43 protein-coding genes and 7 pseudogenes (1 of these 50 cut by a window edge) are annotated in these 46416 nt (G+C 41.7%); 22 read left to right on the forward strand and 28 right to left on the reverse strand.

What is annotated here, in order from left to right; genetic code table 11:
• From pyrE to ACYRY3_RS14815, 6 genes are all read left to right on the forward strand, one after another.
• Positions 1–147: the 3' portion of an orotate phosphoribosyltransferase gene (gene pyrE / locus ACYRY3_RS14790; RefSeq protein WP_460202404.1), read on the forward strand. Its footprint begins 408 nt before the window's first position; the window shows 147 of its 555 coding nt (coding positions 409–555); its start codon lies off the left edge, out of view; the stop codon is at positions 145–147.
• 192 nt (positions 148–339) lie between these two features.
• Complete coding sequence (locus tag ACYRY3_RS14795) at positions 340–567, forward strand: hypothetical protein (RefSeq protein ID WP_460202405.1); 228 nt, start codon at positions 340–342, stop codon at positions 565–567.
• Positions 568–758: 191 nt separating this feature from the next.
• On the forward strand, positions 759–1790 hold the full coding sequence (locus ACYRY3_RS14800; RefSeq protein WP_460202406.1) for a LacI family DNA-binding transcriptional regulator: 1032 nt from the start codon (positions 759–761) through the stop codon (positions 1788–1790).
• A 139-nt stretch (positions 1791–1929) separates the two neighbouring features.
• Positions 1930–2139: an inositol oxygenase family protein gene (locus ACYRY3_RS14805; RefSeq protein ID WP_460202407.1), complete on the forward strand. Its 210-nt coding sequence runs from the start codon at positions 1930–1932 to the stop codon at positions 2137–2139.
• Positions 2140–2946: 807 nt separating this feature from the next.
• Positions 2947–3972: an ABC transporter substrate-binding protein gene (locus tag ACYRY3_RS14810; RefSeq protein ID WP_460202408.1), complete on the forward strand. Its 1026-nt coding sequence runs from the start codon at positions 2947–2949 to the stop codon at positions 3970–3972.
• A gap of 38 nt (positions 3973–4010) precedes the next feature.
• The gene (locus tag ACYRY3_RS14815) at positions 4011–4685 is read left to right on the forward strand and encodes an ATP-binding cassette domain-containing protein (RefSeq protein WP_460202409.1); all 675 of its coding nucleotides are present in this window, start codon (positions 4011–4013) and stop codon (positions 4683–4685) included.
• Positions 4686–5085: 400 nt separating this feature from the next.
• Here ACYRY3_RS14815 and ACYRY3_RS14820 read toward each other — a convergent pair whose 3' ends face one another.
• A complete protein-coding gene (locus ACYRY3_RS14820) occupies positions 5086–5229 on the reverse strand; it encodes a hypothetical protein (protein WP_460202410.1) in 144 nt (47 codons plus the stop codon).
• Between the two features lie 3 nt (positions 5230–5232).
• Positions 5233–5526: a hypothetical protein gene (locus ACYRY3_RS14825; protein ID WP_460202411.1), complete on the reverse strand. Its 294-nt coding sequence runs from the start codon at positions 5524–5526 to the stop codon at positions 5233–5235.
• A 136-nt stretch (positions 5527–5662) separates the two neighbouring features.
• Here ACYRY3_RS14825 and ACYRY3_RS14830 point away from each other — a divergent pair, with 136 nt between their 5' ends.
• On the forward strand, positions 5663–5872 hold the full coding sequence (locus ACYRY3_RS14830) for a hypothetical protein (RefSeq protein ID WP_460202412.1): 210 nt from the start codon (positions 5663–5665) through the stop codon (positions 5870–5872).
• Here ACYRY3_RS14830 and hypD read toward each other — a convergent pair.
• From hypD to ACYRY3_RS14865, 7 genes and pseudogenes are all read right to left on the reverse strand, one after another.
• The gene (gene hypD / locus ACYRY3_RS14835; RefSeq protein WP_460202413.1) at positions 5835–6968 is read right to left on the reverse strand and encodes a hydrogenase formation protein HypD; all 1134 of its coding nucleotides are present in this window, start codon (positions 6966–6968) and stop codon (positions 5835–5837) included. The two genes, ACYRY3_RS14830 and hypD, sit on opposite strands and share 38 nt — an antisense overlap.
• A 54-nt stretch (positions 6969–7022) precedes the next feature.
• Positions 7023–7268 carry a HypC/HybG/HupF family hydrogenase formation chaperone gene (locus ACYRY3_RS14840; RefSeq protein WP_460202414.1) on the reverse strand — a complete coding sequence of 82 codons (246 nt, stop codon included), beginning with the start codon at positions 7266–7268 and terminating at the stop codon, positions 7023–7025.
• A gap of 298 nt (positions 7269–7566) precedes the next feature.
• Positions 7567–9998, reverse strand: a pseudogene (locus tag ACYRY3_RS14845) (carbamoyltransferase HypF).
• The gene (locus tag ACYRY3_RS14850; RefSeq protein WP_460202415.1) at positions 9988–11184 is read right to left on the reverse strand and encodes an NHL repeat-containing protein; all 1197 of its coding nucleotides are present in this window, start codon (positions 11182–11184) and stop codon (positions 9988–9990) included. The pseudogene ACYRY3_RS14845 and the gene ACYRY3_RS14850 overlap by 11 nt, the downstream one beginning before the upstream one ends.
• Entirely contained in the window at positions 11185–11409 is a 225-nt protein-coding gene (locus ACYRY3_RS14855; protein ID WP_460202416.1) for a hypothetical protein, read from the reverse strand.
• Positions 11410–11417: 8 nt separating this feature from the next.
• Positions 11418–11684 (reverse strand): hypothetical protein, encoded by a 267-nt coding sequence (locus ACYRY3_RS14860; RefSeq protein ID WP_460202417.1) that lies wholly within the window; start codon positions 11682–11684, stop codon positions 11418–11420.
• 93 nt (positions 11685–11777) lie between these two features.
• Positions 11778–12737: a hypothetical protein gene (locus ACYRY3_RS14865; protein ID WP_460202418.1), complete on the reverse strand. Its 960-nt coding sequence runs from the start codon at positions 12735–12737 to the stop codon at positions 11778–11780.
• Positions 12738–13822: 1085 nt separating this feature from the next.
• Between ACYRY3_RS14865 and ACYRY3_RS14870 the strand changes: the two genes are divergently transcribed.
• Both ACYRY3_RS14870 and ACYRY3_RS14875 read left to right on the forward strand, forming a co-directional pair.
• Positions 13823–14785, forward strand: coding sequence for an NADH-quinone oxidoreductase subunit B family protein (locus ACYRY3_RS14870; RefSeq protein WP_460202419.1), 963 nt, complete (start codon positions 13823–13825; stop codon positions 14783–14785).
• 73 nt (positions 14786–14858) lie between these two features.
• Positions 14859–15047, forward strand: a pseudogene (locus tag ACYRY3_RS14875) (nickel-dependent hydrogenase large subunit); the annotation flags it as partial.
• Here ACYRY3_RS14875 and ACYRY3_RS14880 read toward each other — a convergent pair.
• Both ACYRY3_RS14880 and ACYRY3_RS14885 read right to left on the reverse strand, forming a co-directional pair.
• Positions 15011–15301, reverse strand: a complete 291-nt coding sequence (locus ACYRY3_RS14880) for a type II toxin-antitoxin system VapC family toxin (RefSeq protein ID WP_460202420.1) — start codon at positions 15299–15301, stop codon at positions 15011–15013. The pseudogene ACYRY3_RS14875 and the gene ACYRY3_RS14880 overlap by 37 nt on opposite strands.
• Complete coding sequence (locus ACYRY3_RS14885; protein ID WP_460202421.1) at positions 15301–15591, reverse strand: DUF2281 domain-containing protein; 291 nt, start codon at positions 15589–15591, stop codon at positions 15301–15303. The genes ACYRY3_RS14880 and ACYRY3_RS14885 overlap by 1 nt, the downstream gene beginning before the upstream one ends.
• 294 nt (positions 15592–15885) lie before the next feature.
• Between ACYRY3_RS14885 and ACYRY3_RS14890 the strand changes: the two genes are divergently transcribed.
• Positions 15886–17559 carry a family 43 glycosylhydrolase gene (locus ACYRY3_RS14890; protein WP_460202422.1) on the forward strand — a complete coding sequence of 558 codons (1674 nt, stop codon included), beginning with the start codon at positions 15886–15888 and terminating at the stop codon, positions 17557–17559.
• A gap of 400 nt (positions 17560–17959) precedes the next feature.
• Here ACYRY3_RS14890 and ACYRY3_RS14895 read toward each other — a convergent pair whose 3' ends face one another.
• Positions 17960–18109 carry a hypothetical protein gene (locus tag ACYRY3_RS14895; protein WP_460202423.1) on the reverse strand — a complete coding sequence of 50 codons (150 nt, stop codon included), beginning with the start codon at positions 18107–18109 and terminating at the stop codon, positions 17960–17962.
• 120 nt (positions 18110–18229) lie between these two features.
• Between ACYRY3_RS14895 and ACYRY3_RS14900 the strand changes: the two genes are divergently transcribed.
• The 3 genes from ACYRY3_RS14900 (at position 18230) to ACYRY3_RS14910 (ending at position 20937) form a co-directional block, all read left to right on the forward strand.
• Positions 18230–19837, forward strand: coding sequence for a patatin-like phospholipase family protein (locus ACYRY3_RS14900; RefSeq protein WP_460202424.1), 1608 nt, complete (start codon positions 18230–18232; stop codon positions 19835–19837).
• Between the two features lie 12 nt (positions 19838–19849).
• A complete protein-coding gene (locus ACYRY3_RS14905) occupies positions 19850–20125 on the forward strand; it encodes a hypothetical protein (protein WP_460202425.1) in 276 nt (91 codons plus the stop codon).
• Positions 20126–20202: 77 nt separating this feature from the next.
• Positions 20203–20937 carry a hypothetical protein gene (locus tag ACYRY3_RS14910; RefSeq protein ID WP_460202426.1) on the forward strand — a complete coding sequence of 245 codons (735 nt, stop codon included), beginning with the start codon at positions 20203–20205 and terminating at the stop codon, positions 20935–20937.
• Positions 20938–21093: 156 nt separating this feature from the next.
• Here ACYRY3_RS14910 and ACYRY3_RS14915 read toward each other — a convergent pair whose 3' ends face one another.
• The 10 genes and pseudogenes from ACYRY3_RS14915 to ACYRY3_RS14960 all read right to left on the reverse strand — a co-directional run bounded on the left by ACYRY3_RS14915 (position 21094) and on the right by ACYRY3_RS14960 (position 30276).
• Complete coding sequence (locus tag ACYRY3_RS14915; RefSeq protein ID WP_460202427.1) at positions 21094–21852, reverse strand: transposase; 759 nt, start codon at positions 21850–21852, stop codon at positions 21094–21096.
• Between the two features lie 50 nt (positions 21853–21902).
• On the reverse strand, positions 21903–22304 hold the full coding sequence (locus ACYRY3_RS14920; protein WP_460202448.1) for a tyrosine-type recombinase/integrase: 402 nt from the start codon (positions 22302–22304) through the stop codon (positions 21903–21905).
• A gap of 141 nt (positions 22305–22445) precedes the next feature.
• Positions 22446–23282, reverse strand: a pseudogene (locus ACYRY3_RS14925) (transposase); the annotation flags it as partial.
• A gap of 208 nt (positions 23283–23490) precedes the next feature.
• Positions 23491–23844, reverse strand: a complete 354-nt coding sequence (locus ACYRY3_RS14930; protein ID WP_460202428.1) for a hypothetical protein — start codon at positions 23842–23844, stop codon at positions 23491–23493.
• A gap of 192 nt (positions 23845–24036) precedes the next feature.
• Entirely contained in the window at positions 24037–24336 is a 300-nt protein-coding gene (locus tag ACYRY3_RS14935; RefSeq protein ID WP_460202429.1) for a class I SAM-dependent methyltransferase, read from the reverse strand.
• 302 nt (positions 24337–24638) lie between these two features.
• Positions 24639–25256, reverse strand: coding sequence for a Uma2 family endonuclease (locus ACYRY3_RS14940; protein ID WP_460202430.1), 618 nt, complete (start codon positions 25254–25256; stop codon positions 24639–24641).
• Positions 25257–25449: 193 nt separating this feature from the next.
• Positions 25450–27126, reverse strand: a pseudogene (locus ACYRY3_RS14945) (Clp protease N-terminal domain-containing protein); the annotation flags it as partial.
• Between the two features lie 295 nt (positions 27127–27421).
• Complete coding sequence (locus tag ACYRY3_RS14950) at positions 27422–29083, reverse strand: iron uptake porin (protein ID WP_460202431.1); 1662 nt, start codon at positions 29081–29083, stop codon at positions 27422–27424.
• Positions 29084–29106: 23 nt separating this feature from the next.
• The gene (gene gloA / locus ACYRY3_RS14955) at positions 29107–29541 is read right to left on the reverse strand and encodes a lactoylglutathione lyase (RefSeq protein WP_460202432.1); all 435 of its coding nucleotides are present in this window, start codon (positions 29539–29541) and stop codon (positions 29107–29109) included.
• A gap of 105 nt (positions 29542–29646) precedes the next feature.
• Positions 29647–30276: a 4Fe-4S single cluster domain-containing protein gene (locus ACYRY3_RS14960; protein ID WP_460202433.1), complete on the reverse strand. Its 630-nt coding sequence runs from the start codon at positions 30274–30276 to the stop codon at positions 29647–29649.
• Between the two features lie 245 nt (positions 30277–30521).
• On the opposite strand from ACYRY3_RS14960, the gene eno reads away from it, so the two are divergent.
• Entirely contained in the window at positions 30522–31802 is a 1281-nt protein-coding gene (gene eno, locus ACYRY3_RS14965) for a phosphopyruvate hydratase (RefSeq protein ID WP_460202449.1), read from the forward strand.
• A 54-nt stretch (positions 31803–31856) separates the two neighbouring features.
• On the opposite strand, the gene argC is transcribed toward eno, so the two are convergent.
• Positions 31857–32915, reverse strand: a complete 1059-nt coding sequence (gene argC, locus ACYRY3_RS14970; protein ID WP_460202434.1) for an N-acetyl-gamma-glutamyl-phosphate reductase — start codon at positions 32913–32915, stop codon at positions 31857–31859.
• 301 nt (positions 32916–33216) lie between these two features.
• On the opposite strand from argC, the gene ribBA reads away from it, so the two are divergent.
• Positions 33217–34905 (forward strand): bifunctional 3,4-dihydroxy-2-butanone-4-phosphate synthase/GTP cyclohydrolase II, encoded by a 1689-nt coding sequence (ribBA, locus tag ACYRY3_RS14975; RefSeq protein WP_460202435.1) that lies wholly within the window; start codon positions 33217–33219, stop codon positions 34903–34905.
• 5 nt (positions 34906–34910) lie between these two features.
• Here ribBA and ACYRY3_RS14980 read toward each other — a convergent pair whose 3' ends face one another.
• A complete protein-coding gene (locus ACYRY3_RS14980) occupies positions 34911–35105 on the reverse strand; it encodes a hypothetical protein (RefSeq protein WP_460202436.1) in 195 nt (64 codons plus the stop codon).
• Between the two features lie 237 nt (positions 35106–35342).
• Between ACYRY3_RS14980 and ACYRY3_RS14985 the strand changes: the two are divergent.
• Positions 35343–35825, forward strand: a pseudogene (locus ACYRY3_RS14985) (REP-associated tyrosine transposase); the annotation flags it as partial.
• 54 nt (positions 35826–35879) lie between these two features.
• On the opposite strand, the pseudogene ACYRY3_RS14990 reads toward ACYRY3_RS14985, so the two are convergent.
• Positions 35880–36719: pseudogene (locus tag ACYRY3_RS14990) on the reverse strand (cytochrome c oxidase subunit I); the annotation flags it as partial.
• Positions 36720–36807: 88 nt separating this feature from the next.
• Entirely contained in the window at positions 36808–37890 is a 1083-nt protein-coding gene (locus ACYRY3_RS14995) for a cytochrome c oxidase subunit II (RefSeq protein ID WP_460202437.1), read from the reverse strand.
• Positions 37891–38160: 270 nt separating this feature from the next.
• On the opposite strand from ACYRY3_RS14995, the gene ACYRY3_RS15000 reads away from it, so the two are divergent.
• The 3 genes from ACYRY3_RS15000 to ACYRY3_RS15010 all read left to right on the forward strand — a co-directional run bounded on the left by ACYRY3_RS15000 (position 38161) and on the right by ACYRY3_RS15010 (position 40594).
• A complete protein-coding gene (locus ACYRY3_RS15000; protein ID WP_460202438.1) occupies positions 38161–38325 on the forward strand; it encodes a hypothetical protein in 165 nt (54 codons plus the stop codon).
• A 59-nt stretch (positions 38326–38384) separates the two neighbouring features.
• Positions 38385–39326: a COX15/CtaA family protein gene (locus tag ACYRY3_RS15005; RefSeq protein ID WP_460202439.1), complete on the forward strand. Its 942-nt coding sequence runs from the start codon at positions 38385–38387 to the stop codon at positions 39324–39326.
• A gap of 311 nt (positions 39327–39637) precedes the next feature.
• On the forward strand, positions 39638–40594 hold the full coding sequence (locus ACYRY3_RS15010) for a heme o synthase (RefSeq protein WP_460202440.1): 957 nt from the start codon (positions 39638–39640) through the stop codon (positions 40592–40594).
• 126 nt (positions 40595–40720) lie between these two features.
• On the opposite strand, the gene ACYRY3_RS15015 is transcribed toward ACYRY3_RS15010, so the two are convergent.
• On the reverse strand, positions 40721–41029 hold the full coding sequence (locus ACYRY3_RS15015; RefSeq protein ID WP_460202441.1) for a DUF3067 family protein: 309 nt from the start codon (positions 41027–41029) through the stop codon (positions 40721–40723).
• A 224-nt stretch (positions 41030–41253) separates the two neighbouring features.
• Between ACYRY3_RS15015 and petC the strand changes: the two genes are divergently transcribed.
• Both petC and petA read left to right on the forward strand, forming a co-directional pair.
• Positions 41254–41793, forward strand: coding sequence for a cytochrome b6-f complex iron-sulfur subunit (gene petC / locus ACYRY3_RS15020; protein ID WP_460202442.1), 540 nt, complete (start codon positions 41254–41256; stop codon positions 41791–41793).
• A 126-nt stretch (positions 41794–41919) separates the two neighbouring features.
• Positions 41920–42921 (forward strand): cytochrome f, encoded by a 1002-nt coding sequence (gene petA, locus ACYRY3_RS15025; protein ID WP_460202443.1) that lies wholly within the window; start codon positions 41920–41922, stop codon positions 42919–42921.
• Positions 42922–43150: 229 nt separating this feature from the next.
• On the opposite strand, the gene ACYRY3_RS15030 is transcribed toward petA, so the two are convergent.
• Positions 43151–45688 carry a dynamin family protein gene (locus ACYRY3_RS15030; RefSeq protein WP_460202444.1) on the reverse strand — a complete coding sequence of 846 codons (2538 nt, stop codon included), beginning with the start codon at positions 45686–45688 and terminating at the stop codon, positions 43151–43153.
• Between the two features lie 145 nt (positions 45689–45833).
• Between ACYRY3_RS15030 and ACYRY3_RS15035 the strand changes: the two are divergent.
• A pseudogene (locus tag ACYRY3_RS15035) lies at positions 45834–46416 on the forward strand (hypothetical protein); the annotation flags it as partial.

The following is a 46416-nucleotide window of genomic DNA, read 5'->3' on the forward strand; positions in this document are numbered from 1 at the left end:
GCTAGCCAACTGCGTCAACTTGGCGCTCAAATTAATTGTGCCCTTTGTGTTATAGATCGACAGGAAGGTGCTGTTGAGACACTCCTAGATGCAGGTATTGCACTCGTTTCTTTGCTAAAGCGCGATGATTTCCGGGGGAAAGTTTAGAGAGCCTAGAAATGGCGATTAATTATTACCAAGCTGCTTTACAAGTCTACAACCATGAAGTATTGCCTGAAGAATGGGCAAAAACGCTGTTTATGCTGGGGATTGCTTATATAGAAAGAATCTGAGGAGATAAAGCACAAGATTTGGAAGTAGCGATCGCACCAAAAGGGAGCAGCTTTACTCGAAAAGGCAATGACAGCCATTCAGGCAAGGGTGGAAATTGAACAAGCGGAGAGCGCTACTCAAAACTTTCTCCGCCAGAAACAAGAAAGTGATAAAGTGCGCGATCGCCCAACTCCTAATTACAGCAGATTGCAACAAGTTGTAAGGGCGAACAGCCGTATGCCTCCTTCGTCGGCACGCTCCGCGAACGCCCCTACCCATACGTACTTCATTTACTTGGAAAATGCTGTATTTTAAAAAATGTAAAATACATATTGCGCTTTTGCTGTGTTTGTGAATTAAACGTCTGCTAGCAGTTTTTCGTAGTTTTGCTAATTGCAGAAACATCCATACGAGAATCATTATTGAATTGTGGATCGTATTGGCTAAAGTTTTCTATAATACATTTTATGCACACGTGTGCATAAAATGTAAGTCAAATATAGCGAATGAGTAAACGAAGAATTTCCATAGAAGATATTGCCCGAAGAGCAGGGGTTTCTCATACCACGGTTTCACGCGCTTTGCGAGATAGCCCTCTCATTAGCCCCCAGGTACGAGAGGAAATTAAGAAAATAGCGCGGGAAATGAACTATGTGCCCAATGCTGTTGCTCAAAGCCTGCAAACTCAACGCACTCATACCATTGGGGTAGTCGTCACTTCAATAGCAGATCCCTTTTTTGCTGAGGTAGTAGAGGGAATCGAACAGGTAGCCAAATTGGTAGGCTTGAGTGTGTTGTTAAGTGCTTCACACCGGGATTTAGAGCAGGAAATAGCAGCCATTGATAGTTTTCATCGCCGCAGAGTAGACGGTATCTTGGTAGCCGACTCGCGAATTAACAAACACCATACGACGCAAGTTGCACAAATTGCTGTGCCAACAGTTTTTCTGAATAGCCAGACTGACGACCAACCTGAAATGTTTCACTTTATTGCAATAGACGACTGCTTGGGTGCTCGATTGGCTGTGGAGCATTTAGTCAGTCTCGGGCATACCTCTATTGGTTACTTGGGTGTTGGCGATCGCAGTTGGTCAAACCAGCAGCGCCTAAAAGGATATCGAATGGCTTTGACTGAAGCTGGTTTACCACAAATGACAGATTGGGTGGCAATGAATGATGAAGACCGTGCAAGAACAAACGATGTTGCGACCGGTCACCGGCTGCTATCTAAACTATTTACTGCTGGGGTAACTGGTATCTTTTGTTATAACGATATGGTAGCAGTGGGCGCTCTGTTAGCCTGCCATGAGCTAGGTATTTCGGTACCACAAGATTTAAGCCTGGTTGGATTTGATGGTATTGCTTTGTCCGGTTACGTTACGCCGCCCCTCACGACAGTTTGTCAGCCCATGTTGGAACTTGGTCGCTCTGCCATGCAAATGTTACTCGATCTATTACAGAAAAAAACTGTGGAAAACCAGGTTGTATCTCCTTTCCTACTAAAGCGGGGAAGTAGTGCCCCACCAAGGAGCCATTAGGGTTGTGGTTGAAAGACGTGACGCCATTGGGGTGCATCGGTCTTCTTGCGATCGCAAACCCCATGCAAAAAAACTTAATACACGCTTTTGCACACGTGTGCAAAAATAAATCTATGCATTTTATGCACACCTGTGCATTATGGACTATATCAATAGAACAATGGACGAACACGATCGCCAAATCTTGAAATGGGTAAAGTTACTCAATCCTTACGACTTGTATTCAAAAAAACCCCAATCCTCCAAATTGGCAAGCACTGAGACCATACTACAAAGATTTATTGGCTCAATATTTATCTCCAACCTTAAGATTCTAGCTATCTTGGGTAACTTACAGATAACTGAATAGTCGTCAAATGAGAAGTTGAGTTTGCTTAAAGTTGTGTAATGTAATGATATAAGGCTTCTTTTGCTAAGCAAATATAACAACTTAGAAGAATTGACAACTTTCTTTGGGTAAATTTTTAAAACAAGGTAGAAAGATTTTCCCAAAAGGGACTGCAATCCGGATTCATACCTACTAGAATCCTATCAAAAATTTACCATGCTGTTAAATTTTGTAAATGCATTTTAATTCTTGCCTGTTGAAGTAGTTAAATTGAAGCTAAGATAAGGATTGCTTAGTTTTCGCCAGTACTCTAATAGAAAAAGATTGAATTAAATAGAGATGGGATAACTTTCTTTGTTTAGTAAAAATCCTTCTATAGAGTTAGTTTATTGTTGTTATGAGGCAAGATAAACTAATAGTAAAATAAAAAAAGGCATTTTTTTAGAAAAAAAGGTTTGAGCAGTTTTAGTTAAATGGTTTTTTCAAGCCATGCACTCTTAAATCCGGGATTGCAGATAAATAATGTGATTCTACGATGTACTGCAGTGCTCATAATTTTGCTTCAATACACGCAAAATCTAATTTAGTGGAAAATAAAAGAACTAACTCAAATTACGTTACCTTATAAGACGCTTGAGAGGGGTTGAAATTGCAAAGGCTAGCAGTGCCACTAGGTTAGGGCTGGAACTCTCAGACCTAGTTTAGATTGTGATGGAAAAAAACCTGAATTATCTAAAATTCTGTGTCGAGTCAAGCGGATCGGCTGAGATGACCTCACTAGCTACGACAGCTGGTAGGTAACAAAATTGAATGACTACTAGGAGAAAGATGAATGTGAAAAGGATTGCGATTGCAGGTAGTATATTAAGTATTATCAGTAGTGCTCTTGTAGGCTGCACAAATGCCTCTCCAAATGAAGATACTGCCACTAACACTGATACCAATACAGCTACTAACGTAAGTACACAAACCCAGGATAGCGATCGCCCAGCAAAATTACGTTCTGTCGGTGTCACCGTTGGCGATTTAAGCAACCCCTTTTTCGTGCTAATGGGACAGGGCGCGGAGAAAGAAGCGAAGCAAATTGGGGGTAATGATGTCAAAGTTACCGTCGTTTCCAGTGGCTATGACCTGAACCAACAAACCAACCAAATCGAAAATTTCGTTGCTGCTGATACTGACATAATTATCCTAAATGCTGCTGACAGTAAAGGAATTGCACCAGCAGTTGAGAAAGCAAGACAAGCAGGAAAAGTTGTTATTGCCGTAGATACAGGCGTTGATACAGAGGTGGATGCTACGGTTACCACGAATAATCTGCAAGCCGGAGAGGTTGCTTGCCAATATATTGCCTCTCGCCTCAAAGGAAAAGGCAACTTAGTCATCGTCAACGGTCCTCCGGTAACCTCAGTCATTCAGCGAGTTAATGGCTGCGAAAAAGTATTGTCCAAATATCCCAATATAAAAATACTCTCTAAAGACCAGAACGCAGAGGGAAGCCGGGATGGTGGGCTTAGAGTGATGAGCGATCTGCTAACAACCTTTCCCAAGATAGATGCAGTCTTTGCCATTAACGATCCGAGTGGTGTAGGCGTAGACCTCGCAGCTAGCCAAGCAAAACGCAAAGACTTTTTCATTGTTGGGGTCGATGGTGCGCCAGAAGCAATCGATGCGATCGCATCCAAAAACAGTCTATATGCTGCAACTGCAACTCAAAATCCAAGAGGGATGACTCAAAAAGCAGTTCAGGTCGGCAACAACATCCTGCATGGCAAAAAACCCAGCAATCCCAACATTCTGATTCCAGTCGAGTTAATCACCCGAGACAACGTCAGCACCTTCAAAGGCTGGTAAGTCATAAAAATTGTGTAATTTTTTTGCAGTCTCTACTTATGACAACAAATACTGAACCCTTCTTTCCTCATGCATCAACTGCCAGCCCCGTGTTGGAAATGCAAGGGATTACAAAACGATTTCATGGTGTACCTGCTCTCCAAAATGTCAATCTCACAATTTATCCGGGAGAAGTTCATGCCCTCATGGGTGAGAACGGGGCAGGCAAAAGTACATTGATGAAAATCCTAGCTGGGGCTCACATTGCCGATGAAGGAGAGATTCGTATCAATGGTCAACCTGTGAAAATTAGCGATCCGGGTACAGCACGCAAAGCGGGTATTAATCTCATTTATCAAGAACTGAATGTCGCACCCAATTTAACCGTTGCCGAAAATATTTTTATGGGCAGCGAGTTGCGTCGGGGTCAATTTTTAGACCGCAAAGGTATGCAACTTGACGCACAGCGAGTGTTGGAAAGCCTCGGAGCCAGTTTTGCAGCCAATGATGTAGTGAGTAACCTATCCATCGCCGAACAGCAGGTGGTGGAAATTGCGCGGGCGCTGAAGGACAAAAGCCGCGTTTTGGTTATGGATGAGCCAACAGCCGCACTATCCGATCGCGAAACTGAGCGTTTGTTTGAGGTCATTCGCAAACTGCGGAAAGACGGCATTGCCATTATCTACATCTCTAATACTAGGAGCAAAGAACAGTGTAGGATAAAAGCTTATTAGCGAGAGGTATGTAGAAGTCTCTTGAAAAAATTTACCCTTCGTATCAGCCTTCTAGACTACTAAAAAAATTAATTACTACAAATCAACACCTGAACCTTAAAGCTTTCAACTAAACCTAACCTCTAACTAAAGAATGACATTGGTGTTAAGTTAGTTGGTTCTCGCGTAACAGTTTACTTCCAGTCAGTCCGAAAAGTAAACCTCACATGGGTTACTACGTATTAAGTAGGTAGGCAAAATTAAACAGAACTATATAAACTTATGTAAAGTGCCGTAAATGCTTTAAAAAAATAAGCTTTTGAGCCAATTTACATTTCTTAATCCAGTTATGTTTTTTAGCACCCACCTACCTAGAACTAGAGAAAGCAGATAGTTATATTCAAGTAATCTGTACGCTTCATCATTGATAATGACTCAAAAGAAGGTCGTCTATACCGTGTTTGCCGACTTGCAACAGCATCACAACATCCGAAATTAAAGGCTTTAGCTTGGGAAATCCTTTCATGACTGGGATGCAGTTATACCGAATGAATACTTGCAACATCTATCACCGATGTGCTGAGAGCATATCAACCTGATTGGTGACTGTTCCTAATTCCCCCATGCATTGCTGGTAACGGTAGTGTGTGAAGCGGGGAATAAAGCCTAAGGAAGCACCAAGCCACAGGGTGCAACCGGGCAAAGGAAAGATTGGATGGGTGAATGCAAATGAACCCTCAATGAGGCGTCGCAAGAAAAGGTCACTGAAATGACTGATACGGTGAGATCGAGTAAATGCACTGAATGCCCCGAAACCATTCAGTAAAAGGTTCAACTCCCCAATTTGCTTGAACCAGGACACCAAATACTCCGGCGTAGAGAGGGCACCCTATCCGATTAAATCTCATCTGTGCGTAACGTGGTAACCCCTATGGAGTCTGGGGTCTGTATATTCCCAGTCAGCAACCTGCAAGGGAAGCTTAATTCTCCAGAGGGTATTGGATCTTATAGAAACTGAATTTCCAGTAGAAAAAATCAGTTGGTTTAAAGTTATTCAAGAAATTTTAGAAATTTTAGCTTCAGAAACAACAAATAACTTGAAGCCAGGAAATGATTTTCAAGAAAAAAAAGCACAAGACTACGGTGCAAAAATTAAAATTATAGTAAAAGCTATTTTATGGGAATCATTTCTTTTCCAGCAACTTTAGAGAAGCGACCATACTTGTAATAAGCTGCACAAGCACCTTCAGAAGACACCATGCAAGTCCCAATGGGTGTTTCTGGAGTGCAAGCTGTACCAAATACTTTGCATTGCCAGGGCTTCAAAACTCCTTTGAGAATTTCTCCACACTGACAGGCTTTATGGTCAGCAACTTTGAGATTGGGAATAGCAAATTTTAATTCTGTGTCAAATTCAACATATTCAGTACGAATTTTTAAGCCAGAATAGGGAATATCACCTAACCCCCGCCACTCAAAACTGTCTCGCACTTCAAAAACTTCGTTCATCGCTGCTTTTGCAAGTTGGTTCCCCGTTTTCTCTACCAAGCGATTATATTGATTTTCTACTTCACAACGATTTTCTACTATTTGTTGCAACAGCATCCAAATTGATTGGAAAATGTCTAAAGGTTCAAATCCTGAAATAACAATAGGTTTATTATACTCTTGACAAATAAACTGATAAGGGTCAGTACCAATAACCATACTGACATGACCGGGACCGATAAAACCATCAAGTTGTAAATCTGGATTATCTAATAGTGCTTTCAGGGCAGGAACCACAAGGACGTGATTGCAAAACATACTAAAGTTATTCACTTTTTCGGCTGCTGCTTGCAGGATAGTCAAAGCTGTACTGGGGGCGGTTGTCTCAAAGCCTAAAGCGAAGAAGATAATTTCTTTACCGGGGTTTTCTTTAGCAATTTGCAAGCTATCTAGAGGAGAGTAAACCATGCGAATATCTGCACCTTTTGCTTTGGCTTGCAGCAGGTTCATTTTGGAACCGGGAACTCGCATTGTGTCCCCAAAGGTTGTGAAAATCACATTGGGATGTAGGGAGAGAGAAATGGCATCATCTAATCTTCCTCTTGGCATTACGCAAACGGGACAACCAGGACCGTGAATTAATTCAATGGTCTCGGGTAAGATGTCTTCTATACCATATTTAAAAATGGAATGTGTATGCCCGCCACACACTTCCATAATTTTGAGGGGCTTTTTTAACTGTTGGGATAATTTCTCAATTTCCTTGAGTAAAGCATTAGCTTTTTTCGGTTCTCGAAATTCATCAACGTATTTCATAGGGGTTAGTAGTTAGTAGTTAGTAGTTAGTAGTTAGTAGTTAGTGGTTGGTGGTTAACCAATGTTTGCAATTTCTTCCAAGAGTTGCATTGTTTCGGCTGCTTGTTGTTCGTTAATTCTATTCATGGCAAAGCCAACATGAACAAGTACCCAATCTCCCACACAAGATTCTATTGGGTGCTGTTCGTCAACAATACAAGCAATATTGACTTGGCGCTTTACACCACCAACGCTGACAATCGCTAACTTTTTCTCAATGTCAGTTATTTCTGTAATTTGACCGGGGATTCCCAAACACATTTGTATTTTCCTTATTTTTGTAGGGTGGGCATTGCCCACCGTTGTTGTTGATTGGTGGGCGGTGCCCACTTTACTTTTGTGAAGAAGCAGTCATTGTTGATTGGTGGGCGGTGCCCACCCTACTTCTGTAAAGTTGTTGATTGGTGGGCGGTGCCCACCCTACTTCTACTGTAAGGAGAGAGGTTTGGAGTTCTCCCCCCCTTCCCTTATAGGGAAGGGGGTTGGGGGGTTAGGTCAGAGGTTAATTTTTCCACATGGCGTGAAAATTCAGATTGTTGATTGCTGGGCATTGCCCACCCTACTTTTGTAAAGAAGCAGCTGCAATGACAGCTTGACCTAGTGATAAACCACCATCATTTGGTGGCACTAAACTATGACTGAGTACTTTAATATCTAATGCTTGTAATTGTTTGGTAACTAGTTCTAACAAAATACGATTTTGAAATACTCCTCCACTCAGAGCAACACAATCTATAATATTTTCTTGGCAAAGTATTTTAACCATTTCTACAATAATATTAGCTAGGGCTTTGTGAAATTTAGCTGCTATGACTGATGGAAAAGTTGGCTGTTGTAAATCCTTTAGTAGGGCTTGCCACATGGAATGTGAATTGATAAAGTAAAGATTATCTAAAATTTCAATTTGGAAAGAATAATTGAGTCCTTCAGGATTGTTTAAAGTAGCGCGATCGCATAATGCTTCCATTTCAATAGCTGCTTGTCCTTCATAACTACATCTGTCTCGGCAAATACCAATTGCAGCAGCTACTGCATCAAATAAACGTCCGACTGAAGAAGCAAGAGGAGAGTTAATTTCTTTCTCCATAACTTGATTGAGAAGATTCAGTGGCTTTTGTTCAAGAAATTTTACGATTTCTAAACTGCCGTATTCTTGTTTTATCTCTTCCCAAGAAAAGGCAGATGTCAGGTGAGCATAGGTGTTACGCCAAGGTTCTTTAACTGCTTGGAGTCCACCAATCATTACCACAGGCTTAAATGTTGCAAGTCTTTTAAAATGGCGGTAATTTGTTAAAAGAAATTCTCCCCCCCAGAGTGTTCTGTCATCGCCATAACCCAATCCGTCAAGGGCGATACCTAAAACAGGGGGAGAATTCAACGGTACACCATTTTCTGCCATGCAAGCGGCGATGTGAGCGTGATGGTGTTGAATGTGAAGTAAGGGCACAGTAGTACTGTGCCCACCTTGATGACTATATGCAAGTTCTTTACCAAGTTTTGTCGATAAATATTCAGGATGAAGATCGACGGCGATCGCTTCTGGTTTATACTCGAACAGATTCAGGTATAAATTGAGCGTATCCTGATAAGCCTGGAAAGCCACTGCATTTTCTAAATCTCCCAAATGTTGGGATAGGATAGCTTTTCTGTCTTGCAATAGACAAAAGGTATTTTTCAACTCACTGCCCATTGCTAAAATTTTTGGAACACTATGAAATCCTGGTGGTAAATGGATAGGTGCCGGTGCATAGCCTCGAGCACGACGAACAATTTGCACTTTATTGCCTACAACCCTCACTACTGAATCATCGATCCGGTTAACAATTTCCCGATTGTGGAACAGAAAATAATCAGCAATTTTCCCCAACTGTTTGTATGCTTCATTGTTGTCGATACACTGTGGTTCATCAGAAAAATTGCCACTTGTTAAGACAATCGGACGGTTCATCCGCGCAAGAATGAGGTGGTGCAGCGGGGTATAAGGAAGCATAAAGCCAAGGGTTCTTTGCCCTAGTGCTACAGAAGACGCTATGCTGCGATGGTAGTGGGTTTTTTTTTCGCTCCCCAATTTTCCATCTTGGTGACTCTTCCACTTCCTCTTTCACCCTCATCAGCTGCTTTGACTTCAAGCAACACAATAGGTGCGGCAGGGCTTTCAAGTAATTCTCTTTCTTTTGTAGTGGGGGTGCAGTATTCTTCAATGACAGCCATATCTCGTGCCATCAAAGCCAAAGGCTTATGATACCGTCCCTTGCGCTGACGCAGTTTTTGCACGGCAGTTTCTTGGGTTGCATCACAAGCAAGGTGAAATCCTCCTAAACCCTTAATAGCCACAATTTCACCTTTTTGCAGTAAAGTACAGACAGAATCAATATCGTCTAGCATAGAAAACATAGAACTTGTTATTGGGTTACCATCAGAACGTTCTAACCAAGCATGAGGACCACAGACGTGGCATGCCACAGGTTGTGCGTGAAAGCGGCGGTTGTTAACATCCTTATACTCCCTTTCACAATTCGGACACATATCAAAAGCATCCATGCTCGTATTGCTACGGTCATAAGGAATAGCGCGAATAATACTCAAGCGCGGTCCACAATGAGTGCAATTGGTGAAGGGATAGCGATACCAACGGCTGAAGGGATCGAGAGTTTCTGCTTTGCATTGCGGACAAGTAGCAGCATCAGGGGCAATTTCTGTCTTTACCCCGTCACTCACACTGCCAGAAATCACAAAGTCGTCAAAGTGAAGTTCGCCTTGATAACGCTTGCGCGTTAATACATTAATTTTTGCTAATGGTGGGCATTCTTTCTGTAATTTGTGGACAAATTTATCTATTGATTCTTGGCTTCCACAAACCCGAATCAAGACTCCTTGACCGTCATTCAGAACTTCTCCACGCAAAGCGAAGGCTTTTGCAAGGCGATACACCGTAGGTCGAAATCCAACTCCTTGAACTGTGCCGCAAATTCTAATTTCTTCAAAATTCATAGTTGAAGCGCCATAACATAATTCGGTTGTTTCCTGAGTCCGCGATAACCGCAGTATTGCCACATATGTTGACTCCATAACACCAATTCAGACTGTCTCGTGTTGGCAATCCATAATTGCGATTTTCACCTTTACTTTGAAAATCCAATTGTCCGGCGATCGCATGACTTGCAGCCCCTTGTAAAGTCATTATTGACTCGAGCTGTTTCCATCCCAACAACCGGGAATTAGCAGTATCTGCCACTAACAACCACTTCCCCACAGAAGCTACACCATAAGGCATACTCAGACTCTGAGCGCTGGGAAAATAAGCCCCTTGATTCATTTCAACTGAATCAAAAGTTTTTTGTCCTAACACCACTGCACAAGGAGCATTGTTTTCTGTTGGCATTCCCTGCCAAATCATGACCCGATTGTTACCCGCATCTGTGACAACGAGATTGTCTCCCCAAAAAGTGATATCGTGGCACCAACGCATACTGGATGCTGAAGCAGTACCACCACCATTTTCATTCCGAGAAACCATGTCTGGTTGTCCTAATACTAGATCGGCAGACTGACCGTTTTCTTCGGGGATTTGATACCAAATTAAAACTCGTCGGTTTCCTGTATCAGCAACAAAAAGCCGTCCCTGATGATAAAAGACTCCATAACACCAATTCAGAGTGTGGGCTGCGGCTTCTTGGTATCCCCGATTTGGTTCGTTATCAGTAAAGTTAGCTTGACCTAATACTATATCTGCTGGAACATTGTTATCTTCTGGTAACGTCCTCCAAATTAAAACGCGATGGTTCCAAGCATCTGCGACTGCCAATCCTTCCCCACAAGCACAAATACCAGTTGGAACACTGAGGGTTGCCCTTCCAGGCGTACCTTTAGCATTTTGTCCTTCATGGTTAAAGTCTGGCTGTCCGATAACCCAATCAGCGGGTTGACCATCTTGAGTAGGTCTGTTGCGCCATCCCAACAAACGATGATGCCCTGTATCAGATACCCACAACGGGCCTGTTTCCGATATCAAACAGGCACCACGAGGTCCAAACATTTCTCTACGACTGGGGGCTACAGGCATTGCTAATTGCCCTGGTTCCAGGTTCTTTCCCAGAAGAACTTCTGCACCTTCCAGGGAAAGAGATAATCTGTTGGCAAGTTCTGTTGTTTTTTGTTTGTTTGTTGGTGCTATCACTTACTTCAACTTCAAATCTTTTAGCAAAAACGGCATAATTAAGCCAGTCACAAAACTAGATATCGTGACTGTTATCCAGAGACTCACTTTAGCTTGTGCAAGTAAGAACAGCATGAGTGAACTTATGACAATGCCAATTGAAGTTTGCCTTACAAAATACATAGGATCGCGCAATAGCTTTCCTTTAAAAAATAATCTAGCGGTAAACCATCCTATTTCTAACATGAATCCTCCTAAAAACTTCTTAATAAATCCAGTACTATCAGCGCTAAAACAACTCCAGGAATTGCACCAGCCGGACCAAATAATCCACCAAGTAGCGCAGAAAACTGATATCCGATATCGCGTCCGGCTAAAATCATCCCTCCAATAGCACCGCCAACCATAGATATGGCTGCTGTTACCAAAAACCAAACAAATCCTGTTGTTAGATTTAAGTCACCAGCCATTAAACTTGTGAATACTTCTTTTACCCAAGGATTAGTCAAAATGTCTGTCATTATGCCATGTTCTCCTTTATGTGGTTGATGGTTAATGGTTAATGCTTAGTTGTTAGTGGTTTTACCAATAGCTACTAACTACTAACTCTTTTCCTAACTCTCCCCAATTTCCCGCAACATATCAGCTACCATCTGGGCTTGTTCTATCTGTCCGTGTTGAGTAAAAATTTCCAACGCTTCTTGATAGTAAGCACGCGATTGTGCAAGATTTTGAGGGTTCCCAGATTCTGGTTTGTCTGGAAAGTCGGGTAAATTTAATAGGGCGTTAGCTTTATTAGAAATTGTGTTAGCATACTCAAGAGGTGTGTCTTTGCGATCGCGCACTTTTAACGCTTCGTCATAGGCCCTAACAGCCCGTAAAATATTCTCTAAGGGATGAGCACTCGGTAAATATTGCAGAGCATTACCGAGATTGTTATGCAACATCGCGTATTCTCTAGGATGGTCAATGAGTCGGATATGTTTCAGCGCTTCCTCAAAGGTTTGCACTGCTAACCCTTGGCGCAAGTATTCCCGTTCCGATGTTACGGACATGGAGAGGTAAGCGATCGCAATATTGTTGTATAAAATTGCATATTCTTGGGGATACTTCTGACAAGTGAACACTTGCAATGCCTTTTGGTAAGCTTGGATGCTATCAGTTGTCCGTGCTAAGTTAAACGGCACAAGTGACTGTAACACCAACCCTAAATTCATATGGGCTTCTGCTACTTCCTCTGGTAAAGCAAGTTGCTGCAAAATTAGAATCGCCTCTTCTAATTGTTCTTTTGCTTCTAACAGCAATTGCGCCCCAATATCAGGAATCGCTTTTAAAGTACTTGCCATTCCTGCCTTCGCCCTAGCTTTCCACAGCAGATACTCCTCACCACACAAATCACATGCTTGGTTGTATAAAGACACGGCATTCCATAAATCTTGAGCCGTTTTTGGCTTCTTTTGAAAGCCCTGCGCCATCTCAATCAGCATCTGGATTTTTTCCTGTGCCGTGGCTGGTGAAGAGGCAATAACAGCCATCGCTGCCTTTACTGCTGAATCTGTTATGCTAGAGATCATAAATAATTCAAGATTCCAAAAATTGACAAAATAAGGATAAAGTATGAAGGATGAAGGATGAAAAATGGGTTGATAGATGGATACAAGCCGCTTAATTTATTGATGGCGTTTTCCTTGTATTTTATGCTTCATCTTGCAGTTGACAGAAAGGAAATGTGTAACAGCCTATACCGTTTCTTAGTGAAGTAGGAAACAAGTAGAAAATTGAAATTTTCAGCACTTTCGTTACACATAAAAGAAACACTATTTCCCCTACAACTTGATATTTGTAGATAACAGGACGTGTTTCTTGAGAGTTTACGCAAATAAATCCCCGAGCATAGAGCTTTCTCTTCTTGAATAAGTCCCCTGAGTCGCCTCTAAACTTGGGCGATGAAGAGAGCTTAGTGATTCTATCGCCAAGGCTGTTCAAGAAAAGTCTAATGAATGCTTCTTGGATTCCCTGAGGCGATTTGCTTCAAATATAAAACACTTTATCTGTAAAAAGATAGAAGTTGTGCCTCAATATTCATTATATTATATTATTTTTTTAAAATCTTATAATATTTTGATATTTAAGAGAAAAATTAGAACCTGAATTTTTCACAACTCATAAAAGTTCTTCAACCAATTATATATATTTTTCGTATTTAAATTACTAATTATTTTGAAACATAATTAAATAAAGTTATAAAGATGCAGTTTTGATAGTTATATTATTGAAAAATCAGTATGGGCAGGCTATTGCCGTACCCATACATTAAGGTGAAATTATGTAAGAATATCATTTTTCACATATTAGCTTTCGCTTCAAAAAAAATGTGTTACTCGGAAAACTTTTTTGTTCTATTTTGAAGATATTTTTAGCTAAAAATTAAAAATTTGTGTAAGAAATAAACAATTGAATCAAAAAATACATGATATTAAATAAAGAGTAAAGTATGAAGGATGCAAAACATTAGAAAAATGATATCAGCTAACAATTTTGAGGAACTTGTACTTAATGCAGAATGAAGTATAAATTCTTCAGGTTTTATCCTTCATACTTTATATACTTTTTTGATTGCCTGAATTGTGCTGGATAAACAATAGAGAAAAGATAGCAGATGACTAATTTACTATGGCTGCAGGGTGGTGCTTGTTCGGGCAACACCATGTCATTTCTCAATGCTGAAGAACCCACAGTCTGCGACTTAATTACTGACTTTGGTATTAATATACTTTGGCACCCATCTTTAGGATTGGAGCTAGGTGCAAATTTGCAGACAATGCTGTGGGAATGTCTCTTGGGTAAAATTCCTTTAGACATTTTAGTCTTTGAAGGTACAGTAGTAAATGCTCCCAACGGGACAGGAGAATGGAACCGTTTTGCCGAGCGCCCTATGAAAGACTGGTTGAGCGACCTATCACAAGTTGCCAATTATGTTGTAGCAGTAGGTGACTGCGCCAGTTGGGGAGGAATACCCGCAATACCACCCAATCCAAGCGAATCTACAGGATTGCAATATCTCAAACGTCAAGAAGGAGGCTTCTTAGGCAAAGAATTTCGGTCAAAATCGGGATTACCCGTCATCAATATTCCTGGATGTCCAGCTCATCCCGATTGGATTACTCAAATATTAGTTGCGATCGCCACAAATCGACTGGGCGATATAGTTCTTGACGAACTACATCGTCCGCAAACCTTTTTCAACACTTACACTCAAACAGGCTGCACCCGCAATATCCACTTTGCCTACAAAGCATCAACCAGTGAATTTGGTCAGCGTAAAGGATGCTTGTTTTATGACTTAGGATGTCGCGGACCAATGACCCACTCTTCTTGCAACCGTATCTTGTGGAACAGAGTTTCGTCCAAAACTCGTGCTGGGATGCCTTGTTTGGGCTGTACCGAACCTGAATTTCCCTTCTACGACCTCAAACCGGGAACCGTCTTTAAAACACAAACTGTCATGGGAGTTCCTAAAGACTTGCCAACAGGGGTCAACAAAAAAGATTACGCCCTACTCACCATTGTCTCGAAAGACACGATGCCAGAGTGGGCAGAAGAGGACTTTTTTACAGTGTAGTCATTGGTTTGTCATTTGTAAAACCACAAAGGACAAAGGACAAAAGACAAAGGACAAAAGACAAAGGACAAACATGGGAATTCAAACATTAGACATATCGCCAGTCGGGAGAGTTGAAGGCGATTTAGATGTTCGTGTAGAAATAGAAGATGGACAAGTTGTCAATGCTTGGACCCATGCCGAACTCTTCCGAGGATTTGAAGTTATTCTCAGAGGCAAAGATCCTCAGGCTGGATTAATTGTCACACCTCGTGTCTGCGGTAAAGCGGCTTTGAGTTGTCCGTAGATAGTAGCAGTAAATCCATCAATATTGTGGATATATATACCCGTTAGAAAACGGTGAATGAGAGCTAAGTTACTTTCCTTGCGTTGAGAACGTTCTGCCATGTCTATCAGTTCGCCTTGAACGATGGCACAGCTTGTAATCACAGAATTTTCTACTTCCAAAAGGCGATAAAGCACATTAGCATTACCAAGTATTGCTTGGCTACAGTGATTTGTATCTAACAGGTACATTATTCAAAAGGGTTTTCGTCATCAAATTTGGCTTTGCCGCGAGTAACATAAACTAGCTCAAGACATTCTTGTAAATCATCACCTTCCCATTTACCAATTGTTTTTAAATGTTCGAGCAGTGAGCGACCTGTGGAATTTACTGTAGTGTTAACGGGAGAATCTGCCACTTCAGAAACTAGCTGTGCTTGGGTTTCCTTGGTTTTCAAAAAGCGTAAAAAGTCTAGCGTTTCAGTCAGAATGGTATCTGAGGAGGATTCAATTTCTTGGAGAAGCAATTCTTTGATAGTCATAGTGGGTATCTCCTCTACTGCATGGGAAATGCACGAATAGCTGCATCAGTCTTTCTTTTTCATTATCGCAATAGTTTCTTTGAGCGTTACTATAATGCCTTTAAGGCTTCTGCCCATTACCATCGAATATCCGCCGTAGTGAGGCACTGCCCACCATTATCGAATATCCGCGCCATAGTAAGTACGATTTAGCGTTAAGCGAAGCTCTGCCGTAGATAATCGCCATTATTGATGGTATGGAAAATAGAGCTATACAAGGTCAGTACCAAGTCGAGCGTTTTACATTTAATTAGGTTGAGCTACTTATCAGGGAACTTACTTGGGAATCACACAGACTGGTTGTACTGTTACGATCGCAAAAGAGTGAGATACCCAAAGCCAGAAGAAAGGTTGACAGCAGCCGAACAACGCACTCAAAGATTTGCACAAGAGTTGCGAAGGCTAGGGGGTAGCTCTGGATACTTTGAATTAAATTTTGTTTCAACATTCATAATGATTAGTTATTTCCGCAAATGGTGGGCATTGTTCATTGCTAGTACTCTTTTGGTTATCATTTCTGGGGCGATCGCTCATGGTCATCTACCATTTGTAGTAAATTCTAGCCTTGCGGTTCAAAACACTTTTACAAGGTCTCAAACCTTTAATTTCTATAATGTTCTCACTTCAACAGGAGCCGACCCCTGGGTGTATAAACACACAGATGGCTACTATTACATGACCTACTTAACAAATCAAAATATTACAATTTGGCGGTCTTTGACACTTTCAGGTATTGCCGGGGGAGAAAGAAAAACAGTTTGGACACCACCAAAGTCAGGACCAAATAGTCGGAATATATGGGCACCCGAATTACATTTCATAAATGGAAAGTGGTACATATATTACAGTGCTGATGATGGGAACAATCCCAACCATAGAATGTTTGTCCTTGAAAATGCAAGCTCCGATCCATTTCGAGGAAATTTTGTGGATCGAGGCAAGATATATGACCAAAAAAATGATAAATGGGCAATTGATGGCACGGTATTAACTGTAAGTGGGAAAAGATACTTTATTTGGTCTGGATGGGAAGGTGACAATAACGTACAACAGAACTTGTATATTGCACCCATGAGCAATCCAACTACACTCAGTGGTTCGCGAGTTAAGATTTCAAGCCCAACTTATGGATGGGAATCTTTTGGCAGCCCTCCAACTGTGAATGAAGGACCACAGGTTATTATTAAAGACAAAACTATTAATCTCGTGTACTCTGCCAGTGCAGGTTGGACTAATAATTATTCTTTGGGTTTATTAACAGCAAAAGTTGGCAGTAACCTCCTATCTCCCGCTTCTTGGCGTAAATATAAAGAGCCAGTGTTTCAAACCAATAATGGCGTGGTGAGTCCCGGACATAGCAGCTTTGTGAAATCTCCCAATAACAAAGAAGACTGGATTGTTTATCATGCAGCCAACTATCTAGCAGCTGGGTGGAATCGACATATAAGAGCTCAACGATTTGGATGGAACCGCGATGGGACTCCTAACTTTGGTTCTCCAGTACCTGTGAACTCTGCCATTGCTCTACCAGGTGGAGAACCTCCACGCGATCGCTATCAGGCTGAAGATGCTCGCGTGACTGGTGTTGCTAAAAAATTACCCACCGCAAACGCATCAAACAACGCAAAAGTTGGTTACATTAATACCCCACAGAGCAACGTAGAGTTTCGCGTTCGGGTACAAAAGCGGGGACTCTACAATATGTCAGTAAGATTTGGAAATGGAAGCGAAGGTGGGAAGCAAGCTAGCCACAAATTATTTATTAATGGAAAACAAATGCCAGCAATGAGATACGTGTGGACGGGATGGGACAACTGGCTAAACACCATTACCCGAGTACAGTTAAATGCTGGAATCAACGCGATTCGCTTTAGCAAGGGCGAAAATACTGCCGAGATTGATTGTATTGATATTTTTCCCCTTCAGTAAACCTGGTTTGTAGTTGCGCTTTAGCGCTCTTAGGAATTTCCAAAATTCTCCCGGAATGTGGTATGGGCGTCCCCGCCCGTTTTATATAAGTTGCGGGCGAGACGCCCGCACCACAAGAAATATTTGGAGACTTTGTTATTTGAAAGCTTTAAAGCATTATTCTCTCGATGCTTTCTGGATTAGTTGTCAAGTTCCAGTGATGTGTATCGTTTTATTAAGATAATTGATTTTTTCACCAAAACAATTGGCTATAACAGACACAGAGACTTTAGACGAAGTTCTTGAGTGTTTAGCAGAAAACTTCGCAACCGAAACGCAGGGGGCACTAAGGGAATTTTTTATGGAAGGGCAAGATATCTAAGCGATCGCCAAAGTTTTCAGCATTGCATTAATACTTAAACTAACATTGCAGTGGCGAAGCCGCATCTAAACCAATTGTGCCAGTTGCGTCAGTCCTGTTTAATTTCACTAGTAGTAAAATATTCACGATATCTGTAAGCCGCATTCTGTCTGCATCTTGGGACTTGGAGATTTTTTTATGTGTTGGCATTTTGCGGCTAATTCTGTGACACTACAGGATGCGTAATAATGAGTATTGTTTTTTTAGCTGAGAAATACCATTATTTTGTATTAAAAATACTTTTAGTACAATACGTGCGGGGACTTCTCTATGCCTATGGAAGCTTACGCTATATTAGACGGTGGCGGGGTTAAGGGTGCTGCGCTGGTAGGATGTCTTCAGGCAGCAGAAGTTGGTGGCATTAAGTTTATAGGCTACGGCGGTACATCAGCAGGAAGTATTGTAGCTTTACTTGCTAGCGTTGGATATTCCCCAGAACAAATCAGAGAGATAATGATTGAGGAAATTAATTTTAATGATTTTTTGGATGGTGCTGACAATAACTTAGAGCGGTTCAAAAAAATTCCTCAAGGATTTATCACTTCTTTTTTTAAGACTGTCTTTTTATGGCAAAATAAAGATTTAATTGACAATCTTAATCAAAATTTAGGACTATGCGTTGCCAAAACACTTACTAAATTTCTCCTAGAAAAAATCCAAAAAAGCCCAAAAGTAGAAAACAGTCATTCGGATTTAAAACAAAAAATCCAAAACGCAACAGATATTACTTTTCAAAATCTCAAAGATTTAGGATGTTTCCCTCTCAAAGTTGTTGCTTCCGATATTAAAAGGCATAAAGCTGTAATATATCCACAAAATGAAGAAAAAGAAGCTTTAAATTATTCTGTTATTAAAGCAGTACGGGCATCAATGTGTTTCCCGTTTGTTTTTACTCCAGTTTTATCTGAAAATGGTAATTATTTAGTAGATGGTGGTTTGAGTAGCAACTTGCCAATATTCCTGTTTGAGAAGGAGAGGTCTATTAACCGCAAACCAGTAATAGCATTTGATTTGTGTAATTCAGAAGATATCAGCCCTGCTCAGCCTAACAAATATCAGCTAGGTGAGTTTTTGGGTGATATGCTGGCAACTGTGCTAGAGTCAAGCGATGACTTACTAAGACAGGTGATAGATAATATTTATCATGTACCCATTCCTTTACCACAAGATATAGGTACACTTGATTTTTCAATTGATAAAGAGAAAAGAGAACGACTTTTTGATAGAGGATATCGTAAGGCTTCGGAGTTCATAGCAACTAATTTATTACCATGGAAACAAGTTGAAGAAAATACCGTTAAACGTTTGCAAGCCCTATATACTCCTCCGCGTCTGGTTCAACCTATACTAAAAACAGCTGTGAGAGAACTGGAAGAAAGGAAAACTCTCAGTAATTGTCGTTCTTATATTATGTTGTCAACTGACGAAGGTAAATTCGCTATCGTGTATCAATATGGTATGGATCACGATCCAGATATTGATTGGGAAATAGAAATGAAGAATGAAGGAGCTTGGTCAAATGCTTGGCTTCATCGAAAACCTGCTATTCAAAATCTTGAACATCTTAGAGAAAACCTTTCTGAATATAACATCACTCAAGCTCAAGTTAACAAAATACCAAAGGATAAAAAGACTACGATTGTTGTTCCCATATTTAACTGGAAAACAATTACGTTACTTACAGATGAACAATATGAAGAATTTCAAAATTTTCATTTTCACAAATTCCAAGGCATTATTGACCAATATGCTCTTATTGGACTTCTGTCTATAGATACCATCACTCAAACTCAGGATATATTTAATCCAAAGAGACTTAGAAATGTTTATCGCAGTATAATGGTAGGAGCTAGTATTCTATCAGGAATATTAAGATAGGGAATTTAGATTATGATAGATCCAAGCGGAATTAAACCATTAGATGAGTTGATAGTCAAAGAGGTTAAGCCTGGTGTACATATCATCGAAAATGCCTATGAAGGTGTCTACGACCATTTTGCTGAGCATTCCATGGCAATCAACTCTTCTGACACCTCTTCTCAATCAGGAAGTGATTGGGATGCACTTGACGAATTACAAGAATCGGTAAAAAAGGAGACTTCAAACCCCGGTGCAGTTGCACCCAAGGTTAATCAGACTAATCAGCCAAGAGAAGTTAAGCAATAATATTGAGAATGAGCAACTTGGATTGGGGTTTAAGTAATAAGGTAATATTTAGTACAACCCTTCTCTTTGAGTTAATAATGAGACGGGTAACTAACACTGAGGTTCATCTCCCCCAGATGGATGAACAGCACGACAAAAAGATTCGGGAGTTCGTGGACTCGAAAGGAGTAGAGGTTTACATAATTCTAGAGGGTTACGAAAAGATTTTAGCTCGGCTGAAGGAAATGAATGTTCCTGATGATAACTTGATTAAGTTTGATTCTCTTATTAAAAAGAAATTTAAAATAATAGATATAGATGAAGATATCAGGCAGAAAGCAGGGAAACTTGAGAGAAGATTTATCCGACGTTATAACTCTCAAAAAGAAGACTTGGAATCGTGGTTGGGATTGAAATGGTTGGAATTTTTATGGTTGACGCTAGAAATTGAGTGTGCTAAGCGTTTTGAATACCATATACTTACCCTCGATTCTCTACGCTCATGGAATGGTATCGACGATGTCTGTGATTGTGTGAAAACACCGTCTAGTGAAGAGCGCCTTTTAAACGAAAAGGGGCAATTTTTATGCAAGCGAATGGAGTTTGAGTCATATTATTGGAAATTAGAGCTTCAAGAGATCAAGCGAAGATCGTGGGAAATTTTCTATTCAGAATCGTTCAATAATGAATCCACGTTCGAGTTGGAATCGGACAATCCAACGACGAAGATGGGTGACGAGCTAACCCCCAAATCAACCCCCAACCCCGTCTACAACAACCCCCTATCCCCCGAAACTACAAAGATACTACAATATACTACAAAAAAAAAATGAGTTTTTATGTATACTTAAATACAGAAATAGAATTTCACCCCCAGACGAAAGAAGACTAGCACATAAAGCATTCTAGCCTTTCATAAAGATTTGTCATCATAAGCACTTTCTACGAATTCATAAGCATTTGGCGATTTTCGATACCTGGCACCATCGTTAAAAGAACAACTTCATCGCTATTTTCGGGTCATAACAATTAGCTAGTACAAACTTTTCAGCCACTGCTTGGACTTCTGTTGTTAAAGGTTCCCACTCTGCCCAAGGCAATCGCATCTGCCCTAGTGATGCCTTTTTCTTCTTCTCCTTCACCAGCTTGGGTAACAACTTACTTCCCCAGTGATAATTCTTCTCTGGTTTCGACTGAGGTTTATATTTCTTACAAAATCTCCTATATTTAGAAGCACATTCTTCTAACGATTTGCCCAAAGATAAAAACGCAGGATGCCACTCAGTTAACCCATCATCAGTTAACCTATCATACGTTCCGTAATTACTAAAATCATAAAAAAATCCTGACTGCATTCCCGATGCTTTGGGATTACAATGAATATATCTGAGGGTATTTAATGCTCTAGTATAATCAGTTTTATCAAAGCCACTGCTATGATATCTTTTCTCCCAAAAATGACCAGTTCTTTTGAGCATGCGATTAAAACACATCGCTGTATACCAATTTAACCAGTGCATGATTTTAGGGAGGTGTTCTGGTATAGTTGGCTCAATTAAATAGTGAACGTGATTTGACATTATGCACAAAGCATAAAGCTTAAAATTAAATTTGTTAATAGCTTTTTTGATAGCATACAAAAAAACCTCTCGGCATTCATGTCGGCTTAATTTAAACTCACGATTATTGCAACGAGTGGTGATGTGATAGCAAAAATTGGGTTGCAGGCTACGTTTAGGACGTGGCATAAGATGTTGATTTTTGGCAACAAAGGAGAACTAAATTTGTACTGTCCCAATTAGCGTGGCAGATATAAGCCGCTACTGTCATCAGGATCGACGTGGCTGTACTTGGAAAGTTGTACTGGCGATGCATGTCCCATAGTTTTTTGAGTTAAAAATTGTGGAGCGCCTCTTTTTTGAGAGTGTGTTGCATGACAGTGCCTGAGCCAATGGGGGCTAACAGGTTTTTTAATTCCTGCACGAACGCAAGCTTGTTTAACAATTTCCCGAATATAGCGATCGCTTAGGCAGCTACCATAACAATTTTTAAATAAAGGCTCATTGGGTTTATTTGTAGTGCGACTGGATAATAAATCGGTCATTAATTCCAAAGCAATAACGATGTGGCGCTCTTTATCTCCTTTCCCTTTAGTAATATGGATTATTCCTTGCCCCTTTTCATTGACACGTACATTCAGTAGATCACAAACTTTTTCCTAAAGGGCGATCGCTAACAAATTGTGTAGTCAATGATACTTTTTATCAGTTGCTGTTTAAGCAAGTAGGTGGAGCATTAATAAAAATTACTTATCAACAGGTAGCAACTGAGTTTCTCACAATTAGCCTGATGGAAGATAAATACCTTCAACAACTTCATATATTTTGTCAACTGCTTGACACAAGAAAGCTAACATCTGTTTGAGACTAAATAATTCACGATAAATTAATCTTCCACCTTTTCTCTTTAGGCTAATTTTTAGCCATAAAAGATTAACCCATATATTGACCAGAATAAAAGAGACACCGACAAATAATAATCTTAAAACAGGTCTTTTGTTTGTTGTTCTAATTCGACAAATATTTTTCAGCCTATAACTACTTTCTATTCCAAATCTTTTTTTATAATCTTGATGGATATAAGATAAATTGGCTTTGACCTTATGAACTACATAAACGAAGTATTCTACCCCCTTTTGATGTCGTTTGCCCTTTTTATATTTACAAACAATCCATAGCTCAAAGGTAACGGAATTATCCTGACTTCCTCTCCTGTTCATGGTATATGTAGTTTTGTAGCTTTGTCTCCCTTTTAAAAATTGTTTAATTCCTCCTTTTATTCCTGTTTTTATTGCTGGCATAAGCAGAGGTATATCTAAAGCTTGTAGCCACCGAATGACGGGAACATTAAAAAATCCTCTATCAAGATAAAGTTGTTTTACCTGAATGTGAAGTGCATCAAGTTCTGCTAATAGATAAGTAATAATAGCGACACTTGTATCTAGCCACCTTACACCTCTAATTGCAAGAGTTACACGTTTTCCTTTCATTAAAACGTATAAAGTTGCATAAGCGTAAAAGGAACAAGTACCGGATTTGGCTTGGCGCAGATATATATAGGGCAATTCCCGATCGCTAGGCTTGCCATAATAAGGGATTAAGTTTAAATCAATAGCTAGAGCATCGGTACAGAAATCATAAATAACCTTGTGTAGAGACTAAGCATGGCTCGTCTCTACATTCACGAAATATCAAGGATTGCAGTAGAGAGAAAATGTGTGTTTTGCTTCTCTGCTTGACTACTGTACCGACGCTCTAGACAAAAGCCTGTATTCTTCTCTATATAGGCTTTTGAGGTCTATTTAGTAGATTTTTACTGGAGGAGGTTCAGCTGAACTTTGTCAAAGCTGTTAGATTCAGGCTATTCAAGATACTGGATTTGATTGGGCGCTTTTCATCATCTCTGATTAAGATATTGTTACGAAAACCTGTTCGATAATAATTTGATTCTTCAAGGCTACTGAACACATCACAAAAATATTTTTTTGAACTAGAATCAAACTGACAAAATAATAAACAAGCTTCAATATCTACGTTAAAATATTTCTTTGCATTTATTTTAAAATTAGAAAATTTAGCAATATTGAGATGATTGGAATGGAGATAATTCAATAACTTTCTAGCAACTGAAGTTTTACAAAGCATGGCAAGATAAGCATCTCGTTTCTGTAGCCATTGCACAACTTGTATTAACATCCATTCGGAAATATCAAAATTACTTTTACCTGTAATTGCATCTAAACCATTATGGTTTTGAAAATTATTTTTATTGGGTAAATTGGTACCATGAATTGTGCCTTGCTGAGAATTTGTTATCCAGGGAAAATTACCAAGAACTAGTATTCTTCCATCTATATCATTTATTATTGATGTCTAGTTAATTTGAAAAAAATCTCCAGATATTAACTCGATTTTTTTATTTTGAAGAATCTGCTGTTTCTCTTCAATTTTTCTTAAGTAATGTTGATTTCTTTCTATTCCAATTATTTTGTCGCTTGATTGAAATAACTTTGAAGCTGCTTCAATAAAGTTACCGACTCCACAAGTTGGTTCAATTATTACATGAGGATGAACACCAAGTGCTACTAATTTCTGGCAGACTTTCTCAGCTAGCTCTATTGGTGTCTGAAAATCTCCGTATTCTACTTTTATTTTATCAACACTACGAATCATGGATCGGCTTCTGCTGCTCTTGGCAATGTACCAGCAATTTAACAACGGTGGGCAGTGCCCACCCTACTATCTTTAGTTCTTTCTTTGTGTCCTTTGCGCCTTCGCGGTTTGTTATATAATTCGGCGCATTTTTATACAGAATTGGTATGAGATTGAGGAATGAAAATTAAAAACTCGATTTAATGTTGGGTTTCGTTCCTCAACCCAACCTACATAAATTTGATTTTTGAAACTTACTTAGGTAGGGCTATGTGCCCGCAATTTAAAAATGGTGGGCTTTAGCCCCACCTACTAGTCTCTAACTACAAAGCAGAATCAAAAATTTGCTGGGCTGTGAGATTCAGTTGAGGGAAAGTAGGGGATACGATTGAAGTGTTGCCCCTAAACAGATTCATTTGATATTCTCCATTAAGTAACTGGCATACAAAAATGGCAGGCTGTTTGGGGTTGCCAAGAAATTTACCTCCCCCTAGTGCAGCATAATCAATAATCCAAAACTCAGGAATACCCATTGCTTCATAATCGGCGAACTTTTTGTAGTAGTCATCTCGCCAATTAGTTGAGACAACTTCAACTACTAAGGGAATAGACGCAGGTTGGGAAACAGTGGACTCGTTTTCCCATAGCGGTTCATTTGGGAGATTGTCGCGATTTATTAATAAAATATCTGGAGAGTAGGCTGATTCTTGCTCTGGTGGTTTAACTAATGCCGTTTTGGGGATATGGTAGGGAAGGTTGAGTCGGTCAAACTCTACAGTTATTTTACGTGCTAAGAACCCAATAACATTTTCATGCTTCCCGCTTGGTTGAGGCATCTCGACAATGACTTTATTATGTAGTTCGTAGCGCCCACCTTCTGGACGCCATGCTGTAAATTCTTCAAAAGTGACTAGTTTGGGTGAGACTGGTGCAGTAGTCATAAAGCAGAAAATTATCGCTTTGGAAACGCAGTCGTTCCATACAAACAAGCATAGCCTGCGTGGGCAGGCTTTGTTTGTATAGCTCTAGAATTTTATTGTGCAGGGCTGCAAATCCCCAGAGTTTAACTTTGAACGCACCCCAACTAATTGCAAGCAATATAGTTAGGGATTCTTTCGCTAAGAAACCGCAAGATTTCTCAACGTTAATCCCCGTCCATTTGGCGACGATTTCAGCAATATCTGCTTCTGTTACCTGTTCTCGCAGTAAAGTGGCTCCCGTGCTTTGAATTTCTAGCAATTTTGCTTCTTTGGTTTCGCGATCGCGCTGTACTCCTTCCAATTTGCCATACTTGAGCTGTGCTGCTTTATTCAAGTCATAAGCCCGTTCTGCCTGTTCAATTTGCACCCGCAGCTTTTCTTCTTCCTGCTTTAAAGCACTAATCGCTTCCAACAGCTGCTTTTCACCTTGCCACTGATTGTTTAATTCCTGCTGTTTTTCTGTCAGACTAGCAATTTCTTGCTCAATCCGATCCAAACGTTCCTTAGTTTGAATTGTTGTCTTTTCCTCTCCAGCTAGTGATAATTTCTCCATTTCCAACTGCATCAAGCGTCGGTCAATGGTTTCCAATTCTGTTGGTTTGGAAGTAATTTCCATTTTCAACTGTGCCGCAGCTTCATCCACCAAGTCAATCGCCTTATCTGGCAAGAAGCGGTCGGAAATGTATCTTGATGATAGTGTTGCTGCTGCTACCAAGGCTGAGTCAGAAATTTTGACATTGTGATGGACTTCATAACGTTCCTTCAGCCCCCGAAGAATGGAAATCGTATTTTCCACAGTTGGTTGATCCACAAACACCTGCTGAAAGCGCCGTTCTAAAGCTGCATCTTTCTCAATAAATTTACGGAACTCATCCAGAGTTGTGGCACCAATGCACCGCAGTTCTCCCCGTGCCAACATGGGTTTGAGCAAATTCCCTGCATCCATTGACCCCTGTTGATTGGAACCAGTACCGACAACGGTGTGCAGTTCATCGATAAACAGGACAATTTGCCCGTTCGATTCCGTCACTTCCCGAAGAACTGATTTCAAACGGTCTTCAAATTCACCTCGGTATTTTGCCCCAGCAATCAAACTCCCAATGTCTAGGGCAATCAATTGCCGATTTTTTAAAGATTCCGGAACGTCACCATTGACAATACGCTGCGCTAATGCTTCAGCGATCGCCGTTTTACCTACCCCTGGTTCCCCAATCAGTACGGGGTTATTCTTGCTACGGCGAGACAATACCTGTATAACCCGGCGAATTTCATCATCACGTCCAATTACCGGGTCAAGTTTCCCAGCTTTGGCTTGTTCTGTCAAATCCCTACCAAATTTTTGTAAGGCTTCGTAACGAGACTCTGGGTTTTGGTCTGTCACTTTTTGACTGCCACGCACAGATTTAATAGTAGCTTCTAACTTCGCAGCATCTACGTTAAAACTCTTAAAGATTCGCCGTCCGATGCGCTCATCTTCAGTGAAAGCTAGAAGTATATGTTCGACCGATATGAAGCCATCTTTCATCCTATTTCGGGATTCCTCAGCCCGGTCTAGCATCAAATCCAAGCTACGGCCAAGGTAAAGTTGGTCGCTTTTGCCCACTTTTGGCTGACGTTGGGTAAATGCTTCTAGTTGCTGTTGTACGCGGAAAGGGTCAATTTCACATCGAGTTAGAATGCGGGTTGCAAGCCCGGTTGGTTCTTCTAACAAAGCAATCATTAGGTGTTCAACATCCAGTTGCTGTTGTTGATATGCACGGACAATATCTTGTGACTTGACAATTGCTTCCCAGGCTTTATCAGTAAATTTATTCGGATCTGTAGGCTGCATCTTTACAATTTTAGATTTTAGATTTTAAACTGATGTACTTAGTTGGTTTGAGTTATATTTTGCATCAAGCATGTCACTAAAGTCTGTACTTCACCCACGCTTTGCAAACTGTCACTGAGTGCAAGATGTGACTCTCAACTAATATCCAAGCATCATTGTGTTGTCTTTGCTTGTATCCGGGGTTGCAATTTGGCATTAGATACTTGTTAGTAGTTAGTTGTTAGTGGTTAGTTGTTAATTGTTAGTAGTTAGTAGCAAATAATACTACTTTCCACTAACCACTATCCACTATCCATTAAAATAAAATCACTGTTCTTAGGGTACCTTGCCAAATAGTACTGTTGGAAGTGTTGTTATCAGCATTTGTGACTACTGATAATGTAGGGGTAATACTGAGATTATCGTTTAACTCAAGATTATAGAATGTCTCAAAGTTAATTTGACTGGCATTTCCCAAATCGTCAGTAACGAAAGGTTGACCAACAGCAAAACCTACATTCGTCCCTGGAAGGAAAAGATTGCGAAGACCAAATCCTACTGCCCAACTGAAGGAATGTAAATCCAGATCCTGGTTGATAGCGGTATTGAATCCCTGATAATTCCCAAATCCCAGGCGACTAAAAACCCCTACATTCCGGTTAAGGGTATACTCTGCGTTCACACCAAAGGCATCAATGTTCGTGTTATTAATTGCGGCACTAGTATATTGTAGTCTGAGTGCAAACTGATTGCTGGCGGAGTATTCCAGTTCTACACTTGCTTGATATCTATCCCTAAAAAAACCCCCACCATTGTCGCTGTTAGGCTCGTTAGCATCTGCAGCAATGTAGAGAGAACGTAAAGTGAATGGTCCGCTACTGGGATTCCAGGTGAGAACCGCACCCGCGCCGCCATTTCGGTCAATTTGGTTTTGGACAATGAGAGGATTGTTCAGGAAAAAACTAGAACTAAAGTCAACTGCCTCGTTGTTAGCAAAGCTGTTACGGTCAATAAAATCCCGTGGTGACATTTTTGTCCCAACAGTCACTGCTAAATCTGAAACCGGGCGGAAGGTATAGTACAAGCGCCTAAGTCTAAGATTGGCGTCTACTCCCACGTAGTCCAATCCACCACCATTGGCGATGAAACCACTTGTTCCTAACAAGTTGATGTTCTTTTGTTGCGCCTGTCCAATGGTATCGAGACCGTTGTTACCTGCTTCTAACTGGGTTAGGAGTAAATCTTGACTGTTAAAACTTGTTAAGAAATTTAAGCGTTCGCGGGCAATAATGGTAGAATCGGAATTGCTCCCTTCAGTTAAAGCAAGAATAACTTGTCCTTGCAATTTAGTCGTGGTAGAAAATTGATTTGCTTCTAGCTGGGTGACGCGATCGCCACTGCTGTCAATTCTTTGCTCTAATTGATCTAAGGCAGAACGAAACTCCTTTTGCAACCGCCTTAAAGTAACCACGTCCTCCTGTATGTAGCGCTCGCCAATAGCATTGACAATTAAACTATCGACTTTATCCAAAGTAGCTGCCAAAGCTGCTGCAAATTCATAACGAGACAGAGGGCGATTACCGCGAAACTTGCCATCTGAATACCCAGTCAGGACACCGTAGCGTTCCATGAGCGATCGTAATGCCTGGTAAGCCCAGTCAGTCGGTTGGACATCAGATAATTCAGAAACCGAGGTCGGTGCATCAAAGCCTTGGGCAACGGATGTTGTCGCAGATGAGTTATCCGTATCTATTACAGATAACCCATCCGTTGAATCCGTTGTATCATCGGTTGCCAATGTCGCCACATCCGATGCCAGAGAAATTAAAACAGTAGTTTCCTGCTGTAGAGAAGGCAAAGAATTCGCTGTAGAGGGAAAGCACAGTAGGCTAAAAATTCCACAACTGGCTAAACTCCCAACTAACAATTTTTGCGAACGAATTCCCTGCCGTATGCATTGCTTAACGCTCAACTCCATCACACTTGTGTTTTTGATTGGGATTACTGAGCAATCAATTGCTGTTTTGTTTCTTGTTTAGCCGCAGACCCTTGAGTACCCAGTTGAATCAGTTCTACCTTATATCCATCTGGATCTTCCACAAATGCAATAACTGTAGAACCATGTTTCATTGGACCTGGTTCACGCACAACTTTACCGCCACGATTTTTAATCTCATCACAGGTAGCGTAGATGTCATCAACTCCAATGGCAATATGACCGGAAGCATTACCCAAGTCGTATTTTTCTACACCCCAGTTATAAGTCAGTTCTAGAACGGTATGGTCGCTTTCTTCACCGTAGCCAACAAAAGCTAGAGTAAACTCTCCCCCTGGATAATCCTTTCTCCGCAATAATTTCATTCCCAGAAGTTCACAATAAAACTTCAAAGATTCTTCAAGGTTTCCAACCCTTAGCATTGTATGCAGGAGTCGCATAATTGTCCCCTTATTATCTTGCTTTGATGGTTCCGCACTTATTGTACGGGATTGAGGGCTAGGGATTGGAGATTGGTAATTTCTCCCTAGTCTTCCCAGTTTCCCCTACTCCCCAGTCAATTCCAACCCCCCGCGATAACCTGTAATGAGACGGCTTCCATCCTTAAAAATATGAATCTCTATCTGGTCGCTTGCCCAAGTTATTTGGTCTTGCAAAGATGGGTTCAGGACGTGAACGCGTTGATTGCTTGAAGATACAGGGGAAAGTGGAGAATTCACTGTTAAGGACTCCACATAAGGACCGTCAATCAGAATATCAAGCTGTTTCAATAAATCTTGAGCGCCAGCGGGTGCGTACTGAGATTGAAGTTGCTCGATAGTAAATCCTGAAAAAGACATCACATTAAGTCCTGCGGCTTTTACCTTACGCGCCAGAGAAGCCAGTGCAGGGGCTTGCCAAAAGGGTTCTCCTCCAGAAAATGTCACCCCTTGATTGCGAGGATTGCTGAGGATTTTTTCAGCTAGCTGGTCAACGGATACCAGTTTGTTGATTTCAAAAGACCAAGATTCAGTATTAAAACAACCCGGACACTCGCGCAAACACCCCTGTACCCAAACAACAGCACGGCATCCGGGACCATTTACCTCTGATTCATCCACATAGCCCATAATATTGAGATATCCAGCGGGAATCTCCATTAGAGAAAGATAAGGATTTGCTTTCTTTTGGGTCATTTTCTTCATCTCTCTTGGGATAGATTTAATTGCAGAGTAAAACCAAAATGTGAGGAAGTTATGTGAAGGGTTACTAACCACTAACTCCTATCTCCCAACCAAACTCTTGGAAATCTTCATTAATCTACGCGCATATAGCCTCTGAAACCCCTATGCTAATGGTCGGACAGTCACTGGACTGTTAGTCATTAGTCAATTAACAAACAACTAATGACTTTTGACAAATGATAAAGGACCAAAAACCCATGTTTGATACTGCCATAGATGCTATAATTGCTCGCGAAATTCTCGACTCTCGCGGCAGACCTACAATTGAAGCACAAGTGTATTTGGTCAACGGTGCTACAGGATTGGCGCAGGTTCCCAGTGGTGCGTCTACTGGCACCTTTGAAGCACACGAACTGCGAGATAACGACAAAAGCCGTTATGGCGGTAAAGGTGTACTCAAGGCAGTACAGAATGTGAATGAAGTGCTGGCTCCTAAGCTAGCAGAAATGGACGTTCTCAACCAGGAACTGATTGACCGCACCATGATTTCCTTGGATGGTTCCCCTAACAAATCCCATCTTGGTGCTAATGCGATTCTAGCGATTTCCCTGGCAGCAGCCAAAGCTGGTGCTGAATCTTTGAGAATTCCCCTCTATCGCTACTTGGGCGGTCCATTGGCTAATTTGTTACCAGTACCGTTAATGAACGTTATTAACGGGGGTGCCCATGCAGCTAACAACGTAGATTTTCAAGAATTTATGATTGTCCCCATTGGGGCGTCTTCTTTCCGAGAAGCGTTGCGCTGGGGTGCAGAAGTGTTTGCTACTCTCAGCAAAGTGTTGGATGACAAAGGTTTACTGACTGGTGTGGGCGACGAAGGTGGTTTTGCCCCGAACCTGGAATCAAACCAAGTGGCGTTGGAATTACTTGTTGCAGCTATTCAGAAGGCTGGTTACAAACCAGGGGAAGAAGTGGCTTTGGCGTTGGATGTTGCAGCAAGTGAGTTTTACAAAAATGGGCAGTATGTCTATGATGGCAAACCTCACTCTGGCGCTGAGTTTATTGATTACCTCGGCAAACTTGTTGACCAATATCCCATTGTGTCAATTGAAGACGGTTTGCACGAGGAGGATTGGCAAAATTGGCAATTACTGACGCAAAAGCTGGGTTCTCGCGTGCAGTTGGTGGGGGATGATTTGTTTGTAACCAATACCAGCCGCTTGCAAAAAGGGATTGAACTCAAAGCTGGTAATGCTATTTTGATTAAACTCAATCAAATTGGTTCGCTGACAGAAACTTTGGAAACAATTGACTTGGCGACTCGCAATGGTTTCCGGTCAGTTATTAGCCATCGTTCTGGAGAAACTGAAGACACAACCATTGCCGATTTGGCAGTCGCAACCCGTGCCGGTCAAATCAAAACTGGTTCATTGTGCCGCAGCGAACGTGTCGCAAAATATAACCGCTTGCTGCGAATTGAGGATGAACTGGGCGATCGCGCCATTTATGCTGGTACTGCGGGATTGGGTCCTAAGTAGGAGTTGTTGCTGGTTAGTGGTTAGTGGTAAGTCTAAACTACTAACTACTAACCACTACGGATAAAACCCCATCTTTGGCAAACCCAGTGTCTCATCCCAGCCCATCATCAGGTTAAGACACTGAATTGCTTGACCCGCCTGTCCTTTGATTAAATTGTCAATGACCGACATGACAATAACGCGACCGGTACGCGGGTCAGCTTCGATACCAATGTAACAAAGATTACTACCGCAAGCCCACTTGGTTTGCGGGTAAACCCCAGATTCACAAACTTTTAGCCAAGGAGAATTACGATAGAAAGCTTTATAAATTGTAATTAAATCGTCTCGTACCAAGCCGGGATCGCGGAGTGTTGCATAAACTGTTGCTAACATACCACGCACCATGGGCATAAGGTGTGGTGTAAATTGGATTTTGACTTCGTGCCCTGCCAAATCACTGCAAATTTGCTCGATTTCTGGAGTATGGCGGTGACGGACAACGCTATATGCAGCTAAGGAATTATCTGCCTCAGCTAGTAGGAGATTGATTTTTGCTTCACGACCACTGCCAGATGTACCAGACTTGGCATCAACGATGGCGGTTTCTGGCACAATCAACCCTTGTTTTAAAAGTGGAGAAAGTGCAAGTAAACTGGCTGTGGGATAGCAACCCGGACACCCCACGATTTGTGCTTCTGAAATGCGATCGCGATACAGTTCCGGTAACCCATAGATCGCAGCTGCAGCAGTGGAACGATCTGTTCTCTCCGTGCCGTACCAAGCTGTGTAAGTTGCTAAATTACTAAATCGATAATCTGCGCTTAAATCCAGAACCTTACATCCTTTCTCCAAAAGTTGCGGTGCAATTTTGCAAGCTAAACCGTTGGGTAGAGAGAGAAATATCACCTCGCATCGGTGAGCAATGAGTTCTGGGTCTACAGCCTCGACTTGTTGGTTAACTATGTGAGCCAAATGGGGATAGAGATCCGCATACGGTTTTCCCGCACTTCTTTTACCACCCAAATAAACCAGTTCGACCTGTGGATGATCCATTAGGAGCCGCACTAACTGTACTCCGCCATAGGTTGACGCGCCAACAATTCCAACCGGTACGCGTCTACAATTGCCCATAGAAATAAAATCCTTCTCTTAGTTAATTCGCAACTCAGTAGGAGCACAGGGCGGTGTGCCTAGGAGCGCCGACACGCTGCGCGTTGACAAATGCTATGCCGGGAGGGCTCTAGACCCCTACTAAAGGTTTATCTTTATATAAGTGTTGCTGCACTCTGGCACCATTAAGAACCAATTTTAAGGCAGACTTCGTTTATGTTAACTAATCTTGCTTTTATGACTGCCGAAGTAGTCTAAAAGAGGTACAATCAAAGACAAGCATTTGTTAAAAAAATTTACGTCTGGTAGGTGGGGATCGCCTGTGTCGCAGCATAGTACCACTTCAACCCAAGGTTTTAAATTTGATTCGATTGACACCGCTCTGGCAGACCTGAAAGCCGGTCGCCTTATCGTGGTAGTAGATGATGAAAACAGAGAAAATGAAGGCGACTTAATTTGCGCTGCCCAATTTGCGACTCCCGACATAATTAATTTTATGGCAGTGGAAGCACGGGGTCTCATCTGTTTGGCAATGATGGGCGATCGCTTAGACGAGCTCGACTTGCCACTAATGGTGACAAATATTACAGACCCTAACCAAACTGCTTTCACCGTCAGTATTGATGCCGGACCGGAACTGGGAGTCACTACAGGCATTTCAGCAGAAGACCGCGCCCGCACTATCCAGGTTGCTATCAACCCAAGTACAAAACCGTCAGATTTGCGTCGTCCCGGTCACATTTTCCCCATTCGTGCCAAAGAAGGAGGCGTACTCAAACGCGCAGGGCATACCGAAGCCGCCGTTGACTTAGCCCGACTTGCTGGACTATATCCAGCTGGGGTGATTTGTGAAATTCAAAACCCAAACGGCTCCATGGCACGGTTACCGCAGCTATTTGAGTACGCCAGAGGGCACAATCTAAAAATTATCACTATCGCCGATCTAATTAGTTACCGTCTTCAGCACGACCGCCTCATCAAACGGGAAACAGTCGCTGATTTACCCACCCAATTCGGTCACTTTAAAATTTACGCCTACCGACACACTCTAGACAACACAGAACACGTTGCTATTGTCAAGGGTAATCCTGCAGAATTTGATGACAACCCCGTTATGGTGCGGATGCACTCCGAATGCCTTACCGGAGATGCTTTGGGTTCTTTACGCTGTGACTGTCGGATGCAACTGCAAGCAGCGCTAAAAATGCTAGAAAACGCAGGTCAGGGCGTTGTTGTGTACCTGCGACAGGAAGGACGGGGAATTGGATTAGTTAATAAGTTGAAAGCCTACTCCTTGCAAGACCTGGGATTGGATACCGTGGAGGCAAATCAGCGTTTGGGATTCGCCGCCGATTTGCGAGACTACGGTATGGGCGCACAAATGCTGATGGACTTGGGCGTACATAAAATTCGCTTGATTACAAACAATCCACGAAAAATTGCAGGCTTAAAAGGTTACGGTCTAGAAGTTGTAGACCGCGTGCCACTTCTTATAGAGGCAAACGACTACAATTCCTACTACCTAACCACAAAAGCGAAAAAGCTGGGTCATATGTTGCTACAAACTTATCTAGTTACAGTGGCACTTCACTGGCAAGATGACCCGAAAGCAGTGACAGAACGTTACGATCGCTTGGAAAAACTGCGGCATCTCGCAAAAAGTCACGATCTACTATTGCAGGAAGAAGCACGACCGGTAGCCATTGCCCTCTTTGATGAACCATCCCTAATTGCACATCTGGGTTTTGACCAAGCCAATGTCGCAGCACCCGATTGGTACAAGGAGAAAGGGCACCCTTACGTACAAGCAATGTCCGAAATTTTGGACAGCTTGCTAGGTCTGCCTTACATCCAAAAGCTAGAATTTTTAATTTCTTCTGGCATTGACCCCATGAGTAACCTGCAAGTGCAATTAGATCGACAAACATTACCCCCCGGTACATTGCCTTCATCGATTTGTTGCGAACAGTTAGTTACACAGAAGATTTACAGCTTGAGTAGGTTGGTTTGAATAAATTACGAAGATGAACGTAGGTTGGGTTGAGGCACGAAACCCAACACACAATCAATGACAAAGGATGAACGTAGGTTGGGTTGAGGCACGAAACCCAACGCACAATCAATGACAAAGGATGAACGTAGGTTGGGTTGAGGCACAAAACCCAACACACAATTAATGACAAAGGATGAACGTAGGTTGGGTTGAGTCACGAAACTACACACAGCAAATTTCAATGAAATTTTCTTATATCACCCTAGTTTTTGCGTAAGTTCGATCTTCAGTATCATTACTGTTTTATTCATAGCAAAATCAACCCGATAATTTTGAAATACTTCCCTGATGTGGAATGGTTTTGGCTCAAAGGAAAACAGATTAAAATCAGGGTAATTCTACCACTCGCTCCTCTAAGGTTTATCAATTGTCTAAACTCAGATTTAAAACAAAAAATGCAATATCGTCGATTCAAAGTTGACGGAGGCACATACTTTTTTACTATCGTGACTCACCAAAGACGCAAGTTTTTATGTGAACCACAGAATATTTTCCTGCTAAGGAATGCTTTTCGATACGTGATGCAGCAACATCCTTTTAAAATTGAAGCGATCGTTATCTTACCCGAACATATTCACTCTATTTGGACATTACCAAAAGGGGATAGTAACTTTTCTACACGTTGGCGATTAATCAAAAGTTATTTCAGTCATCAATGCACAAGTATTTATCAAGGTGAAATATCGATATCTCGAAAAAAGAAAAAGGAGCAGGCTGTTTGGCAACGTCGCTTTTGGGAACATCATATACGAGATGAAAAAGATTTTATCAATCATGTAGAATACATTCATTACAATCCTGTGAAGCATGGATTAGTTCTGGCACCCAAGGATTGGGAATATTCTAGTTTTCATCGTTATGTTCAGAAGGGGATCTATAGAAATTTACATGATGTTGGGTTTCGTTCCTCAACCCAACCTACAGGTATGAAATCGGCGATGTGTTGGGTTTCGTTCCTCAACCCAACCTACGGGAATCATGATGTAACCTGCTGGGTGGGAGTAGAACCAGAACATATGCTGGTAGACAATGGGATCGCCTCCACCAGTCGGATTAAAAAACGTTGTTCCTGCAAGTAAGTCAAAGGACAGCAAAATCAGCCCTGCTGCAAGCACGGGCGTAGATACGAGAACCAATGCTGAAGTGGCAAACATCGACCAACAGAACAAGGGCATCTGATGGAAACCCATGCCTGGAGTACGCATTTTGAGGAGAGTGACGAGGAAATTCAGTGCCCCCAAAATTGAGGATGTTCCTAACAGAAGGACACTAATAATCCAGATTGCCTCTCCAACTTGACCCGTAACCAAGCTTAAGGGAGGGTAGGAAGTCCAACCTGCATCTGGTGCATCGCCCACCGCTAAACTAGCAATCAGCAATATTCCTGCAGGAGGAACCATCCAGAAAGCAAGAGCGTTTAGGCGTGGAAACGCCATATCTTTTGCCCCAATCATTAAGGGGATCAGGAAGTTAGCGAATCCCGCACCTGCTGGCACAATCCACAAAAAAATCATGATTGTGGCGTGCAGAGTGAACAAACTGTTGTACAACTCTGGGGTGACAAAATCCACATCTGGAGTTCGCAGTTCCGTGCGAACCAAGTCAGCCATCACGCCACCAATACAGTAGAAAATGAACGTGGAAACCAAGTATTGAATTGCAATAACCTTGTGGTCGGTGTTAAAGGAAAAGTAATCTCGCCAGTTTCTTTGTCCTGGTTCCTCTATCCGAGCAGGAATATTGGCTGTTTCTTGAATTTGGGCTTGTGTCATAGAAAATCTTCTGTTTGTCCAGTGTCATTTGTCCGGTGTGATTGGTCATTTGTCGAATGACTAATGACCAATCACACATGACGGATGACTAATTGTGAATTTGGTGTAGTAGTTCTGGCTGAATGCCCATTTCATGAGTGTAAGGAGCAAGGAATTCTGAAGGAGATAATTCAGCAGAATTCACAGCCACTGCTTGCATTAGCTGTTCATTGCTAGCAACTTGCTGTTCTTGCAGCCACTGTTGGAACTCTTCTGGCTTTTGCACAACAACTTGTGACCGCATAGCACCGTGGTAAGGACCGCATAATTCAGCACAAATCAGCGGGTACTCACCCTCTTTAGTGGGTGTAAAACGAATTTCGCTTTGCCGTCCTGGGATCGCATCTTGCTTTAGGCGGAACTCTGGAACCCAGAAAGCGTGAATCACATCGTTTGCCGACAGATTTACCTGAACTTCACGTCCTATGGGAACGTGGAGTTCACCACTAGTAATACCAGTTTCTGGATAGGTAAATATCCAAGCATACTGCAAACCTGTAACGTTTACCACAAGTGCTGGTGGTTTGCCTTCATTTCCGGGTGTAGGTCCGATAGTGGGGGCGACACTTCCTATACCAGGAGCATTCCGCAATTGAGGAATTTGGTCGGAATTACGTATTGCGGCTGTGGCTGGATCTTCCATTGCCTCAGCAGCTTTTTCTTGATTTGAGTTGGGGTCTGTGCTTAGAGGATTATCAGATAAAGTTGCCGCTATTGCTGCCCCAGGCATTTTCATTGCTTGTGGGCTCATGGAAGGCTCATGGGCGGCATGGGGATTAAAGCCACCCATTTCGTTGTATACGTCAAAGCTGTAAACAGATATACCAATAACGATAAGAGCAGGAATAGCTGTCCACAGGATTTCTAATGGTACGTTTCCATGAACTGGCGGACCATCTGAATTATCACCTGCACGACGGCGATATTTAATGACTGAGTATAGTAAAACACCCTGCACCAACAGAAAGATACCTATAGAGACAGTCATCATTGCGTTAAACAAACCGTCTACTAGAGAAGCTTCCTCTGAGGCTGCTGTTGGCAGGAGATTATGATTTTGACCATACCACAGACTGACTAGAGTCAGCACAATGCCAATGAGTAACGTCCAGATTGAACTTGGAATTTTCACGGTTAATACTGAAGTTAATGACTTTACGTTGGATTGAGCACTATACTCACTTACTACACTAGTCCAGCCTAAGAGACATGGAGGGCAAGAGGCTAAAATTTTTATTAATTTTTAGGCTCTTTTTCCAAACCTGAACAGAAAGTAATCATCAGATGTGCCAAAGGGTGGATGCCAGTAAGGGGGAGAAATTTCAAGGATTTAGAATAAATACCATCTCAAAAGCCTGACAACTTGAAAAATCCCTAAAGCTTCAGGCAAAAAGTGGCTTATGTGATTCACAGTATAGTCATAACCGATCGCTATCCTTTGAATTTCTACGCTAGGGTGGAGATGGGTGGGACACTTGCAGGCGAAAGAAAATTCCGATGGGAAATTTCTGCTGCCCAAAACTTCGAGGCGTACCTTGATAGAAGCAATGTGTCCGTTCAGTACTGACAAAATCACAAAATCTTGGAACGTAGATAGCTCTTAAAAGTGGGCAGAAGGTATCGTTCATGAGCGAATTTGTCCTAGAACAACAAAATATAACGACTGCGCCTCAACGGGTTCCACAGGACCGAATTCGTCGCTTGGTGTGGAGAATGTGTGTCGCCACCTTGATTTTGATGGCTATAGGCAGTGCCACCCGTGTGATGAATGCTGGACTAGCTTGCCCTGATTGGCCTTTGTGCTACGGAGAATTAGTGCCAACCAAGCAGATGAATTTTCAAGTATTCTTGGAGTGGTTTCACAGGCTGGATGCAGCATTAATTGGTATCAGCGCGATCGCACTTGTTGCATTATCCTGGTGGCACCGTCACTCCCTACCAAAATGGCTGCCTTGGGCATCCACATTTGCTTTGTTTTTGATAGTTTTTCAAGGGGTACTGGGCGGACTTACCGTGACAGAACTTTTGCGGTTTGATATTGTCACTGCCCACTTGGGAACAGCACTATTGTTTTTCACTACCCTGTTGGTTATCGGTACTACACTAACCCCTTACCAAGGAACAGGAACCGTTGGTCAACTACCTTGGGTAGGTTTAGCTGCAGCTGTTTTAGTATATCTGCAGAGTATACTAGGTGCCTTAGTAGGCTCTCGCTGGGCATTACACCAGTGTTTTGGCACCTCTCAACTTTGTGCCGTAATGTATAGCCATATTTTAGGCTTGGTGCCGCCAACCATCGCGACGTTGGCAGTGGTCTTTCTCTCTTGGCGTACACCAGCATTGCATCCTGCTTTACGACGGTTAGCAAATTTGGCTGGTGGATTATTGGTCTTACAACTTCTTTTGGGACTTGCCACATTTCGGTTGCATCTCCAAGTTGAACCCCTCACTGTCTCCCACCAAGCCATAGGAGCCACTTTGCTGGGTAGTTTGGTGGTTTTCACAGTTTTAGCACTGCGTGATTGGGCTGCTAGCCGTGATTACACACATTCGCTTAGCTCTAATTGATTTGAGGTTTTGGATTTTGGATTGAGGATGGTTAGTTATGAGCTGTTAATTATTGGTTGCCAAAAGGAATCATCAACATTACCTCAGGTTCGATTATTTTCGCAAAACCCCTCCCTACTTACGGCTACATTTTTGCTAACAGGTAGGGGATAGGATTGGGGTGATTTTATTGTGCGTATCGGGAAATTAATACGGCTGCTAGTAACTAATGATTCTGAAATCGTAAAGCTCCTCAATCTTAAAATGCCAACTCTTAAATTTGAGCATGGGAAGCGTATCAATTCGTTGAAAAATAAGGAAAAATTGCCAAAATGATCGAGACTAATGTCTCTCGCCACCACCAAACATTTCTACAAGTTATTCAAAGCTACTACCAGCTGACAAAACCCAGAATTATTCCCTTGTTACTCATTACTACAGCTGGGAGTATGTGGATCGCAGCTAAGGGGCAAGTAGACCCATTGCTGTTGCTAGTCACACTTACTGGTGGCACTTTGGCAGCTGCAAGCGCTCAGGTCATAAACTGTGTCTATGACCGAGATATCGACTATGACATGGAACGGACGCGACATCGTCCTCTGCCTTCAGGTAAAGTACAGCCCCGAGATGCTCTGATTTTTGCTCTTGCACTTGCTGTCATCTCCTTCACCTTACTTTCCGTTTTTGCTAACCTACTAGCGGCTCTGCTAGCAATGTCTGGTATTGTTTTTTATGTACTGATTTACACCCATTTACTTAAGCGTCACAGTACCCAGAACATTGTTATCGGTGGGGCAGCTGGGGCAATTCCCGCCTTGGTAGGTTGGGCGGCTGTAACTGGGACATTAAGCTGGGGAGCATGGCTCATCTTTGGGATCGTCTTTTTATGGACACCACCTCACTTTTGGTCTCTCGCTTTAATGATTCGGGATGACTACGCAAAGGTTGGCGTACCAATGCTACCAGTGGTTGCTGGCACAAAACCAACAGTCCAGCAGATTTGGTACTACACTCTGGTAACAGTAGGAGCAACAATATTACTGGTTTATCCTTTACACCAGAGTGGAATTGTCTATGGGGCAATTGCTTTGTCCTTGGGAACTATTTTTATTCACAAAGCTTGGCAATTGTTGCAGAATCCAGAAGATCGTACATTAGCTAAAGGCTTGTTTCTCTTCTCCATTTCTTACATGATGCTGTTGTGCCTTGGCATGGTTATTGATAGTTTGCCCATCACCCATCATGTTATTCATGCTGTTGTCGATAAGTGGCATCTACTTGTAGGTTAAAAGTTAGTTTGGGATTAAGCGCGATCGCATTATCAATTTCCTGGGAGTGCGATCGCGCTTGCTATGAAAATGTTTAAAAACCATTTTGTTTTGTTGCCAATAAGTTGTCAATTCAACACTGGTTGATTACACTAACCACTCTGTAGCACGCTCACCCAAATCCAGAGGAATGCTCACAGCTTTGCCAAGGCGCGGGCGTTCTCGCGTTTCTCGAATAAACGCTTGCACCTGTGTCGCTCCGCCTAAATTATCGAGATAACTGGCAACGCTGTTCAGGTGCTCTTCGTATTCAGCCTCACTTAATGGAAAGGAAGCTTGCTCTAAGTATTTCCACATGACTTGTAGAAATATTTTACCTTGTGTCCGACGTAACTGCACATCGTATGAGCGTCCCCACTTCTCAAGCAACAGTTGGTGTAACTCTTGTCCTGTCATAGTTTTTCTCACAGATTTTTACATTTAGTTATGATGTTAAGTTCCATTACTCAAGTATGATAGGACTATAAAGAAATGTAATGCTACTAAGAAAGATGCTGGAAACATCTTTAGTAAAGCAAGTTTCGGCATCGTTGGCGAGCATTGATTCCCTACTTTATGGGGAACGCAATTGAGTAAAAACGTCACATTTGTTAACAACATACACAAAGAACGCGTAGGTTATGGCTCAATTTTCTGAATCAGTGGACGTTCCCGATATGGGGCGACGTCAATTCATGAATCTTTTGACTTTTGGAACTGTAACCGGAGTCGCCTTGGGAGTTTTGTACCCCGTCGTTAGGTATTTTATTCCCCCAGCAACTGGTGGAGCTGGTGGTGGAACAACTGCAAAAGACGAACTGGGTAACAATGTCAGCATCAGCAAGTTTTTAGAAAGCCATAATGTGGGCGATCGCGTTCTCGTTCAGGGACTTAAAGGAGATCCCACCTATATTGTGGTGGACAGCAAAGAGGCGATTGGCGACTACGGTATCAATGCCGTTTGTACCCATTTGGGTTGTGTTGTTCCTTGGAACACGGCAGAAAACAAATTTAAATGCCCCTGTCACGGTTCCCAGTACGACGCTACAGGTAAGGTTGTCCGGGGTCCAGCACCGTTATCTCTGGCTCTGAGCCATGCGAAGGTAGAAGAGGACAACATCGTTCTCACTCCTTGGACTGAAACAGACTTCCGCACCGGTGAAAACCCTTGGTGGGCATAAAAATTTTTGTCCTTCGTCCTTAGTCCTTTGTTCTTAGTCAAGTATTCTTTTTTAATTCTTGACTGATGACGAATGACAAATGACTCATAACTATTAACCATCGTCGTCTTTGTTGTCCTTATAGAGATGAGAAATGCTTCTACAACAGCGAGTGTAACTCGCAGTGCTAGAGTAATTGTGAGAACATTACTCGTAGCGATCGCTACAGTGACATTTTTCTTCACCAGCGATATAGCCCTTCCTCAAGCCGCTTCAGCATATCCATTTTGGGCGCAGCAAACCTACCCCGAAACTCCTCGCGAACCAACAGGGCGGATTGTGTGTGCTAACTGTCACCTAGCGGCGAAGCCAGCAGAAGTAGAAGTCCCCCAATCTGTTCTGCCTGACACGGTATTTAAAGCCGTGGTAAAAATTCCCTACGACACCAGCTTGCAACAGGTAGGCGCGGATGGTTCCAAAGTTGGCTTAAACGTCGGTGCTGTGCTGATGCTTCCCGAAGGGTTTAAGATTGCTCCTGAAGACCGCATCCCTGAAGAGTGGAAGGAAGAAATCGGTGACGTTTATTTCCAACCCTACAAAGAAGATTCGGAAAACGTCGTCCTTGTCGGACCACTACCCGGCGAACAATATCAGGAAGTTGTTTTCCCCGTTCTTTCTCCTAACCCTGCAACAGATAAAAACATTCACTTTGGTAAATATGCCGTTCACCTAGGTGCAAACAGAGGTCGCGGACAAGTTTACCCCACTGGTGAAAAGAGCAATAATGCCGTTTACACCGCTTCTGCAACCGGCACCATTAGCAAGATTGCCAAAGTAGAAGATGAAGACGGTAACACCAAGTACGAAGTCAGCATCCAAAGCGAATCTGGGGAAGCAGTAGTAGATACAGTTCCCCTCGGACCAGAACTCATTGTTTCTGAAGGACAAGCAGTTAAATCTGGTGACGCTTTGACAAATAACCCCAACGTTGGTGGGTTCGGTCAAGATGACGGCGAAATTGTTCTGCAAGATGCTTCTAGAATTCAGTGGTTGATTGCTTTCGTTGCGCTTGTTATGTTGGCTCAAGCTATGCTCGTTCTCAAGAAGAAGCAGGTTGAGAAAGTTCAGGCTGCTGAAATGAATTTCTAAGTTTTAGAGCCAAATCATCAGTTACTGCGACAGGCAAAACGCCTGTCTTTTTTTTTAAAGTTTACTCTAGACCTCTCTCCAAACCTCTCTCCTATAAGGAGAGAGGCTTTGAAACCCCTATTTCTTCATAGGGAATGGGGATTAGGGCCAGAGGGCAGGGAGGTTAGGTCGAGAAAATTTGCGATGTTTAACAATATATTTTTCAAACATCCTTTAAGAAGTGCTTCCTTCAAACTCCGAAATGCATTCTCTCAAGTTCTTGGCGTTTTTGGTAAATCCACGCTTTTTCCAACTCACGTTGTTCTAAAGTTTCTTGATGTACTCTTTCCTGCTGTTCTATCAAATGTTCATAAAGTTTTATTGCTTGTACAATCACTCGACTTGCTGATTCTACTCGGCTATCAAATACTGAATAAAGGATTTCGTCAAGTTTAGCGATAACTTCATCTATTGACTTATCAAACTTTTCAAATCCTATTTCAAAAACTTTTTGTTTGACTTGATTGTGTAACCCATCAACGTCTAACATTCCCAATCCGAATGAACTAGCAATTGCAGCTGCTACAGCAGTGACAATCACCGCAATTAATCCTACTCCCGTAAATACTATTAATCCAGCCGCTAAAGCACCGCCTATTCCAAGACCACCTCCAATTCCTCCCAAGCCCATAAAATCATCTGTTATACCGTCAATTGAAATTTGAAGTTGCTCGCTAAAGTTAGTTTTGACTAGCTGTTCCAAATTAGTAAACTTAGCTTTAATAGCATCTAGCTCATAATCAATATGAGTATTTAAAATTTCGAGATTTTCTTGTAAGATGATATCTTTAAGTTGTTTGTTGCCCCAGTCATCTAATTCTCGTGATAAATCTCTAATAAACTGATTGATGTAATCTTGAATAAGTTTGTTTTGGCTCCATACAGGGCTGTGTTCAGAATACCATTGTTGACTTTTTTCAGCTATGCGATCGCCTAAACCTTCATACCACTCACCTAAAGATTCAACCGCTTGCTCAAACGCCTGCTCTCTAATTTGATTTGCCAGTATACGAATTCTGACATCACGTCCACTAGCTTCTCCAATTTGTTCTAGTATTTTTAGCTTTTCTGCTTCAGAAATTTTGACCTTACCATTTAAAGTATCTTCAGCTTGATGCAGCCCATCTAAAGACTTTTGAATCAACCTCTGAACCTCAGTAGCAAGTCGCTTGGTTTTTAATGTCCCACGCTCAAGAGTTAAAAATTTCTCAAGAGATTGAGTAAAGCCTTGAAAAGCTTTTAGATATTCGTTTTCATTTCCTGTAAAAATTGCATCTGCTGCAGCTTGAGCAGAAATAAAATGAACACGGCTATTGCCAGCAACAATAGGGGCTTGACCCTTGACAAACCTTTCAATACGCTGTTGAACTTGCTCGCGCCCCTTTTCTGTACGCACTAAATCCATAAAATTGCACACTACAAAAAGATTATCAGCTGGCTCATTTTCCTTTCCACCATTTAGTTGTGTTTTCAAATCTAGAAGCAGATCGCGTTCTCCTTGAGTGAGAGAACGTGTAGCGTTAGTTAGGAAAATAACTGCATCTGTATCTTTAAGGAGTTTTTGCGTAATTGCAGTGCGATCTGGATGTTCGTTTAAACCCGGAGAATCTATAATTTCCACTCCGTTGCTACACAATTCTAAATCTGGATGCTCAAACACAATTTCTTCAATTTCTAAATGTGCTAGTTCATCACCAAGGCAGCCAAGCGCAGCATTTTCTGAAATAGTTGCTTTGTGCTGATACTGCTCAACAGGGATTTCTTCCTCTTGCCCATTTTTATAGCGACAAATAACTCTCTTTTGAGTTCCATATTTCAAAACTGTTACTGTACCGCTACAAGGAATTTCCCTCACTGGTTGAAGTTCTTGACCTAGCAAAGCATTGAGTAAAGTCGATTTTCCTTGACTAAACTCTCCTATAACTGCTAGTCGGAATTTTTGCAATTGTAATTTCTTAGAGACTTCGCTTAGTTCTTCTGAAAAAGTAATAGGTAGAAAACCGCGTATGCTACAATCTTGCAATATCTGAAAAATATCACAACAAAAAGCATCTAGTTTTTGGCATTCTTCCTGAAACTTTTTCAACTCTCCATAGGAGATAATTGTTTGCTGTTGAATTGCTTTGTCTTTAGATTGAGTAGGTAGAGATGCTAGCATATCGCTTGCAGCTTTCACAAATACAGCGTCCAATGAGTGGAAGCAAGCAGGATTAAGTAAAAGATGCATTTCGTCTAAAATGCTCAAATTGACATTTTCTTGATGAGTGAAGGCTGCCTCTAAAACTGTTAAATATAGTGGATTAATATCTAATCTTTTGGCTACTATCTCCAAATATTTTTTCTCCCGTAAGTTAATTTCGCCATCTGCGGCTGACATTTGATAGCCAAAGCTAATTAATAAAAGCTTTTCTGATATTGATAGTGGAGATGCTAGCTTTAGTAAATCATTAATTTTTTTATAAACTTGATTCTCTCTGACGCCTTTAATCATTAAATGTGTTAACCGACGTACATCACTGTCTTGAAGACTAAATCGGTAAAGTGTTGTCAGTAGACGATGTTTCTCCTCCTCTGCAACTGTACCATCTACAAACATGACTCCAATTAGCACCGTTACCAAATTTGCTAAAAATATTATGGGAGGTGTGAGATCTCGTTGGTTCAGCTTTTGCCCGGTAATGCTTGACAATAAATCTGTTGCTTCAGAACTAATGAGTGAAGTATCCATAAAATCTGTCAATCGCTCGCAACTTCTGGATTTAGTATGCCCAAATTTAGTCAAAGTTTAACCAAATGTCCCGAGTAAATACGGTTAGTTTTACCTTTTGAAACTAGCTAAGCTCGAACAAATTAGCTTTCAGTCATGTAGAAATATGTTGTTCCAATTTGCTCCTGCAATTCAAGCTGGTCTTGAGACTGGTAAATATGTACAAGTCATTAGCAATGGAGTGCCGATTAGCATGGTTAAAGATGCAGTTACCGGACGCTTCGCTGCCCATGCTATCGGTTTCACGGTCAACAATAGTCCCCTATCTCCCCTGATAGCGGCTTCTCAGTTTGTAACTGCAGGAGTTCAAATGTATCAAACACATAAAGGATTTACTGCAGTACTGAATGGCTTGGAAACTATTCAAACAAGCTTGGGAGTGCTACAAGCAACTACAGCCCTAATTGGTGTCGGAACAGTAGCAGCTGTTGCATTGACAGCGGTAAATTTACACCAAACACTTAAATTGAGACAAGAAGTACAGCAATTGAGGCTAGAAGTTAAAAACGGCTTCATTGACTTGAAACAAGCGCTCAAAGACCAAGGAGCCGAAATCAGGCAAATCATTGAGCACATCGCCCAAGATATCAAGTTTGAACAACATCGCATAGTATTGGTGCGGGCTTATGGGCTGTTTATTCAAGCGATGAACCGCTTCCGCTCCGCGATGCAACTGCAAGACGTTAGCC

Source organism: Scytonema sp. NUACC21 (assembly GCF_054684315.1).

Bases quoted from the DNA above. Each gene is read 5' to 3' on its own strand.
- ACYRY3_RS14865 (WP_460202418.1), bottom strand. From the start codon at position 12,737: ATGATCTCTAGCATAACAGATTCAGCAGTAAAGGCAGCGATGGCTGTT.
- ACYRY3_RS14805 (WP_460202407.1), top strand. From the start codon at position 1,930: ATGGACTATATCAATAGAACAATGGACGAACACGATCGCCAAATCTTG.
- ACYRY3_RS15015 (WP_460202441.1), bottom strand. From the start codon at position 41,029: ATGACAGGACAAGAGTTACACCAACTGTTGCTTGAGAAGTGGGGACGC.
- ACYRY3_RS14950 (WP_460202431.1), bottom strand. From the start codon at position 29,083: ATGGAGTTGAGCGTTAAGCAATGCATACGGCAGGGAATTCGTTCGCAA.
- ACYRY3_RS14800 (WP_460202406.1), top strand. From the start codon at position 759: ATGAGTAAACGAAGAATTTCCATAGAAGATATTGCCCGAAGAGCAGGG.
- ACYRY3_RS14935 (WP_460202429.1), bottom strand. From the start codon at position 24,336: ATGATTCGTAGTGTTGATAAAATAAAAGTAGAATACGGAGATTTTCAG.
- hypD (WP_460202413.1), bottom strand. From the start codon at position 6,968: ATGAAATACGTTGATGAATTTCGAGAACCGAAAAAAGCTAATGCTTTA.
- ACYRY3_RS14910 (WP_460202426.1), top strand. From the start codon at position 20,203: ATGAGACGGGTAACTAACACTGAGGTTCATCTCCCCCAGATGGATGAA.
- ACYRY3_RS15010 (WP_460202440.1), top strand. From the start codon at position 39,638: ATGATCGAGACTAATGTCTCTCGCCACCACCAAACATTTCTACAAGTT.
- gloA (WP_460202432.1), bottom strand. From the start codon at position 29,541: ATGCGACTCCTGCATACAATGCTAAGGGTTGGAAACCTTGAAGAATCT.
- argC (WP_460202434.1), bottom strand. From the start codon at position 32,915: ATGGGCAATTGTAGACGCGTACCGGTTGGAATTGTTGGCGCGTCAACC.
- eno (WP_460202449.1), top strand. From the start codon at position 30,522: ATGTTTGATACTGCCATAGATGCTATAATTGCTCGCGAAATTCTCGAC.
- ACYRY3_RS14840 (WP_460202414.1), bottom strand. From the start codon at position 7,268: ATGTGTTTGGGAATCCCCGGTCAAATTACAGAAATAACTGACATTGAG.
- ACYRY3_RS14810 (WP_460202408.1), top strand. From the start codon at position 2,947: ATGAATGTGAAAAGGATTGCGATTGCAGGTAGTATATTAAGTATTATC.
- ACYRY3_RS15030 (WP_460202444.1), bottom strand. From the start codon at position 45,688: ATGGATACTTCACTCATTAGTTCTGAAGCAACAGATTTATTGTCAAGC.
- ACYRY3_RS14905 (WP_460202425.1), top strand. From the start codon at position 19,850: ATGATAGATCCAAGCGGAATTAAACCATTAGATGAGTTGATAGTCAAA.
- ACYRY3_RS14940 (WP_460202430.1), bottom strand. From the start codon at position 25,256: ATGACTACTGCACCAGTCTCACCCAAACTAGTCACTTTTGAAGAATTT.
- ACYRY3_RS14860 (WP_460202417.1), bottom strand. From the start codon at position 11,684: ATGACAGACATTTTGACTAATCCTTGGGTAAAAGAAGTATTCACAAGT.
- ACYRY3_RS14900 (WP_460202424.1), top strand. From the start codon at position 18,230: ATGCCTATGGAAGCTTACGCTATATTAGACGGTGGCGGGGTTAAGGGT.
- petC (WP_460202442.1), top strand. From the start codon at position 41,254: ATGGCTCAATTTTCTGAATCAGTGGACGTTCCCGATATGGGGCGACGT.
- ACYRY3_RS14815 (WP_460202409.1), top strand. From the start codon at position 4,011: ATGACAACAAATACTGAACCCTTCTTTCCTCATGCATCAACTGCCAGC.
- ACYRY3_RS14960 (WP_460202433.1), bottom strand. From the start codon at position 30,276: ATGACCCAAAAGAAAGCAAATCCTTATCTTTCTCTAATGGAGATTCCC.
- ACYRY3_RS14915 (WP_460202427.1), bottom strand. From the start codon at position 21,852: ATGCCACGTCCTAAACGTAGCCTGCAACCCAATTTTTGCTATCACATC.
- ACYRY3_RS14885 (WP_460202421.1), bottom strand. From the start codon at position 15,591: ATGACTATCAAAGAATTGCTTCTCCAAGAAATTGAATCCTCCTCAGAT.
- ACYRY3_RS14895 (WP_460202423.1), bottom strand. From the start codon at position 18,109: ATGCCAACACATAAAAAAATCTCCAAGTCCCAAGATGCAGACAGAATG.
- ACYRY3_RS14880 (WP_460202420.1), bottom strand. From the start codon at position 15,301: ATGTACCTGTTAGATACAAATCACTGTAGCCAAGCAATACTTGGTAAT.
- ACYRY3_RS14855 (WP_460202416.1), bottom strand. From the start codon at position 11,409: ATGTTAGAAATAGGATGGTTTACCGCTAGATTATTTTTTAAAGGAAAG.
- petA (WP_460202443.1), top strand. From the start codon at position 41,920: ATGAGAAATGCTTCTACAACAGCGAGTGTAACTCGCAGTGCTAGAGTA.
- ACYRY3_RS14795 (WP_460202405.1), top strand. From the start codon at position 340: ATGACAGCCATTCAGGCAAGGGTGGAAATTGAACAAGCGGAGAGCGCT.
- ACYRY3_RS15005 (WP_460202439.1), top strand. From the start codon at position 38,385: ATGAGCGAATTTGTCCTAGAACAACAAAATATAACGACTGCGCCTCAA.
- ACYRY3_RS14870 (WP_460202419.1), top strand. From the start codon at position 13,823: ATGACTAATTTACTATGGCTGCAGGGTGGTGCTTGTTCGGGCAACACC.
- ACYRY3_RS14820 (WP_460202410.1), bottom strand. From the start codon at position 5,229: ATGTTGCAAGTATTCATTCGGTATAACTGCATCCCAGTCATGAAAGGA.